59 protein-coding genes (1 of these 59 only partly in view) are annotated in these 53,478 nt (G+C 70.1%); 24 read left to right on the top strand and 35 right to left on the bottom strand.

The genetic code is table 11. From position 1 onward, the window contains the following. On the bottom strand, window positions 1–360 hold the start of the coding sequence (cyoA, locus tag HV783_RS08215; RefSeq protein ID WP_175188953.1) for a ubiquinol oxidase subunit II. It extends 684 nt beyond the left edge of the window; only the first 360 of its 1,044 coding nucleotides appear in the window; its start codon is at window positions 358–360; its stop codon lies off the left edge, out of view. Between the two features lie 224 nt (window positions 361–584). Here cyoA and HV783_RS08210 point away from each other — a divergent pair, with 224 nt between their 5' ends. Continuing rightward, window positions 585–1,919, top strand: a complete 1,335-nt coding sequence (locus tag HV783_RS08210) for an MFS transporter (protein ID WP_064526999.1) — start codon at window positions 585–587, stop codon at window positions 1,917–1,919. 7 nt (window positions 1,920–1,926) lie between these two features. Further along, window positions 1,927–2,313: a hypothetical protein gene (locus HV783_RS08205; RefSeq protein WP_054500856.1), complete on the top strand. Its 387-nt coding sequence runs from the start codon at window positions 1,927–1,929 to the stop codon at window positions 2,311–2,313. A gap of 84 nt (window positions 2,314–2,397) precedes the next feature. Here HV783_RS08205 and HV783_RS08200 read toward each other — a convergent pair whose 3' ends face one another. After that, window positions 2,398–3,414, bottom strand: a complete 1,017-nt coding sequence (locus HV783_RS08200) for an amino acid ABC transporter substrate-binding protein (protein ID WP_175188952.1) — start codon at window positions 3,412–3,414, stop codon at window positions 2,398–2,400. A gap of 43 nt (window positions 3,415–3,457) precedes the next feature. Next, a complete protein-coding gene (locus HV783_RS08195) occupies window positions 3,458–4,786 on the bottom strand; it encodes an aspartate aminotransferase family protein (protein WP_054428709.1) in 1,329 nt (442 codons plus the stop codon). Window positions 4,787–4,929: 143 nt separating this feature from the next. Here HV783_RS08195 and HV783_RS08190 point away from each other — a divergent pair, with 143 nt between their 5' ends. Beyond that, complete coding sequence (locus HV783_RS08190; RefSeq protein ID WP_064527006.1) at window positions 4,930–5,829, top strand: LysR family transcriptional regulator; 900 nt, start codon at window positions 4,930–4,932, stop codon at window positions 5,827–5,829. Here the strand turns inward: HV783_RS08190 and HV783_RS08185 are convergent. The 3 genes from HV783_RS08185 to HV783_RS08175 are packed head-to-tail and all read right to left on the bottom strand — an operon-like array spanning window position 5,817 to window position 8,813. Beyond that, window positions 5,817–6,860 (bottom strand): histone deacetylase family protein, encoded by a 1,044-nt coding sequence (locus HV783_RS08185; RefSeq protein WP_064527008.1) that lies wholly within the window; start codon window positions 6,858–6,860, stop codon window positions 5,817–5,819. The genes HV783_RS08190 and HV783_RS08185 overlap by 13 nt on opposite strands. 31 nt (window positions 6,861–6,891) lie before the next feature. Beyond that, a complete protein-coding gene (locus tag HV783_RS08180; protein WP_175188951.1) occupies window positions 6,892–7,473 on the bottom strand; it encodes a SanA/YdcF family protein in 582 nt (193 codons plus the stop codon). Next, entirely contained in the window at window positions 7,470–8,813 is a 1,344-nt protein-coding gene (locus HV783_RS08175) for a hypothetical protein (protein WP_175188950.1), read from the bottom strand. The genes HV783_RS08180 and HV783_RS08175 overlap by 4 nt, the downstream gene beginning before the upstream one ends. A gap of 147 nt (window positions 8,814–8,960) precedes the next feature. Between HV783_RS08175 and HV783_RS08170 the strand changes: the two genes are divergently transcribed. Continuing rightward, on the top strand, window positions 8,961–9,362 hold the full coding sequence (locus HV783_RS08170) for a hypothetical protein (protein WP_064527014.1): 402 nt from the start codon (window positions 8,961–8,963) through the stop codon (window positions 9,360–9,362). Between the two features lie 46 nt (window positions 9,363–9,408). Here the strand turns inward: HV783_RS08170 and HV783_RS08165 are convergent, their stop codons facing one another. The 3 genes from HV783_RS08165 to HV783_RS08155 form a co-directional block, all read right to left on the bottom strand. Beyond that, the gene (locus tag HV783_RS08165) at window positions 9,409–10,008 is read right to left on the bottom strand and encodes a hypothetical protein (protein ID WP_054500864.1); all 600 of its coding nucleotides are present in this window, start codon (window positions 10,006–10,008) and stop codon (window positions 9,409–9,411) included. A gap of 54 nt (window positions 10,009–10,062) precedes the next feature. Continuing rightward, complete coding sequence (locus HV783_RS08160) at window positions 10,063–10,464, bottom strand: hypothetical protein (RefSeq protein ID WP_054500865.1); 402 nt, start codon at window positions 10,462–10,464, stop codon at window positions 10,063–10,065. A gap of 86 nt (window positions 10,465–10,550) precedes the next feature. Further along, complete coding sequence (locus HV783_RS08155; protein ID WP_054501216.1) at window positions 10,551–11,444, bottom strand: LysR family transcriptional regulator; 894 nt, start codon at window positions 11,442–11,444, stop codon at window positions 10,551–10,553. 107 nt (window positions 11,445–11,551) lie between these two features. Between HV783_RS08155 and HV783_RS08150 the strand changes: the two genes are divergently transcribed. Then, on the top strand, window positions 11,552–12,550 hold the full coding sequence (locus HV783_RS08150) for a TerC family protein (protein WP_006387384.1): 999 nt from the start codon (window positions 11,552–11,554) through the stop codon (window positions 12,548–12,550). A gap of 194 nt (window positions 12,551–12,744) precedes the next feature. On the opposite strand, the gene HV783_RS08145 is transcribed toward HV783_RS08150, so the two are convergent. Then, on the bottom strand, window positions 12,745–13,458 hold the full coding sequence (locus tag HV783_RS08145) for a serine aminopeptidase domain-containing protein (protein WP_175188949.1): 714 nt from the start codon (window positions 13,456–13,458) through the stop codon (window positions 12,745–12,747). Between the two features lie 148 nt (window positions 13,459–13,606). On the opposite strand from HV783_RS08145, the gene tam reads away from it, so the two are divergent. Next, window positions 13,607–14,374: a trans-aconitate 2-methyltransferase gene (gene tam / locus HV783_RS08140; RefSeq protein ID WP_054415298.1), complete on the top strand. Its 768-nt coding sequence runs from the start codon at window positions 13,607–13,609 to the stop codon at window positions 14,372–14,374. Window positions 14,375–14,427: 53 nt separating this feature from the next. On the opposite strand, the gene HV783_RS08135 is transcribed toward tam, so the two are convergent. Continuing rightward, entirely contained in the window at window positions 14,428–15,213 is a 786-nt protein-coding gene (locus tag HV783_RS08135; protein WP_006387387.1) for an AraC family transcriptional regulator, read from the bottom strand. 85 nt (window positions 15,214–15,298) lie between these two features. On the opposite strand from HV783_RS08135, the gene HV783_RS08130 reads away from it, so the two are divergent. Next, window positions 15,299–16,531: an MFS transporter gene (locus HV783_RS08130; protein WP_277355990.1), complete on the top strand. Its 1,233-nt coding sequence runs from the start codon at window positions 15,299–15,301 to the stop codon at window positions 16,529–16,531. Between the two features lie 28 nt (window positions 16,532–16,559). On the opposite strand, the gene HV783_RS08125 is transcribed toward HV783_RS08130, so the two are convergent. Continuing rightward, window positions 16,560–16,895, bottom strand: coding sequence for a protealysin inhibitor emfourin (locus tag HV783_RS08125; protein WP_054500868.1), 336 nt, complete (start codon window positions 16,893–16,895; stop codon window positions 16,560–16,562). After that, window positions 16,892–17,956, bottom strand: a complete 1,065-nt coding sequence (locus HV783_RS08120; RefSeq protein WP_116792928.1) for a M4 family metallopeptidase — start codon at window positions 17,954–17,956, stop codon at window positions 16,892–16,894. Before HV783_RS08120 ends, HV783_RS08125 begins: the two co-directional genes overlap by 4 nt. A 208-nt stretch (window positions 17,957–18,164) precedes the next feature. Here HV783_RS08120 and HV783_RS08115 point away from each other — a divergent pair, with 208 nt between their 5' ends. Further along, window positions 18,165–18,794 carry a DMP19 family protein gene (locus HV783_RS08115; protein ID WP_064527024.1) on the top strand — a complete coding sequence of 210 codons (630 nt, stop codon included), beginning with the start codon at window positions 18,165–18,167 and terminating at the stop codon, window positions 18,792–18,794. A 22-nt stretch (window positions 18,795–18,816) separates the two neighbouring features. On the opposite strand, the gene HV783_RS08110 is transcribed toward HV783_RS08115, so the two are convergent. Next, window positions 18,817–19,290, bottom strand: a complete 474-nt coding sequence (locus HV783_RS08110) for an anti-virulence regulator CigR family protein (RefSeq protein WP_175188948.1) — start codon at window positions 19,288–19,290, stop codon at window positions 18,817–18,819. Window positions 19,291–19,561: 271 nt separating this feature from the next. Between HV783_RS08110 and HV783_RS08105 the strand changes: the two genes are divergently transcribed. Beyond that, complete coding sequence (locus tag HV783_RS08105; RefSeq protein WP_049075835.1) at window positions 19,562–20,455, top strand: prohibitin family protein; 894 nt, start codon at window positions 19,562–19,564, stop codon at window positions 20,453–20,455. On the opposite strand, the gene HV783_RS08100 is transcribed toward HV783_RS08105, so the two are convergent. Then, on the bottom strand, window positions 20,448–22,544 hold the full coding sequence (locus HV783_RS08100) for a PTS sugar transporter subunit IIC/EAL domain-containing protein (protein ID WP_054500872.1): 2,097 nt from the start codon (window positions 22,542–22,544) through the stop codon (window positions 20,448–20,450). The two genes, HV783_RS08105 and HV783_RS08100, sit on opposite strands and share 8 nt — an antisense overlap. A 284-nt stretch (window positions 22,545–22,828) precedes the next feature. On the opposite strand from HV783_RS08100, the gene HV783_RS08095 reads away from it, so the two are divergent. Continuing rightward, window positions 22,829–23,071: a hypothetical protein gene (locus tag HV783_RS08095; RefSeq protein ID WP_049075832.1), complete on the top strand. Its 243-nt coding sequence runs from the start codon at window positions 22,829–22,831 to the stop codon at window positions 23,069–23,071. 150 nt (window positions 23,072–23,221) lie between these two features. Next, complete coding sequence (locus HV783_RS08090) at window positions 23,222–24,043, top strand: FecR family protein (protein ID WP_175188947.1); 822 nt, start codon at window positions 23,222–23,224, stop codon at window positions 24,041–24,043. A gap of 7 nt (window positions 24,044–24,050) precedes the next feature. On the opposite strand, the gene HV783_RS08085 is transcribed toward HV783_RS08090, so the two are convergent. Further along, complete coding sequence (locus tag HV783_RS08085) at window positions 24,051–24,785, bottom strand: SDR family oxidoreductase (protein ID WP_054428684.1); 735 nt, start codon at window positions 24,783–24,785, stop codon at window positions 24,051–24,053. Between the two features lie 114 nt (window positions 24,786–24,899). On the opposite strand from HV783_RS08085, the gene HV783_RS08080 reads away from it, so the two are divergent. The 4 genes from HV783_RS08080 (at window position 24,900) to HV783_RS08065 (ending at window position 29,813) form a co-directional block, all read left to right on the top strand. Beyond that, window positions 24,900–25,700: a LysR family transcriptional regulator gene (locus HV783_RS08080; protein WP_144655408.1), complete on the top strand. Its 801-nt coding sequence runs from the start codon at window positions 24,900–24,902 to the stop codon at window positions 25,698–25,700. 63 nt (window positions 25,701–25,763) lie between these two features. Then, window positions 25,764–26,285 carry a sigma-70 family RNA polymerase sigma factor gene (locus HV783_RS08075; RefSeq protein ID WP_175188946.1) on the top strand — a complete coding sequence of 174 codons (522 nt, stop codon included), beginning with the start codon at window positions 25,764–25,766 and terminating at the stop codon, window positions 26,283–26,285. After that, window positions 26,282–27,235 carry a FecR domain-containing protein gene (locus tag HV783_RS08070; RefSeq protein WP_175188945.1) on the top strand — a complete coding sequence of 318 codons (954 nt, stop codon included), beginning with the start codon at window positions 26,282–26,284 and terminating at the stop codon, window positions 27,233–27,235. The genes HV783_RS08075 and HV783_RS08070 overlap by 4 nt, the downstream gene beginning before the upstream one ends. A gap of 118 nt (window positions 27,236–27,353) precedes the next feature. Beyond that, window positions 27,354–29,813, top strand: coding sequence for a TonB-dependent receptor (locus HV783_RS08065; RefSeq protein WP_175188944.1), 2,460 nt, complete (start codon window positions 27,354–27,356; stop codon window positions 29,811–29,813). Between the two features lie 56 nt (window positions 29,814–29,869). Here the strand turns inward: HV783_RS08065 and HV783_RS08060 are convergent, their stop codons facing one another. From HV783_RS08060 to HV783_RS08045, 4 genes are all read right to left on the bottom strand, one after another. Further along, window positions 29,870–30,766 carry a GntR family transcriptional regulator gene (locus HV783_RS08060; RefSeq protein WP_054500878.1) on the bottom strand — a complete coding sequence of 299 codons (897 nt, stop codon included), beginning with the start codon at window positions 30,764–30,766 and terminating at the stop codon, window positions 29,870–29,872. A gap of 19 nt (window positions 30,767–30,785) precedes the next feature. Beyond that, window positions 30,786–33,425 carry an aconitate hydratase AcnA gene (gene acnA / locus HV783_RS08055; protein WP_175188943.1) on the bottom strand — a complete coding sequence of 880 codons (2,640 nt, stop codon included), beginning with the start codon at window positions 33,423–33,425 and terminating at the stop codon, window positions 30,786–30,788. A 71-nt stretch (window positions 33,426–33,496) separates the two neighbouring features. Beyond that, window positions 33,497–34,210: a 2OG-Fe(II) oxygenase gene (locus tag HV783_RS08050; protein ID WP_254603846.1), complete on the bottom strand. Its 714-nt coding sequence runs from the start codon at window positions 34,208–34,210 to the stop codon at window positions 33,497–33,499. Further along, a complete protein-coding gene (locus HV783_RS08045) occupies window positions 34,174–34,884 on the bottom strand; it encodes a DNA-3-methyladenine glycosylase family protein (protein ID WP_254603845.1) in 711 nt (236 codons plus the stop codon). The genes HV783_RS08050 and HV783_RS08045 overlap by 37 nt, the downstream gene beginning before the upstream one ends. Window positions 34,885–35,061: 177 nt before the next feature. Here HV783_RS08045 and HV783_RS08040 point away from each other — a divergent pair, with 177 nt between their 5' ends. After that, entirely contained in the window at window positions 35,062–35,751 is a 690-nt protein-coding gene (locus HV783_RS08040; RefSeq protein ID WP_054500880.1) for an HAD family hydrolase, read from the top strand. Between the two features lie 10 nt (window positions 35,752–35,761). Here the strand turns inward: HV783_RS08040 and HV783_RS08035 are convergent, their stop codons facing one another. Further along, window positions 35,762–36,538: a short-chain dehydrogenase/reductase gene (locus HV783_RS08035; protein ID WP_054500881.1), complete on the bottom strand. Its 777-nt coding sequence runs from the start codon at window positions 36,536–36,538 to the stop codon at window positions 35,762–35,764. Window positions 36,539–36,665: 127 nt separating this feature from the next. On the opposite strand from HV783_RS08035, the gene HV783_RS08030 reads away from it, so the two are divergent. After that, window positions 36,666–37,184 carry an MgtC/SapB family protein gene (locus tag HV783_RS08030; RefSeq protein ID WP_054500882.1) on the top strand — a complete coding sequence of 173 codons (519 nt, stop codon included), beginning with the start codon at window positions 36,666–36,668 and terminating at the stop codon, window positions 37,182–37,184. A gap of 7 nt (window positions 37,185–37,191) precedes the next feature. On the opposite strand, the gene HV783_RS08025 is transcribed toward HV783_RS08030, so the two are convergent. The 7 genes from HV783_RS08025 to HV783_RS07995 form a co-directional block, all read right to left on the bottom strand. After that, window positions 37,192–37,557 carry a cupin domain-containing protein gene (locus HV783_RS08025; RefSeq protein WP_054500883.1) on the bottom strand — a complete coding sequence of 122 codons (366 nt, stop codon included), beginning with the start codon at window positions 37,555–37,557 and terminating at the stop codon, window positions 37,192–37,194. 81 nt (window positions 37,558–37,638) lie between these two features. Beyond that, entirely contained in the window at window positions 37,639–38,448 is an 810-nt protein-coding gene (locus tag HV783_RS08020; protein ID WP_116793256.1) for an AraC family transcriptional regulator, read from the bottom strand. 6 nt (window positions 38,449–38,454) lie between these two features. Beyond that, a complete protein-coding gene (locus HV783_RS08015) occupies window positions 38,455–38,841 on the bottom strand; it encodes a VOC family protein (RefSeq protein ID WP_054500885.1) in 387 nt (128 codons plus the stop codon). Window positions 38,842–38,891: 50 nt separating this feature from the next. Next, window positions 38,892–39,878, bottom strand: coding sequence for a formylglycine-generating enzyme family protein (locus HV783_RS08010; RefSeq protein ID WP_175188942.1), 987 nt, complete (start codon window positions 39,876–39,878; stop codon window positions 38,892–38,894). Between the two features lie 141 nt (window positions 39,879–40,019). Next, complete coding sequence (gene alkB / locus HV783_RS08005) at window positions 40,020–40,679, bottom strand: DNA oxidative demethylase AlkB (RefSeq protein ID WP_064522622.1); 660 nt, start codon at window positions 40,677–40,679, stop codon at window positions 40,020–40,022. A gap of 1 nt (window position 40,680) precedes the next feature. Beyond that, complete coding sequence (locus HV783_RS08000) at window positions 40,681–41,376, bottom strand: 2OG-Fe(II) oxygenase (protein ID WP_144655402.1); 696 nt, start codon at window positions 41,374–41,376, stop codon at window positions 40,681–40,683. A gap of 80 nt (window positions 41,377–41,456) precedes the next feature. Beyond that, entirely contained in the window at window positions 41,457–42,977 is a 1,521-nt protein-coding gene (locus tag HV783_RS07995) for a phospholipase D family protein (protein WP_416172635.1), read from the bottom strand. Between the two features lie 119 nt (window positions 42,978–43,096). On the opposite strand from HV783_RS07995, the gene HV783_RS07990 reads away from it, so the two are divergent. Together HV783_RS07990 and HV783_RS07985 are read left to right on the top strand one after the other, a co-directional pair. Continuing rightward, window positions 43,097–43,669 carry a helix-turn-helix domain-containing protein gene (locus HV783_RS07990; RefSeq protein ID WP_054500890.1) on the top strand — a complete coding sequence of 191 codons (573 nt, stop codon included), beginning with the start codon at window positions 43,097–43,099 and terminating at the stop codon, window positions 43,667–43,669. A gap of 7 nt (window positions 43,670–43,676) precedes the next feature. Next, window positions 43,677–44,213: a GNAT family N-acetyltransferase gene (locus HV783_RS07985; RefSeq protein WP_054500891.1), complete on the top strand. Its 537-nt coding sequence runs from the start codon at window positions 43,677–43,679 to the stop codon at window positions 44,211–44,213. A gap of 34 nt (window positions 44,214–44,247) precedes the next feature. Here HV783_RS07985 and HV783_RS07980 read toward each other — a convergent pair whose 3' ends face one another. Then, the gene (locus HV783_RS07980) at window positions 44,248–44,580 is read right to left on the bottom strand and encodes a hypothetical protein (RefSeq protein WP_054500892.1); all 333 of its coding nucleotides are present in this window, start codon (window positions 44,578–44,580) and stop codon (window positions 44,248–44,250) included. A gap of 117 nt (window positions 44,581–44,697) precedes the next feature. Continuing rightward, complete coding sequence (locus tag HV783_RS07975) at window positions 44,698–45,600, bottom strand: alpha/beta fold hydrolase (protein WP_175188941.1); 903 nt, start codon at window positions 45,598–45,600, stop codon at window positions 44,698–44,700. Window positions 45,601–45,710: 110 nt separating this feature from the next. Here HV783_RS07975 and HV783_RS07970 point away from each other — a divergent pair, with 110 nt between their 5' ends. From HV783_RS07970 to HV783_RS07960, 3 genes are all read left to right on the top strand, one after another. Continuing rightward, complete coding sequence (locus HV783_RS07970) at window positions 45,711–46,598, top strand: LysR family transcriptional regulator (RefSeq protein ID WP_144655400.1); 888 nt, start codon at window positions 45,711–45,713, stop codon at window positions 46,596–46,598. A 144-nt stretch (window positions 46,599–46,742) separates the two neighbouring features. Further along, window positions 46,743–46,898, top strand: coding sequence for a hypothetical protein (locus tag HV783_RS07965; protein WP_167517638.1), 156 nt, complete (start codon window positions 46,743–46,745; stop codon window positions 46,896–46,898). 170 nt (window positions 46,899–47,068) lie between these two features. Continuing rightward, window positions 47,069–47,890, top strand: a complete 822-nt coding sequence (locus tag HV783_RS07960; RefSeq protein ID WP_054500895.1) for an SDR family NAD(P)-dependent oxidoreductase — start codon at window positions 47,069–47,071, stop codon at window positions 47,888–47,890. 16 nt (window positions 47,891–47,906) lie between these two features. On the opposite strand, the gene HV783_RS07955 is transcribed toward HV783_RS07960, so the two are convergent. Both HV783_RS07955 and HV783_RS07950 read right to left on the bottom strand, forming a co-directional pair. Further along, window positions 47,907–48,677, bottom strand: a complete 771-nt coding sequence (locus tag HV783_RS07955) for a sulfite exporter TauE/SafE family protein (protein WP_175188940.1) — start codon at window positions 48,675–48,677, stop codon at window positions 47,907–47,909. Further along, window positions 48,674–49,084, bottom strand: a complete 411-nt coding sequence (locus tag HV783_RS07950) for an SEL1-like repeat protein (RefSeq protein WP_064522614.1) — start codon at window positions 49,082–49,084, stop codon at window positions 48,674–48,676. Before HV783_RS07950 ends, HV783_RS07955 begins: the two co-directional genes overlap by 4 nt. A 123-nt stretch (window positions 49,085–49,207) precedes the next feature. Between HV783_RS07950 and HV783_RS07945 the strand changes: the two genes are divergently transcribed. After that, the gene (locus HV783_RS07945; RefSeq protein ID WP_054500897.1) at window positions 49,208–50,098 is read left to right on the top strand and encodes a LysR substrate-binding domain-containing protein; all 891 of its coding nucleotides are present in this window, start codon (window positions 49,208–49,210) and stop codon (window positions 50,096–50,098) included. Between the two features lie 48 nt (window positions 50,099–50,146). Here the strand turns inward: HV783_RS07945 and HV783_RS07940 are convergent, their stop codons facing one another. Then, window positions 50,147–51,547 carry an MATE family efflux transporter gene (locus HV783_RS07940; protein ID WP_175188939.1) on the bottom strand — a complete coding sequence of 467 codons (1,401 nt, stop codon included), beginning with the start codon at window positions 51,545–51,547 and terminating at the stop codon, window positions 50,147–50,149. 173 nt (window positions 51,548–51,720) lie between these two features. Between HV783_RS07940 and HV783_RS07935 the strand changes: the two genes are divergently transcribed. After that, complete coding sequence (locus HV783_RS07935) at window positions 51,721–52,191, top strand: MarR family winged helix-turn-helix transcriptional regulator (RefSeq protein ID WP_054500899.1); 471 nt, start codon at window positions 51,721–51,723, stop codon at window positions 52,189–52,191. On the opposite strand, the gene HV783_RS07930 is transcribed toward HV783_RS07935, so the two are convergent. Further along, on the bottom strand, window positions 52,188–53,057 hold the full coding sequence (locus HV783_RS07930) for a DMT family transporter (protein WP_175188938.1): 870 nt from the start codon (window positions 53,055–53,057) through the stop codon (window positions 52,188–52,190). The genes HV783_RS07935 and HV783_RS07930 overlap by 4 nt on opposite strands. Before the next feature lie 82 nt (window positions 53,058–53,139). After that, on the bottom strand, window positions 53,140–53,478 hold a 339-nt coding region (locus HV783_RS07925; RefSeq protein ID WP_175188937.1), incomplete at its 5' end, for a helix-turn-helix domain-containing protein.

Here is a 53,478-nt window from a genome sequence, read left to right as displayed (position 1 = left end):
CAGGCGCGCCAGCGGGCGGTAGGGATCGAGCTGGTGGGTGCTGACCCAGGTGAGCGCGCCCAGCGCGATGATGATCAGCAGCGGCGCCGCCCAGATCAGCAGCTCCAGCATGGTGGAGTGGTTCCAGTCGGGGTCGTAGTGCGCGTCGCGGTTGCTGGCGCGATAGCGCCACGCGAACAGGAAGGTCAGGAAGATCACCGGCACGATGATCAGCAGCATCAGGCCGGTGGAGATGATGATCAGGTTGCGCTGCTGCACCGCGATGTCGCCTGATGGCGAAAGCAACACCGCATTGCATCCGGAGAGCAATGGCAGGGCGGCTAACAGCAACAATCCGCGGAACCTTGGGAAAGACGGCATGGCCATACCCCGAAACGTAACCGTGGGAGGTAAACGCAACACTACGCTGGAAGCCGCGAAAAATCTAGGGTAAAAAGAGCAAAAGTATGCACGGAAAGGCGTGCGGGGCAGGGCCGGGCGAGATCGCGCCGCGGTCCGCGGGGCCTTGGCGCATGTGCGTACGAGTGTGTTGCAAAAAGCGTAGACAAGGCGTTTTTCAAAACCTCCTTTCAGCGAGCACTCACATGGCGACCACCACGCAGTATCCCGGTCATGCCTCTGCCTTGCCCGGTCCGGGCGCGACAGGGGGCGCAGCCAGCCACGCCAAGGTGGCGCCGGGCGAAATCGCCGTGGGGGTCGTCATCGGACGCGCCTCCGAATATTTCGACTTCTTCGTCTTCGGCATCGCCTGCGTGCTGGTGTTTCCACGGGTGTTTTTCCCGTTCGAACCGCAGCTCGAAGGCACGCTGTGGGCCTTCGTCATCTTCTCGTTCGCGTTCATTGCGCGTCCCATCGGCACGGCGGTGTCGATGGCGATCCAGCGGCGCTGGGGGCGCGGCACCAAGCTCACCATCGCGCTGTTCCTGCTGGGCACCGCCACGGTCGGCATGGCCTTCCTGCCGGGCTACAACGTCATCGGCTCGCACGCCATCGTGCTGCTGGCGGTGTTCCGCTGCCTGCAGGGGCTGGCCTTCGGCGGCTCCTGGGACGGGCTGCCGTCCTTGCTGGCCCTGAACGCGCCGCCCCAGCGCCGCGGCTGGTACGCGATGCTGGGCCAGTTGGGCGCGCCTATCGGCTTCATGATCGCCAGCGCGCTGTTCCTGTTCCTGCACCTGACGCTGACCGAGGCGGACTTTCTCGACTGGGGCTGGCGCTATCCGTTCTTCGTCGCCTTCGCCATCAACGTGGTGGCGCTGTTCGCGCGGCTGCGGCTGGTGCTGACCGAGGAATACACGCAATTGCTCGAAGAAGGCGAACTGGAACCCATCAGCACCACGCAGATGGTGCGCGAGCAAGGCTATAACCTGTTCCTGGGCGCGTTCGCGGCGCTGGCCAGCTATGCGCTGTTCCACCTGGTAACGGTGTTCCCGCTGTCGTGGATCGCGGTCAGCGCCACGCAGCAGATCTCCGATGTGCTGATCGTGCAGATCATCGGCGCGGGCGTGGGCATCCTGGGCACCATCGCCTCGGGCTGGATCGCCGACCGCATCGGCCGGCGCACCACGCTGGGCCTGCTGGCCGCGCTGATCGGCGTGTTCGCGCTGTTCACGCCATGGCTGCTGGGCGGCAGCCCCAAGGCGCAGGATGCGTTCATCCTGATCGGCTTCGCGCTGCTGGGGCTGTCGTACGGCCAGGCGTCGGGCACGGTGACGGCCAATTTCACCAAGCGTTTCCGTTACACCGGCGCGGCGCTTACCACCGACATGGCCTGGCTGGTCGGCGCGGCCTTCGCGCCGCTGGTGGCGCTGGGCCTGTCGGCGCGTTTCGGGCTGGTGGCGGTCAGCATCTACCTGCTGTCGGGCACCGCCTGCACGCTGCTGGCGCTGCGCATCAACAAGGCGCTAGAAACGCGTGACTGACGGGAAGATGACGCCAGTACGCGGCAGCGACACGGGGACTTCGTTCAATTGGGCGCGCGCCCTGGTGCTGGGCGCGTTGCTGATCGCCATCGCCATGTATCGGCCGCTGGATCCGCAGGTCATTCCGGCCTGGTATCGCGCCGCGGGCGACGCGTTCTTTGTCATCGTATGCATGCTGGCCGCGGCGCTGGGCCGTGGCGCGGGCTTTCGCGATATCTGGTCGCGCGGCTTCGTCTCCGGTTTCCTGCTCTACAGCCCGGCCTGGCTGCAAGGCGGTACGGCGCCTGCGGCCGCGCCGTGGCTGCCGACCTTGCTGGTCGGACTATTGCTCGCCTGGCCTTTGCTGTGGCTGTGCGAGGCGCTGTGGTGGCGGCGCGGGACGCGCGGCGCCTGATCCCGGAAAAGATCGCCGCGCCCGAGGGCGCGGCAGGCGCGGCGCGGAACCGCCCGTCCGGGCTGTCCGCCCGCGTCGCGCGGGTCAGCGCACCGGCCAGCCGTACATCTGGCCGCCGTCGCGCCATTGCGCGTTCAGGCCGCGCGGCAGCTTCATCGCGCTGGCCGTGCCCAGGTTGCGCTCAAAGCTCTCGCCATAGTTGCCGACCTGCTTGACGATGCTGTAGGCCCACTTGTCGTCCACCCCCAGGTTCTTGCCCATGCCCGGCGTCACGCCCAGGATGCGCTGCACGTTGGGGTTGTTGCTCTTGAGCTGGCTGTCGACGTTGGCCGAGGTCACGCCGAATTCCTCCGCTTCCAGCATGGCGTTCAGGGTCCAGCGCACCACGTTGAACCAGTTGTCGTCGCCCTGGCGAACCATGGGGCCGAGCGGGCTCTTGGCGATGTTCTCGTCCAGGATCAGGTAATTGTCCGGTTGCTCCAGCGTGGTGCGCGAGGCCGCCAACTGCGATTTGTCGGAGGTGAAGGCGTCACAGCGGCCGGCCGCGAAGGCGCGCACGATCTCGTCGTACTTGTCGATCACCACCGGCTTGAATCTCAGGCCGTTGGCGCGGAACCAGTCGGCCAGGTCGAGCTCGGTGACGGTGCCGGGCTGCACGCAGATGGTGGCGCCGTCCAGTTCCTTGAGCTTCTTGACGCCGAGCTTGGCGGACACCATCACGCCCTGGCTGTCGTAATAGTTCACGCCGGTGCTGATCAGGCCCAGCGTGGTATCGCGCGCCATCGTCGGCGTGACGTTGCGCGTCAGCACGTCGACCTCGCCCGATTGCAGGGCGGTGAAGCGCGCCTGCGTCGTCAACGGCGTCAGGCGGTATTTGCTTGCGTCGTTGAAGACGGTGGCGGCGATGGCGCGGCACATGTCCACGTCCAGCCCCTGCCAGTTGCCCTTGCTGTCCGGCGAGGAAAAGCCCTGGATGCCGGTGGACACGCCGCACTGCACGTAGCCGCGCTTCTTGACGGTGTCGAGGGTGGGGCCGGCGTGGGCCAGGCTGGTCACGGTGGCCAGCGCCAGGGCGCCGGCCGCGGTTCGGAATATCGGCATTGCGTTCTCCGGCCGGGTCCGGCCCGGCGCCAGGGGGAATGGCTCAGGCGCTCAGCGCGCGGGGCTTGGCGATCTGGTCCAGGCTTTCGGTCAAGGCCTGGTCCAGGATCGAGACGGCGCGGTCGATCTCGTCATTGCTGACGGTCAGCGGCGGCGCGATGCGCCAGACCGAGCCGCGCTCGGGGCGGCGGCGGATGTTCATCGACAACCCCAGCTCGAAGCAGCGCTGCGTGGTCAGGGCGCCGAGCGCGTGATACGGCTCGCGCGTGGCGCGGTCCTGCACCAGTTCCACGCCCAGCAGCAGGCCCAGGCCGCGCACGTCGCCGATGGCTTCGTGGCGCTGCTGCAGTTCCAGCAGGCCGCGGCGCAGGTAGTCGCCCTGGCGGCGGGCGCGCTCCAGCAGTTGTTCGCGTTGCAGCGTCTCCAGCACCGCCAGCCCGACGGTGGCGGGCAGCGGGTCCGAGACGTGGCTGGTGTAGAAGGTGAAGCCTTTCTCGTGCACGTCCTGTTCGATAGCGGGCGTGGTGATGGTGGCTGCCAGCGGCAGGCCGCCGCCCAGGGTCTTGGAGACGCTGATGATGTCGGGCGTGACGCCGAAGTGTTCCGAGCCGGTGCGGCAGCCGAGGCGGCCGAAGGCGGTCTGCGCCTCGTCGAAGATCAGCAGCATGCCGCGCGCGTCGGCGGCACGGCGCAGCGCCTGCATGTAGGACTTGGGCGGCACCAGCACGCCGCCGGCGCTGATCACCGGTTCGACGATGATGGCCGCGGGCCGGCCGGCCGAGGCCATGTCGAACATCTTCAGGCCGATCTCCAGGCAGGCCAGCGCCGACTGCTCGGCGTCCAGGCCGGCGATGTAGGGGCGATACGAGTTTGGCTCGGGCATGACGAACACGCCGGCCGGCGGCACGCCATAACCCTTGCGGTCGCTGGCGTAAGAGACCGAGCCGGCGCCGCTGGTGACGCCATGCCACGAGCCTCCCACCGCCAGGATCTCGAAGCCGCTCTTGTGCATCTTGGCCATGCGCAGCGCGATTTCGTTGCTCTCGGAACCGGTGTTCACGAAGATCGACTTGGTCATGCCCGCCGGCATCCAGTCGCGCGCCATCGTCGCGGCCAGTTGCGCGACGGCTTCCGGGATCATGCCGCTGAAAAAGTGGAAGGCGGTTTCTCCGGCGCGGCGCACCGCGTCGACGATGGCCGGGTGGTTGTGGCCGATGGTGGCGCACATCTGGCCCGAGGTGAAGTCCAGGATCTCGCGGCCGGTGTCGTCGCGCACCACCGTGCCCTTGGCCGACTTGAACAGGTTGGGAAAGGTGTCGCCGCCGTAGCGGATGAGGTATTCGCGGGCCGCCGCACGCAGGGTTTGATCCATGTTTACACTCCGGCAAAAGGCAGGTTCCAATGCGGAACCGACGGACGCAGTGTCTGGCGGCGCGGCGCCGGCGTCCAATGCGAAGTACGCATGCGGCGCCATGCATGGCGCGCATGACCCATGCGAATCGCGCAAGGAGCGGTATGGATACCCGGTGGCTGCAGGACTTCATCACCCTGTCGGAGCTGCGCAATTTCACGCGCGCTGCCGAGGCCCGCAATCTGTCGCAGGCGGCGTTCAGCCGCCGCATCCAGAGCCTGGAGAACTGGGCCGGCGCGCGGCTGATCGACCGTTCCGCTTTCCCGACCCAGCTCACCGAGGCGGGCGAGCGTTTCCGCGTCGCGGCCATCGAACTGGTCAACCAGTTGGTCGAGGCGCGCGCGGGCATCGCCGCCGTGCCGGCGCGCAACCAGTTGCGACTGGCGACGTCCTATGCCCTGGCGACGACCCACCTGCCGCGCTGGTGGCGCGACTGGAGCGCGGGCCAGCAGCTCAGTTGCAGCCTGCAGACGGGCAATGTGCATGACACGGTGTCGGCCTTCACCTCGGGCGCGGCCGATCTGTTGATCTGTTTCCACCAGTTGGCGCAGCCATTGCCGCTGGACCTGTCGCGCTACGACTGCCTGATGCTGGGGCGCGAGCTGATTCGGCCCTACGCGGCGCGCGCCCTGGTCGAACGCGAGCGGTTGGACCTGCCGGGCACCACGGCGCGGCCGGTGCCGTTGCTGATGTATTCGCCCAGCGTCTATTTCGCGCGCTTGATCGACGCGGCCATCGAGGGCGGGCCGGAGCCCCTGCACGGTGTGCGCCTGTTCGAGGCGGAGATGTCGGACGTGCTGGGCGACATGGCGGCGCAGGGGCTGGGCGTGGCGTGGCTGGCCGACAGCGCACTGCGGCGGCTGGAGACGGCCGACCTCGTGCCCTTGGCCAACCGCGCCTGGGACATCGAGGTGACCATCCTGGCATTCAAGGACCGCAGCGACGCGCGCGCCGCGGTCGAGGCCGTGTGGCGGCGGATGGCCGCGGCCGCTCAGCCGGCGTAGCCTTCCAGCACGTTGGCGACGTTGACGCCGACCTCGGCCACCGCGTAGCCGCCTTCCATGGTGAACACCGCGGGCAGGCCCAGCCGGGCCAGCCGCGCGCCCACCCGCAGGTAGTCGGCGCTGCGCAGCTTGAATTTCGAGATGGGGTCGCCTTCGTACGTGTCCACGCCCAGCGCGATCACCAGCGCGTCCGGCTTGAAGCGGCCGATGGCGGCCAGGCCCTGTTCCAGCGCCTCGGTCCAGCCGGCGAAGTCGGTGCCCGCCGCCAGCGGCAGGTTCAGGTTGGCGCCCAGGCCGGCGCCCTGGCCGGGTTCGTCGGCATAGCCCAGGAAGAAGGGATATTCGGTGGTCGGGTCGCCATGCACCGACACGGTCAGCACGTCGCCGCGCTCGTAGAAGAGGCTCTGCGTGCCGTTGCCGTGGTGGTAGTCGATGTCCAGCACCGCGACGCGCTCGGCGCCGGCCTCGCGCAGCGCCTGCGCCGCCAGCGCGGCGTTGTTCAGGAAGCAGTAGCCGCCGAAGAAGTCGGCGCCGGCGTGATGGCCGGGCGGGCGCGTCAGCGCCATGGCGGTGCGCGGACCGTGACCGCTGGAGACCGCGCGCGCGGCGTCGATGGCGCAGGCCGCGCCGGCGGCCGCCGCCTCCCAGGTGCCCGCCGTCAGCGGGCTGCCGCTGTCGAACGAGAACAGGCCGACGCGCGCCGCGAAGTTGCTGGGCGAGATGTCGTGGCGGAAGCCGCGCACCGGCCACACCGACGGCAGGATGTCGAGCTCGGCATTGGCCGGATCCAGCGCGATCCAGTCGGCCCAGGCGCGTTGCAGGAAGTCGACGTAGCGCGGGCTGTGCACCCGGCGGATCAGGTCCAGGTCGGGCGCGGCCGGCGCCCGCAGCGTGCCGATGCCGCGCTCGCGCAGGGCGTCCAGCACGTATTCGAGCCGGGCCGGGGTCTCGTGACAGGGCACCAGCCTGCCGCGGAACATTTCCTGGCGGCCATCGTGTTTGCCGTGGACGGGATTGTGGAAGATAAGCACGGTAGCGTCTGTGGAAAGAGAGGAAGGGAAACTATAGCGGCCGCAGTCCGTACCAGGCGATGGCCGGCAGCTCGCGCAGGATCGAATACAGGTCGCGCGCCTCGGCATAGCGGGGCGAGGCGCCGCCGACCTGCGGCACGCCATGGCGCCTAAGCGCCAGCATGGTGCGCGGCACATGAAAGTACTGCGTGATGGCCGTGGCGCTGGTGTAGCCATGTTCGCGCATATAGGCGCTGGCGTGGGTGGCGGTGGCCCAGGTGTCGTTGCCGAGGCTGTCGGCCACCACCTGGCCGGCCGGCACGCCGCGCGCGATAAGATAGTCGCGCATCACCGCCGCTTCATCGTGGCCGGCCGGATCGACGCCGCCGCTGACGAACAGCACGCGGCAGCGCGCGGCGGCGTAGCAATCGTAGGCGCGGTCGAGCCGGGCGGCCAGGCGCGGCGAGGGCTTGCCGTCGGGCGCGACCGTGTTGCCCAGCACCACCGCGACGTCGGCCTGCGGGGCGTCGGCCTGCAGGCCCGCCGCGACCAGGGCGGCGGCGGCCAGCGCCACGGCCACGCCCAGGCTGGCGAGGGCAACAAGGGCGCGGCGGGGCCAGCGGGGCGCGCTCATTGCCGTTTGGGGAAGGGCAGGTCGACTTCGATGGCGTTCGAGTAGACCGGGCTGGTTGCGGCGGCCGGGTCCGTCAGCGCCACGACCAGCCGGTAGCGGCCGGGGGCCAGGTCGGGGAAGAAGGGCACGTACTGGCCGTTGCCGGCGCTTACCTGGTACTCGAACCCGCCGTTTCCGTCCGGACGCCACAGCACCGGGTCGTCGGCCCAGTCGGCCACGTGGCGCGGGCCCGTGGGCGCCGCAGGCCGGTCGGCGTTGTCGGCATAGGCGGGGGAAGTCTGCGCGGCGGCGGCCGCAACGGCGGGCGCGGCCAGCGTCACCGGCGGGCGTTGGTAGAGCGGCTGCAGCGTGCGCCGATCCTGCGCGTCGATGAACAGCAGCCAGATGCGTGGCGATTGCAGTCGCGCCGACTCGGGGCCGAGGTTGGTCACGTGCAGCGTGAAGCGGCCGCCGGCCTCGTACAGCGTGGTGCCCAGGTGGCCATAGACGGACAGCATCAGGCCGCTCGTGGGCGTGCGCGGCGCCGGGGCATAGCGGTGTTTGTCGATCTTCAGGTCGGCGTAGCGCACCCATGCCGGCGGTGCATCCGCGCTCGCGCCGGCCTCGCGCACCTGCAGCCACTGCGGACGCAGCGCGATCACGTCGAGGCGCTCCCCGGCCTTGGCTGTCCGCGTCGACAGCGCCTTTACATCGGGGGCGTCGTACAGGTCGAGCCGGTCGAAGGGCACGCTGCTGTCGCCATCCAGCGGCGAGTCGTCGCCGTCGATCTGGATGCGCGCCACCGTGCCGTCTTCATTGAACCCGTACGTCAGCTCGAAGGCGCTGTCCTCCAGGTCGAACAGCGCCTGGGTGGTCCACCGCACCGGGCGCGCGGTGCCATCGGGGCGCAGCGCGTAGTCCTCGGTGCCGTTGCTGTCGGCGCCGTAGCGGCAGCCCACCGAGAAGGCGGCCTTGGCGGCATCGAACACGGGGTTGACGAACTGGTGGCACGGGCTGGCCAGCGGCGCGGGATGCGCGATCTCGCGGAACTTGCCTTCCTTGGGCCGGTACAGGAACAGCCGGGCCTGGACCTGGCCGCCGCCGCCGCTCTGGCCGATGACCAGGTCGCGGTAACCGTCGTGGTCGATGTCGGGCGTCTCGAAGACGTCGACCGCTTCGTCGTCCAGGCGGGCGATTTCCTGCGGCGCGCCCTTGCCGACGCGAACGCTGACGCGCTGCTGCGTGGCCCCGTCGACGGTTACCACCGCCCGCAGGCCCGGCTTGATGTCGTAGGCATGGTCGCGCGCGAATGCGTCGGCGCTGACGCCGGCGCCGGCCAGCATGGCCGCAAGCAGGAACATTTTCAAGGCAGCGCCTCCCGGATTTCTTCTCGGCGCATTATGCCCGAGCCGTCGCGCCGCGCGCCGTGCCTGCGGGGGACGCGTCGAGGGTCGCGGCGGCCGCGAGTTCCTGGGTAGAATCATCGGATAGCTTGCGACGCGCGCGCCATGAACCTCCCGTTCCCCATCCGTCAAGAATGCCCGCCGGGCGCCTGTATGTGCGACCGCGACCGGCTGCTGGCCGATCCGGCGGCGGACGTGCGCATCCTGCGGCTCACCAAGGAAGAGGAAAAGCGCCTGGTGGCGCGGCTGGAGAACATTGCCAGCCTGGAAGACCTGCGCGCCATGCAGGGCCGCATGCAGGCGCAATTGGGCATCGTGGTGCGCATCATCCCCAGCGACAACGAAGTGCGCACCTCGCGCGGCATTGCCATCCAGCTCGACGAGCAGCCCGGCCTGTGCCGCAAGACGCGCACGTCGATTCCGGCCGCCATCCGCCGCGGCTTCGACAACAGGCCCGAGATCGTCTACGCGCTGCTGAACGAGCGCGACCTGCTGAACGGCACGTAGCGCCGTCATGCCATGGACGCCGTGGCGGTCGGCGCCCGCTGCGTCCCTACCTGCCGCGCGGCACGGGGCAGGGCGCCAGCGGCACCACGTCGGCGGGCGTGCGGCCCGCTTCGGGCCGGGTATCCATCTTCTTGCCGCTGCGCGCGGGATAGACCAGCAGCACGGCGCTGCCGGGGGCCAGCGTGGGCGCGTTGGGGCCGCCGTAGGCCACGGTCCAGCCGCGCACCGCCAGCGGCGCCAGCGTGTATTGCAGGGCCGAACCGGGCGACACGTGAGCCACCTTGCCGGCGAACAGTTCCTGTTGCCGGGTCTCGAGGCCGTTGACCGACTGGTAGGTGGCGATGCTGACCAGCGCGGCAGATTCGCCGTGCCGCGCCAGGATCGCGGTTTCGTAGCGGCCGGGGGGAATGGCCGTGAGGCTGACGCTGATGTTGCCCTGCGGCTGGCCGCCGCCGTCCAGCCGCACGCCGGTCACGTCGGCCCGCGCCAACGGGGCTGACCCGGTGTTGCGAACCCGCACGCTGTACTGCCCCGACGTGCCGGTCAGCGTACACACCTCGATGCCGTGGGGCGGTGTGTTCGCGTGCGCGGACGCCGCCAGGACGGCGGCGGGCAGGATGGCGGCGCGGAATAGTCGGGACGGCACGGTACGCTCCTATAAGAGGAGGCAGCGCGCCGGGACGCCGCGTTGCCTGCCTTATTACACCACCTGGCGGCCGGGGCCGTCGCCCTGCGGGCGCTTGCCGGCCAGCCAGTGCAGGATCAGCGCCAGCACCAGCAGGGCTGCCATGATGAAGCCCCAGAACAGCCAGCCCAGCACCGCGATCCAGGTGCCCAGGCTGCCGGCCGCGGGCAGGACCTGGTTCAGCAGGTCCACCAGCCACACCAGCCCCGACTGCAGCGACTGGATCAGGCCGGCGTCGACCCAGGGGGCCGCCCACGCGGGCGCCTGCCATTGCGCCGAGCCGATCGCGGCGGCGCCCGGCACCTGGGTCGAGGCGATGGCCGCCAGCACCCAGTCCGCCAACTGTAGCGTCAGCGCCACCAGGCCGGTCCATAGCGCGGCCAGTACGGCGAAAGCGATCCAGATGATTTTCTTCATTGTTGCGGTACTCCGGTGATTCAGGAAAGAAACGCCACGATAGAGCGGAAACGGATTCTGAAAAACCAGCGTCTTTGTGACAATCATTAAGAAAAAACCGAAGTCTTGGCATGCGCCAGTATCTGCTGCACCAGCGGGTGGTGCTGCCCGCGCCGATTGCGGATGCCGTGGATTTCCTCGTGCACGCTGTCGCAGCGCGCCAGCGGCCGCAGGCCGCGCAGCAGGCCGACGTCGTCGCCGCCCAGGCGGCTGAGCGGGAACACGCCCAGGCCGCGCGCGGCGAACACCGACATCAGCGCGCTGTCCTCGAACTCGCCGACCACGTTGGGCCGCAGGCCCTGTTCATTGAACCACCGGTCCAGCGTCTGGCGCAGCACCGAATGGCCGGTCGGCAGCAACACCGGCAGGCGCTCCAGGCAGCGCGGGAAGTCCTGCGTGTCGGCCTTGCGCACCAGCCGCGCCGGGCCGTACCAATCGACCGGCGAGGACACCAGCCGGTCGCTGGTCAGGCGCAGGTTGGGGTTGGCCGGCGCGCCCTGGCCGGCCAGCACCAGGTCCAGGTGGTGGCGCGCCAGTTCGCCCAGCAGTTCCTCGACCTCGCCCTCGTGGCAGGTCAGGCGCAGGTCGGGGGTGTCCAGCACCGGCCCCAGCAGCGCGTGGGCGGCGAGCTTGGAGATGCCGTCCGACAGGCCCACCGACAGGCGGATCACCGGCTTGGTGGCGGCGGCGCGGACTTCCTGCGGCAGTTCCTGGCCGATCTGGAAGATCTCCTCGGCGCGGGCGAAGGCGGCCTGCCCGGCGTCGGTCAGGGCCACCCCGCGCCCGGCCGGACGCAGCAACTGGTGGCCCAGGTTCTTTTCCAGTTCGCGCACCTGGGCGCTGATGGTCTGGATGGCCATGTCGAGGCGCTCGGCGGCGCGCGAGAAGCCGCCTTCCTTGGCGACCATCCAGAAGTAGTACAGGTGGCGGTAATTGAGCATGGCGATGTTCACTTCGGTTTTTTCGAACCATAACTCACTTTCAGGCTGATTTCTCCATCGGCCCGGGATCCGGATCATGAGGGCCTTCACACACAAGCGGGAACATCATGGAAGCCTTGCTCTCATTTCTACAAGCCGACTTCGCCGGCACGCCGGCCTGGAGCTGGCTGCTGTTCATCGGCATCGTCATCTCCCTGCTGGTCTTCGACCTGGGCGTGCTGCACAAGGAAGACCGCGAGATCGGCGTGCGCGAAAGCCTGCTGCTGTCGGCGGGTTACATTTCGGCCGCGTTGCTGTTCGGCGGCTGGGTCTGGTGGCAGATGGGCCCGGCCAGCGGCATGGCCTACTACACGGGCTTCCTGATCGAGAAATCGCTGTCGCTGGACAATGTGTTCGTGATCGCGCTGATCTTCAGTTTCTTCGCCATCCCGCGCCAGTTCCAGCACCGCGTGCTGTTCTGGGGCATCCTGGGAGTGATCGTGCTGCGCGCCATCATGATCGGCCTGGGCGCCGCGCTGGTCAGCAACTTCGGCTGGTTGATGTACCTGTTCGGCGCGTTCCTGGTGTTCACCGGCATCAAGATGTGGATGATCGCCGACCAGGAGCCGGACATCGCCACCAACCCGATCCTGAAGTTCCTCAAGCGCCGCATGCGCGTGACCGATGGGCTGCGCGGCAATGCCTTCTGGGTGCGCGAGCCGGATGCGGCCACGGGCAAGACGGTGCGCTGGGCGACGCCGCTGTTCCTGGCCCTGGTGCTGATCGAGTTCGTGGACCTGTTGTTCGCGGTGGACTCGGTGCCGGCGATCTTCGCCATCACCACCGACCCGTTCATCGTGTACACCAGCAACATCTTCGCGATCCTGGGCCTGCGCGCGCTGTACTTCGCGCTGGCGGCGATGATCCACCGCTTCCACTACCTGAAGTACGCGCTGTCGCTGGTACTGGTGTTCATCGGCACGAAGATCTTCCTGGTCGGCTTCATCGGCAAGATTCCCGCCGTGGTGTCGCTGTCGGTGACCTTCGGCCTGATCGGCGGCGGCGTGCTGTTCTCGCTGTGGAAGACCCGCTCGGGGGCGTCGCAGCCTGAGCTGAAGACCGAGTAAGCCCGGCAAGAGCAGAGGGCCCGCCCATGGCGGGCCCTTTTTCATCGCCGAGCCGCCTCAAGATGAAAAAGCCCCCTCGGGGGGCAGCAAGCCGAAGGCGCGGCGTGGGGGCCCTTTTTCATCGCCGAGCCGCCTCAAGATGAAAAAGCCCCCTCGGGGGCGGGAAGCCGAAGGCGCGGCGTGGGGGGGCTTTCTCATGCGCCGACGGCGGGCGCGGGGTCGAGCGTGCGCAGGAAGTCGGCGATGGCCGCGGCGGCGGCCTCGGGCGCGGCCTGCAACAGACAGTGCGGCGCGTCGATGTCGACCAGGAGGGTCTGCGGCGCCAATTGCCTGACCAGCGTGGCGGCGGCGGGCGGCACCACGCGGTCGTGGCGCGCCTGCAGGTATAGCAGAGGCAGGCGCACGCCGGCACATGCCGCGCGTTGGTCGGCGGCCATCACGGCCTGGAGGCGGGCTCGCATGACGGCGGGCGCCACCTGCGCGACGGCCCGGTCCAGCGCGGCGCGCAGCGCCGGCGTGCCATGGGCGCCCAGCAACAGGTGATGCAGGACCGCGCGCGGCAGCAGTGTGACCGGCAGCCAGTTGGCCAGCGGCCGCGCCAGGCCCAGCCGGGGATGCGGCGCGCGCACGAACGAGGCGCACAGGATCAGGCCGCGCAGGTTTGGCGGCGGCGCGGCGGCGATGGCGGCGCCCAGCGGTCCCGAGAAGGATTCGGCCAGCAGCACGAAGGGCGCCTGCGCGGGCAGGGCCTGGCGCACGCGCTGTTCGAGCGCGGGGTAACCGAGCGGCTCGCGGGCGGGATAGCGCAGCACCATGGGCGGCGGCGCGGGGGGCAGCGCGGACAGCAGCGGATCAAACAGATCGCCGGTGCCGTCCATGCCGGGCAACAGGACCAGTTGCGGAGGCATTCATCAAGTTCCGAATGGGGAATGGTCGCATTCTGACAGGGTGTCGGCATATCCAGTAAATATGAATGTGTAGCCCTATATATATTTGTCATATGGAATGACGCGGCGTAGAGTGCGGAACGTACCCAGACCCACGCAAGGAGCCGCCATGACCTGGTCCGCCAAACAGTATTCCGCCTTTGAAAACGAACGCACCCGCCCGGTGCGCGACCTGGTTGCCGCCCTGCCGAACGAACAGGTCGGCCACGCGGTGGATCTGGGCTGCGGCCCCGGCAACTCCACCGAGGTGCTGGCCGCCCGCTACCCGCAGGCCGACGTGACCGGCATGGACAGCTCCGACGACATGGTGCAGGCGGCGCGCAAGCGCCTGCCGTCGATCGCGTTCGAACTGGCCGACATCGAAACCTGGAATCCGCCGCGCCAGTACGACGTGATCCTGGCCAACGCCGCGCTGCAGTGGGTGCCGGACCACGCGACCCTCTATCCGCGCCTGGTGGGCAAGCTGGCGCCGGGCGGCAGCCTGGCGGTGCAGACGCCGGACAACCTGGAAGAGCCGGCCCACAAGCTGGCGCGCCAGGTCGCCGCCGACGGCCCCTGGGCCGGCAAGATCGGCGGCGTCAAGCATCCGCCGCGTCACAGCGCCGCCTGGTACTACGAACTGCTCAAGCCGCATTGCGGCCGACTGGACGTCTGGCGCACGACCTACATGCACCCGCTGGCAGGCGCGCAGGCGGTGGTGGAATGGTTCAAGGGCACGGCGCTGCGGCCCTATCTGAACAAGCTGGACGCTGACGAACAGGCGGCCTTCCTGGCGCGCTATCGGGACGAGATTGCGCGCGCCTATCCCGCGTTGGCCGATGGCACCGTGCTGCTGCCGTTCCCGCGGCTGTTCCTGGTGGCGGGTCCCAAGGACTGAAGCGGCGCGCCCGGTCCGCCGCGCCGCCGCGCCCTTGCGCGGGAACCGCGGCCCTAGGCCTTGTCGGCGAAGTAGCGCGCCGGCGTCTGTCCCAGCGCCTTGCGGAACATGGTGATGAAGGCGCTGACCGATTCGTAGCCCAGGTCTTCGGCGGTGCGCTGCACCGACACGCCCGACGACAACCGCTGCAGCGCCATGACGATGTGCATCTGCTGGCGCCAGCGGCCGAAGCTCATGCCGACCTCCTGCCGCACCAGGCGCGCCAGCGTGCGTTCGCTCATGGCCAGGCGCCGGCCCCATTCGGCCGCGGTGCTGCGGTCGGCGGGATTGGCCCGCAGCGACGCGGCAATCTCGCGCAGGCGCGGATGGTCGGACAGCGGCAGGTGCAACTGCTCGGTCGGCATCCGCGTCAATTGCTCGACCAGCACGGCGGCCAGACGGCGGTTGGCGGGCAGGGCGGTGTCGGCCGGCGCCAGGTCGGCCAGGTGCGCCACCATTTCCCGCACCAGCGGCGTGATCGCCAGCGTGCAGCATTGCGTCGGCAGGCCCGGCGTGTCCGCCGGCACGAACAGGAAGCAGACCCGGCCGTTGTCGGTGACGCGGTTGCGGTGCGGCACGCCGCCGGGGATCCACACGCCGCAGCGCGGCGGCACCATCCACAGGCCCTGCGGCACGAAGCTGGTCACCCCGCCCTGCAGCGACAGCACCAACTGGCCCATGCGGTGGCGATGGGTGGGCGATTCGTGTTCGTTGCGGGCCGCCTCCACGCGCATGGCGTAGGTCCATTGCGTGGGCGTGTCGGGATCGAAATAGGGGCTGTGGGCGTGCGGCGGATACATGGCGCGGCGCTGCCTTGGCTGGATTGAGGGATATTTTGTCATTATCTCGAAATTCAGCAGAGACGGCTTTGCCTAAGCTGACGGCATGATTCCTTCCGCTTCCTCCCCCGCTTCCCGACGCCCCGTTCTGCTGATCGTGGGCATCCTCTTCATCGCCATGGCGCTGCGCGCGCCGGTCACGGGCATGCCGCCGCTGGTCGGCCTGATCCGTGAACAGCTCGGCCTGTCGAATACCGCCGCGGGCATGCTGATCACGCTGCCGCTGTTGGCGTTCGCCATCGTTTCGCTGGTGTCGGCCGGCATGGCGCGCCGCCATGGGCTGGAGCGCACGCTGTTCGCCGCGCTGCTGCTCATCGGCGGCGGCATCGTGCTGCGCAGCCAGGGCCAGGCCTGGGCGCTGTATGCCGGCACGGCGGTCATCGGTTCGGGTATCGCCGTCGGCAACGTGCTGCTACCCAGCCTGCTCAAGCGCGACTTCCCGCAGCGCGTGGCGGGCCTGACCTCGGCTTATGTGTTGACCATGAGCATCGCGGCCGGCGCCGCCTCTGCCCTGGCGGTGCCGCTGGCCAGCCTGGCGGGCGGCAGTTGGCGCTTCTCGGCGCTGTGCCTGCTGGCGATTCCGGTGGCCGGGGTGCTGCTGTGGCTGCCGCAACTGGCCAACCATACGCCGCCGGCCGCGTCCACCGCGCACGCGCCGCATGGCGGCCGGTTGTGGCATTCCGCGCTGGCCTGGCAGGTCACGCTTTACCTGGGCATCAATTCCTTCGTGTTCTACGTGGGCGTGAGCTGGCTGCCGGCGATCCTGCGCGACGCGGGCTACTCGGCCGAGCGCGCCGGCTCGCTGCACGGGCTGCTGCAGTTGATGTCGGCCGGGCCCGCACTGTTCCTGGCGCCGGTGGTGCGTCGCATGAAGGACCAGCGCGCGGCCGCGTTCTGCTCGGCGCTGTCCTCGCTGGTGGCGTTCGTCGGGTTGATCGCGGCGCCGGGCTGGGCCACGTTGTGGATCGTGCTGCTCGGCCTGGGCACGGGCGGCGGCATCATCCTGGGCCTGATGTTCGTGGGTCTGCGCGCCAGCCACGCGCAGCAGGCGGCGGCGCTGTCGGGCATGGCGCAGTGCGTGGGCTACCTGTTCGCGGCCAGCGGACCGGCGCTGGTTGGCGCCCTGCACGACCGGCTGGGGGGCTGGTCGGCGGCGCTCGGGCTGTGCGCCGCATTGTGCCTGGCGATGGCGGGCTGCGGACTGCTGGCGGGCCGCGCGATCCAGATTGGCGCGTTCCGCACGCATCCGGCCCAGGCGCCGCAACGCGCGGCGCAGTGACGCCGGCGCACGCCGCAAGCGGCGTTTTCTAGCCGCCGGCCTGGGCGCGCCACAGACGCACCAGGATGTCGGGCGCCTGCGCTTCCGGCACGTCGAAGGTGAGGCTGGCCGTATCGCCGCTGGCCGGATCGCGGAACGCCAGTTCCACATGGAAGTAGCGCTGGTCGCCGCCCTGGGCGGCGCAGTCAGGCGTGGCCAGCGGGGCGGTGCGCCGCAGGGCTTCGCCGACCTCCTGCCGCAGCCCGGGCGGGCAGGAGGTCAGGTCGATGCTGCGGGTGCGCGCCAAGCCGGGCAGGTAGGCCAGCCCGCCTTCGCGCGTCAGGCTGACGCGCAGCGCGAATTCGAGCGGAGGCAGGTCGATCATGGCTGTATGCCCACCGCCGCCCAGGCGCCGGCGACGGCCTTGTGCGCGGCCTCGCCGTGCGCCCCGCGCGCCACGTCCAGCGTCAGGCGCGCGAACGCGGCGAAGTCGGCGTCGTGGCGCAGGCGCTTGTCGCGCAGCGTGTCGTACCAGATGCGGCCGGCCACTTCCCAGGCCGGTCCCTTCAGGGCGGTCGCGGCCAGGTAGAAGGCGCGGTTCGGAATGCCGGAGTTGATGTGCACGCCGCCATTGTCATGCGGCGTATCGACGTAGCCGCTCATGTGCGCCGGCTGCGGATCCTTGCCCAGCACCGGATCGTCGTAGGCGCTGCCGGGCTCGGCCATCGAGCGCAGGGCGCGCGCCTGCACTTTCGGCAGGAACAGGCCCTGGCCCACCAGCCAGTCGGCTTCGCGCGCGTCCTGGCCCAGGGCGTATTGCTTGACCAGCGCGCCGAACACGTCGCACAGCGATTCGTTGAGCGCGCCCGACTGGCCCTGGTAGGCCAGCGCCGCTTCGCTGTCGATGACGCCGTGCGTCAGTTCATGGCCGATGATGTCGACCGCCACGGTGAAGCGGTTGAACACTTCGCCGTCGCCGTCGCCGAACACCATCTGCGAGCCATTCCAGAAGGCGTTGTCGTAGTCTTCGCCGTAATGCACGCTGCCCACCAGCGGCAGGCCCGCGCCATCGATCGAGTCGCGCTGGTAGACGTCGTGGAACAGCCTGTAGGTCGCGCCCAGGTGATCGTAGGCTTCATCCACCGCCGCGTCGCCGCTGGCCTTGGCGCCTTCGGCGCGCACCAGCTTGCCGGGCAGGGCGGTGGTGTTGGCCGCGTCGTGCACCGCGCGTTGCGGCGTGCCGCCGGCATCCGAAGCGCGAGGAGCCGCCACCTGGGCCCGCGACGGCCGCGCGGCCATTTCACGCAATCCGCGTTGCTGCTGGTCGATGATGAGTGTCTTGACGGCCGGCATGCTGACACGCGCGTCGGCGTGCTGTGCCAGGCGGTCCAGGACATAGGGCGGAATCACGCCGATCAGGGGCGTGGACGCGGAGGGGCGCGGCATTGTCGATCTCCCGGTGAAGACATGGCGGACGCGGCGCGCGGGCCGGGCCCGGGGCAGGCTTTACGGTAGCAGATAGGCCATGCGCGGGCGTAACAGTGTGCGGCCTGATGCGAGGAACGATAAACGGGCGCGCCGCGCCTCGACGGCCGAGGCGCGATCCGTTATCTTCTGCGCGTTCCGGATTTCTGCTTACGCTTCGAGACATCGCATGTCCGCCGACTACCGCATCCGCCATCTCGCCCTGACCGAGACCCACATCCTGCTGACGCTGGCCGACGGCCGCACGTTGCGCGAGCCGATCCGGCGGCATATCCGGCTGGAAAAGGCCAGCCCGGCCGAGCGCGAACAGTGGCAACTGGTGGACGACGACCATGGCGTGGTGTGGCCCGCGCTGCTGGAGCCTTCGGCCGCGGGCATGCTGAACGTGCGCGACCTGTTGTGGGACGCGCATTACGAAGGCGCGCTGGCGGCGTTGCGGGCGGTGGAGTGGAAGCTGGAAAGCCTGCCGCAGCGCGAGCAGGAACTGGTTGCGCTGTGGCGCATGGAAGCCGACATCAACAACGGCGGCTTCATGCAGTTCCTGTGCAATTGGGGCGATCCGACCTGCCAGTTGGCGCTGCTGGCGCTGGGCAAGATCGGCGCGGCGCGCACGCGCGCCATCCTGGCGGAGATGCGCGGCCTGGTCGATCGTTTCGAGGCCGCGCCCGAAGTGATCGAACTGAACGATATCTACGGCGCCATGACCGAGGCCGAGCAGGCGCGCCTGCATGCGCTGGACGAAGCCTACTTCGACTATCCGGACGACCTGGCGCGGCTGGGCCTGGCCTACTACGACTAGCCAGGCGGCCAGTCGATACGCTTCAGTCGAACACGCCCGCCAGCACGTCCGCGACGATGCCGGTGGCGATGGCGATCAGGATGAGGTCATTGCCGGCCACGCGCCACTCGTAACCGGGATGCACCGGCAGCCGGGCCAACATCGGGCCGGGCACCATCTTCTTGGCGATGCCCGGGGGCAGCGGTTTGCCGCGCGCCAGGTTCTTGCGGATGCCGGGCGGCAGGGAGCCATAGCCGGTGGCGCCAGCCTGCACCGCGTAGCCGCGCGCGGTCGAGATGCTGATGCCCGCGGTGCTCAGGGTGACGCTGACGTTGGTGTCGGCATCCTTGCCGTTGCCCTTGTTCTTGCCGCCGCTGTTGCCATTGCCCTTGTTGTTCCCATTGCCGTTGTCGGCGTGATCGGGCTTGCCGCGGTTTTCAGGCGGCGCCGACCAGGCGGGGGCGAGGAGGGTGGTACAGGCCAAGGCGGTCACGAAAATGGCGATCGAGCGGCGCATGATGGGCACCCGGAGTTAAGGCCTATGCAGCGTACCGCAATGCTGGAACGCGCGCCATCTCCATTGGCAAGCGGTTTTTCCTATTGCAACAACCGTAACCTTTCACGCCGCTGACTCGGGCTAGAATCGCTCGCTTCTATTCCGGGGGGGAATGCCAGATGCGATATTTCCTGATCTTGGTGGGGGCGGCCGTGGTCGCCTATTTGCTCGCGCGCGGCATTGCCGCCGTGCTCTCGGATCGTAAACGCAACAAATCAGAAAGGGACTGAAAGTGAAGCCGACCGACCTCCAGATCGTCAAGTCCGTCAAACCGCGCAGCCTGAAGGTGGCCATCATCACGGGCGTGCTGTTCGTGCTGATCCTGTGCCTGGCGTTCGGTTCGTGGTTCCAGGTGGACCAGGGCGAACGCGGCGTGGTGCTGCGCAACGGCAAGCTGGTGCGCGTGTCCGAGCCGGGCCTGGATTTCAAGACGCCCTTCATCGACAACGTGATGACGGTGTCGGTGCGCGACCACACTTTCGTGTTCGAGAAGCTCGAAGCCTATAGCTATGACCAGCAACCGGCCACGCTGCGCGTGTCGGTCACCTACCGCGTGCCGCCCGAGCACGTGGCCGAGCTGTATTCCGAGTACGGCACCATCAGCAACCTGCAGATGCGCGTGCTCGAACGCAAGACGCCCGACGCGGTCAAGAACGTGTTCGGCCAGTACACCGCGGTGCGCGCCATCCAGGAACGCCAGAAGCTGGGCCTGGACGTGAACAACGCCGTGCTCAAGACCATGGAAGGCGCGCCGGTGCAGGTGGTGGGCGTGCAGATCGAGGAAGTCGGTTTCTCGCAGGCCTACGAGCACTCGATCGAACAGCGCATGCTGGCGCAGGTGCAGATCGAGACCACCCGCCAGCAGAAGGAAACGGCGATGATCAACGCCGAGATCCAGGTGGTCAAGGCCAAGGCCGAAGCCGACGCGCGCCGCCAGCAGTTCACCGCCGAGGCCGATGGCATCCGCATGCGCGGCGAAGCCGAGGCCGCGTCGATCCGCGCCAAGGCCGAGGCGCTGGCCGCCAACACCAACCTGGTCAGCCTGAACGCGGTCGAGAAATGGGATGGCGTGCTGCCCTCCACGCAGGTGCCGGGCGCGGCGCTGCCGTTCATCGGCATCAAATAGCGGCGGCGCTGCCGCTGTGCGCGGCGGCCGGCATGCGCCGCCGCGCGAATTCCACCAGGTGCTCGCCTGACAGCGCCTTGCTGTAGAACCAGCCTTGCACGATGATCTCGGCGCTGGATTCGAGGGCGGCGAGCTGCTCCTGGGTCTCCACGCCTTCGACGATGATCTGCAGGTCCAGCGCCTCGCAGAAGCGCAGCAGGCCGCTCATGACCTGGGCGCCGCGCGCGCTGCTCTGGGCGAGCACGAAACTGCGGTCGATCTTGACCGCGTCGATCTCGAACTGGTGCAGGTAGCTGAGGGCCGAGTAGCCGGTGCCGAAGTCATCGATATAGACCTTGCAACCGATGCCATGCAGGCGGTCGAACGCCGTGTGCAGCGCCTGCGCGTCTTCCACCAGCGCATCCTCGGTCAGCTCCACCGATACCTGGCCCTGGGCCTGCTCCAGCACCTTGACGAGCTTGTCCAGATACGAAGCCGAGGTCAGTGTGCCGCTGGTGACGTTGACGGTCAGGGGCAGGGTGAAACCGGCCTTGCGCCACGCAAGACATTGCAGCACCGCCTGCTTGGCCACCCACAGATCCACTTCGCGCATCAGGTCGGCCTGCGCCAGCCAGCGCAGGAATTCCAGCGGCGCCTGTTGCGTGCCTTCCGGGCCGGTGGCGCGCAGCAGCGCCTCGCAGCCCGTGCAGCGGCCGCTGCGCAGCGACACCTGCGGCTGGTATTCGAGATAGAAGTCGTATTCGCTGATGGCGCGGATCCGCGAGATCTCGGCGCTGCGGCGGGCGCGGTTGGCGTAGGTCGAGACCACCGGATCGTGCGCGAACAGCAGCGATTCCTCCTGCAATCGCGGGAAGGTGGTGTCGAGCGACTTGAAGTAGACGGTGGCGTCGGCCTTGCGCTGGCGTTCCAGCGCGACCACGAACGGCGCATAGAGGCAGGCGCCCAACGCGATCAGCGTCACTTGCAGCGCCACCCCGCCCAGGTGGCCACCGGCGCTGAGATAGGCATTGAGCAGGACCGGCGAGGTCAGCGGCAACGAGACCGAGGCGGCCGGAATCCAGCCCAGTTGCACCACCGCCAGCGCCACCAGCGCGTTGCACACCGGCGCCAGCACGAACGGGATCAGCAGGCGCGGGTTGAGAATCAGGGGCAGGCCGAACAGCAGGATCTCGTTGACGTTCAGCAGCGACACCGGAATGCTGGCCAGCGCCAGCAGCCGCAGCGATTCGCTGCGCGAGAACAGCAGGATGGCGACCACGAGCGACAGCGTCGCGCCGGCGCCGCCGATGAAGACGAAGGCGCCCAGCAGGCTGCCGTTCAGCGCGTACAGGCCTTCGTGGCCGGCCGCGGCGCTGGCGGCGTTGAGCGCCGTGGCCTGGTCCAGCACGTCTATCACGGGCGCCATCGCGTGATAGCCGTGGATGCCGAAGAACCAGAAGATCGAGTTCAGCGCCGCCGTCATCGGACCGGTGGTGAAGGGGCTGTCGAGCGAGGCCAGGTCGACCGGAATGTCGAACTGCGCCACGCCCGGAATGCGCAGCAGCAGGCTGACCGCGAGCGCCACCGCGCCGGCGGTCAGCAGGCCTGGAATCACCATGTTGAGGGTGCCCCGCACGTTCTCGCCGATGAGCCCGTCGGGCGCCAGCCGCGTCCAGCGGCGCCGGTGCAGCCAGGCCAGCAGGGGCACGCTGCCCAACGGCAGCAGGATGGCGATGCTCAGGATCAGGGTGGCGGCGGCATGCGGGTAGGGCGCCAGCAGACCCTCGGCGATCACGACGTACGACAGGCACAGGAAGGCGGCCGGCAGATTGGGCACGCGGTGGCGGATCGACAGCATGTAGCCAACCGAGGTGCTGACCAGCATGGGCATGACCATGTTGAGCCGGTTGTGCACGGCGGCCAGCTCCTGCACCAGCGCCGCGGACAGACCGAGCTGGCCGGCCACCACCGACAGCACCAGGAACAGCGCCGACACGAGCAGGCACGGCATCGTCCAGAGCAGTCCCTCGCGGATGGCGCGCAGTGCGCTCGCGCTGGCCAGGGCCGCCAACCGATCTTTCGGATAGCGCATGAAGCTCGATGTCGGCATACCGGTCGCCCTATGAAGCCCGCTACCGAGGGCGGGCTGGCCCGGGGCGCGGCCGCCTCGCCGGACCCGGTTTGTAAGAATCCTTTGCCGCATCCTAGCGCCTCAGTTCCCGACTTAGCAATCGCGCCGCCGAAAAATCTTAGGGATTCCCCTCTGTCAAGAATTGAAAAGCGGGCGCATCGTGCACGTATCGGGAGCAGGGCGGCGCGCTACCATCAGGCGCAAACCCTTGGGTTTGGCGGGAGCCGCGGCTTCAATACAGGCTGGATCAAGAGGGAGACAGGATGTCGCAGTTGGAATGGGTGTCCGGCGACACGACGCCGGAACGGCAGGGCTACTACGAAACGCGGTTCGATACGGGCGGCACCGCGATCACGCTGTACAGCGTGCTGGGCTGGATGCCGGCCAAGGCGCCCGGCAACATGGTGAGCTGGCGCGCATTGCCGCCGGCGGTCGAGCGTGAAGAGGCCGAGCGGCACATCCAGGAGTTGCGCGCGGCGCAGAGCCACGTGCCGATGGATTATTGACCGGCGGGTACCTCGCCGGGGCTGCCGCGGTCCAGGCGATATGATGGGAACGCAAGGCCGCGTGGGCGATCGAATGGTTACCGGCGCTTGTGCCCGACGCTGTTTCCGTTCATTCCTGGCCCGCGCTCCCCTTGCGGGCGGCACGCATCCATGACAGATTCCTTTTCGCGAGATTCCGACAGCCGGCGCCGGCCCGCATTCCTGGCCTGGCGTTGGCCTGCGGGCGGCCCGGGACGGCGACTGCTGACGCGCGCGGGGCTGGCCTGCGTTGTCCTGGCGGCCGTGGCGCTGCTGGCGTGGTGGAGCCTGCCCGCCGAGGCGCCGTCGTTTGCGACCACCATTGGCGCCGATCGGGGCGAACGCAAGCAGGTCACGCTGCCCGATGGCTCGGTCCTCGAACTCAATGGCAACGCCCTGGCCGAGGTCAAGTTCTACGGCGCGCGGCGCGAGGTCGAACTGCAGGGCGGGGAAATCCTCTTCACCGTGAACGCCGAGGCGCAGCGGCCATTCATCGTGCGCGCCGGCAGCGCCGACGTGCGCGCGGCCGGCGCCGTCTTCGATGTCCGTCGCGATGAGGACGACGTGACGGTGCTGGTGCGTGCGGGCACGGCGGATGTGACGGGCGGCCATTGGTGGAACCTGGGCCTCGCGGTGCTGCGCGACGGGCACCGCATCCGCGTGCCTGCGAGCGGCGCGATCGGGGTGCCGGCGCCCGCCGACGTCGACGCGCTGCTGGCCTGGCAGACAGGCCGCCTGGTCTTCCGCGACACGCCGATGGCCGAGGTGGTGCGTGAGATGAATCGCTATCTGGCCGCGCCGTTGCGTCTGGCCGACAGCCGGGCGGGGCGCTTGCGCCTGTCGGCTTCGTTCGATCTGGATCCCCCCGAGGCCATGCTGCAGGCGCTGGCCGCCGCGGCGCCGGTGACGCTGGCGCCCGCCGCCGACGGGGCGATCGATCTCAAGGCCCGCTAGCGCGGACTCAGGCCTGCTGGCGGGTCGCCGCCAGCACGATTTCGCGGATGCACACGCCGGGCGGTTGCGAGTAGGCGTAGTACACCGCGTTGGCCACGTCCTCGGCGGCCAGCACCTTGCCGCCCATGTCGGCCTTCCAGTCCTGGTAGCCGCTCTTGATGCCTTCGTCGGTGGTGTGGCTGAGCAGCTCGGTCTCGACCGCGCCGGGGGCGATGGTGACCACGCGCACATTGTGCGGCGACAGTTCCTCGCGCAGGTTTTCCGACAGGCCGTGCACGGCGAACTTGGTGCCGACGTAGGCGACGTGGTTGGGGAAGGTCTTGCGGCCCGCCACCGAGCTGATGTTGATGATGGTGCCGTGGCCGCGCTCAACCATGCCGGCGGCGACGGCGTGCACGCCGTTGAGCAGGCCCTTGACGTTCACGTCCAGCATGCGGTCCCACTGCGCCGGATCCTGGCGCGTGATGTCGCCCAGCAGCATGACGCCGGCATTGTTGACGATGGCGTCTGCCGGGCCATATTGGGCCTCGGCTTCGCGCAGGGCGGCGGCCAGCGCGGCGCGGTCGGTCACGTCGACCTGGCGGGCCAGCGCATTGGGCAGGTTCAGGGCCTGCATCGGCGCCAGGCGGCGCGCCAGCAGCAGCAGCGGGTGGCCGTGCGACGAGAACAGGCGGGCGGTGGCGAGGCCGATGCCGGAACTGGCGCCGGTGACGACGACGAGGGGGCGTTGGGGGGTAGTCATGGTGAAGACTCCAGGTATCGGTTATTTATATGCCGGAGGGGCTGAAAACGATTCTAGGACCGGCTTTCACGCTTGAAAAATGGTTTATTCTTCTCGCATCAATCGGAAAAACTTATGGATAGCCGCCAGCTCAATGCCTTCATCGCGGTCTTCGAGGAACGCAACATCACCGCCGCCGCGCAGCGGCTGCACCTGAGCCAGCCGGCCCTGTCGGGCACCATCAAGAGCCTGGAGAGCCTGTTGGGCGCGCAGTTGTTCGAGCGCCAGGCGCGTGGCGTGGCGGTCACGGACGAGGCCCGCATCCTGTATCCGCAGGCGCGCCGCCTGGTGGCGCAGACCGAGTCGATGGCGCGCCAGTTCCGCCAGGATGCCCGCCTGGCCGAGCTGCGCATCGGCGTCGAGGGCGAGATCGCGGGCGCGCACGTCCGCGCGTTCGTGGCGCGGGCGCGGCAGGCGGTGCCCAATCTGTTGCTGCATTTGCTGGAAGGCTGCGTCGGCGACGCCCGCCTGGCGACCGAGGACGAGCGTTGCGAGGACGAACTGTTCGTGCCGCTGTGGGACGACCCCTACGCCATCGCGCTGCCGGTCGAAGCCGCCGTGACCGCCGCGCCGCAGTGGATCGTCTGTCCCGATCACCCGAGCCATCAACGCCTGCTGCCGTATTACGGCGCGGCCGCCGGCGCGCCCGCCGCGCAGGCCGGGTCCTTGCGCCTGGCGCTGGAACTGGCCGCGGCCGGCGTCGGCGCCTGCATCGCCCCGCGCTCGCTGATCGCGCAGCAGCCGGGCGTCGCGGCCCAGGACCTCGATGGCCTGGCGCTGTCGCGCCGCGTCGGCCTGTGCTATGCGGCGCAGGCGCTGGACAAGCCGGCGCTGGCCTTGCTGGCGGAACAGTTGCGCGGCGCCGCCGGCGGATAGGATGCCGGCGGAATGGGATAAAATAGTAACAATTCCCATTTAGATTTCACCGCGAGCCGCGCCGTGTCCTCGACCGAATCCCTGCCCACCGACGCCGTTACGCGGATCTACCAAGAGCATCACGGCTGGTTGTCCGTCTGGCTGCGCAAGAAGCTCGGCAACTCGTTCGATGCCGCCGACCTGGCGCACGACACCTTCGTGCGCCTGATGGCGGCGCGGGTGCGCGCCGGCGGCGGCGACGAGCCTCGCGCATTGCTCACCCATATCGCGAAGGGCCTGGTGGTGGACCATTGGCGCCGCCGCGCGCTGGAAGACGCCTACCAATGCGCGGCCGCGCAGTTGCCGCCGCGCGAGGTGCCGTCGCCGGAAGTGCGGGCGCTGATCCTGGAAACGCTGTACGCCATCGACGCGACCTTGCGCACGCTGCCCGCCAAAACCCGCGCCATCTTCCTGGCCTCGCAATTCGACGGCGTGACCTATGCCGAGATCGCCCGCGCGCAGCGCGCGTCCCTGGCCACGGTCAAGCGCCACATGCAGAAAGCGCTGACGGCCTGCCTCATCGCCTACCAGGGGGGCGCCGCGTGAGCGCCACCTCCGATACGGCGGTCCTGGAAGAGGCCGCCGGCTGGCTGGTGCGCTTCCAGTCGGAAACCCTGTCGGCCGCGGACCGCGCCGCCTTCGAGCGCTGGCGCGGCCGCAGCGCCGCGCATGCCGCCGCCTGGGCCCGCTTGGAGGACATGCTGCGCAGCTTCGGACAGGTGCCGCCCGAGCTGGGGGCGCGCACGTTGCGGCGCCTGGAGCGGCCCGGACGGCGCCAGGCGCTGCGCACCGTGGCGGGCCTGGCACTATTGGGACCGGCCGCCTGGCTGGCCTGGCGCGAACTGCCGTGGCGCGAATGGAGCGCCGACGCGCGCACCGCCGCCGGCGAGCAGCGCCGCATGCAACTGGCCGATGGCACCCGCCTGCTGCTGAACACCGCCAGCGCCGTGGATATCCAGTACACCGCCGAGCAGCGCGTGATCTGGCTGCGCGCGGGCGAGATCCTGCTGACCACCGGCAAGGACCCGGCGCCGGTCCATCGGCCGTTCATCGTGCGGACCGCGCAGGGCTCGGTGCAGGCGCTGGGCACGCGCTTCATGGTGCGGGACGAGGGCAACGGCATCCGCGTCGCCGTGTTCGACGGCGCGGTGGCGATCCGGCCGGCCGCCAGCGACGCGCGGCGCGTGCTGCAGGCCGGGCAGCAGACCGTGTTCGACGCGCAGCGGATCGAACCCGAGTCGGCCGCCGACGCCGCGCTGGCGTCCTGGGAGGACGGCATGCTGGCCGCGCGCAACTGGCGCCTGGCCGACCTGGTGGCGGAACTGGCGCGCTACCGCCGTGGCTTCCTGCGCTGCGATCCGGCGGTGGCCGAGCTGCGCGTGTCGGGCGCCTTCCCCGTGAACGATACCGACGCCGGCCTGCGCCTGCTGGAGCAGACGCTGCCGGTGCGGATCCAGCGCATCACGCCGTACTGGGTCACCGTGGCGGCGCGCTGAACCTGCGCGGCCGTTACAAAATAATCGCCGAGTCCCTGACACTTTTTTCGCCTTCGTCCGGTGTACCGGGTGAATCGTCGCGGCGCGACCGCGATGCCCCGCCCACGAAGGATCCCTCATGGCCAGCCGTCACACCCGTTCCCTGTCCGTCCGCCGCGCGCGGACGCCCTCGTCGTCCTCGCGCGCGGCGGTGCGCGTCCTAGGCCTGGGCGTGGCGCTGGCATTGGCCTCGGCGGCCGCGCCGACGGCGCGCGCCGCCGATGCCGTCAGCGCGGCGAGCGGCAAGTCCTATGCGATTCCCGCCGGCCCGCTGGGCGACACGCTGGCTCGCTTCGCCGCCGCGTCCGGGGTGCCGCTGTCCTTCGACCCGGCCCTGCTGGCGGGCCAGCACAGTGACGGCCTGAACGGCGTCTACACGGTGCGCGAGGGCTTCGCGCGGCTGCTGTCGGGCTCCGGCTACGCGCTGGCGGAGCAGGGCGGCGGCGCCTATTCGCTGCGCAGGCTGCCGCCGCAGGGTGAGACCACGCTGCTGCCGAACGTCGTGGTGACGGGCGCGGACGCGCATGCCTCGGCGCTGCCGGCCGCGTACACGGGCGGCCAGGTGGCGCGCGGCGGCCGGCTCGGCCTGCTGGGCAACCGCGATGTGATGGACACGCCGTTCAGCGTCGCCAACTACACCTCGGACCTGCTGGCCAACCGCCAGGCGGTGACGCTGGCCGACGCGCTGAACGTCGATTCCTCGGTGCGCTTCACCGGCCAGATCGGCGGCGTGACCGATTCGTTCTACATCCGCGGCTTTCCGATCGGCGAAGGCAACCTGGGCGAAATTGCCTTCGACGGCGTCTATGGCGTGGCGCCGAACTACCACGTGTTCACCGATTACATCGAGCGGGTCGAGGTGCTGAAGGGGCCGGCGGCGCTACTGTACGGCATGTCGCCCAACAGCGGCGTGGGCGGCGTCATCAATATGGTGCCCAAGCGTTCGCTGCCGCAGGACCTGACGCGGGTGTCGGCCGATTACGCGGGGGCGTCGCAGTTCGGCGGCCGCGTCGACCTGAGCCGCCGCTTCGGCGACGACGGCGCCTGGGGCGTGCGGGTCAACGGCCTGCATCGGCAGGGCGACACGCCGCTGGACAACCTGCATTCGCGCACCGACATCGGCGCGCTGTCGCTGGACTACCAGGGCGAGAAGCTGCGCGCCTCGCTCGACCTGCTGATCCAGAACGAGAAGATCGACGCGCCCACGCGTCCGTTCCTGGTGGCGGCGGGCCTGCGCGTGCCGGACGCGCCGGACGGCCGCCGCAATGCGACGCAGCCGTGGAGCTGGTGGAAGTCCGAAGGCGAATCCGCGCTGCTGCGCGTCGAGTACGACATCAGCGACCGCCTGACGGTGTTCGCCGACGCGGGGGGCTCGAGCACCACCATCAACCGCCTGTCCGACCAGACGCCAACCCTCGTCAACGCCGCCGGCGATACGCGGGTGACCCCCAACCATTTCAAGTTCCAGGTCGATCGCAGCACCTACAACGCCGGCCTGCGCGCCAAGCTGGAGACCGGTCCGGTGCGCCATGCCATCACCTTCATGGGCACGTTGTACAGCGACCGCAACGCGCAGGCCAGCGTGAACGGCACGCCGCTGTCGTCCAACATCTATCACCCGGTGACGCGGCCCCGGCAGGACATCGCCGCGCCCGCCAGCGTGCCCAAGGTGTCGTCTTCGGACCTGAGCGGCTTCGCGCTGGCCGACACGCTGAGCGTGCTGGACGAGCGGGTCCAGTTGACGCTGGGCGCGCGCCAGCAGCGGGTCGAGTCGCGCAACTTCAATGCCGTCACGGGCGCGCGCACCCTCAGCTACGACGAAAGCGCGATCACGCCGCTGGCTGGCCTGGTGCTCAAGCCGTGGCGGAACGTCTCGTTCTACGCCAACTACATCGAGGGCCTGAGCAAGGGCGACGTGGCGCCGGCCACCGCCGCCAACGCCGGCCAGGTGTTCAAGCCGTTCAAGTCCAAGCAGAAGGAAGTGGGCGTGAAGGTCGATTTCGACAGCGCCATGCTGACCCTGAGCGCTTTCGAGATCACCAAGCCCAGCGGCCAGTTGACGGGCGGCGTGTATGCGGCGGACAGCGAGCAACGCAACCGCGGCCTGGAACTGAACCTGTCGGGCGAGCCGCTGCGCGGCCTGCGCCTGCTGGGCGGCGTGACCTTCCTGGACGCCGAGCTGACGCGCACCGGCAACCCCGCCATGCGCGGCAACCAGCCGGTGGGCGTGCCGCGCTTCACCGCCAACCTGGGCGCGGAATGGGATACGCCCTGGGTCGCCGGGCTGACCCTGACCGGCGGCGTGATCCACACCGGCAAGGAATACGTCAATCAGGCCAACACGCAGTCGGTGCCCGCGTGGACCACGTTCGACCTGGGCGCGCGCTATGTCACGCGCATCGACGGCAGGGAAGTGACCCTGCGCGCCAATGTCGTCAACGTGTTCAACCGCGCCTATTGGTCGGGCGTGGCGTCCTACGGCACCATCTCGCAGGGCGTGCCGCGCACGTTGATGCTGTCGGCGTCGATGGATTTCTGAGGGCGCGCGGCGGGCCGCCAGGCGGCCCGTGCGAAGCGGCTTGATCCCCCGGCCGCCTAGGCCGCCAGGATGCCGCGGATGCGCGCCAGGTTGTCGAGCGTGCTGCGCAGGTGGCGGGCCAGCGCCTGCGAGGCCTCTTCGTTGCGCTCGCGCTCGAGCAGGTCGAGGATTTCCAGGTGCTGCTCGCAATGCTGGCGGTAGCGGCTGCGGTCCTGCATCGAGCGGTACGACAGCAGCCGCCGCACGCGGTTGACGCGCTTGATGGTGTCGATGAAGAACGGGTTGCCCGAGGCCTCCACCAGCGACTCGTGGAAGCGCACGCCGCGCTCGTGCAACTGGTCGGCGCTGTCGCTGTCGATGCCGCCGTCGAGCAGGTGGCGCTCGGCGGCGCGGCAGCGCGCCAATACGGACTTGTCGATGCGGTAGGAGGGCTCGAGCAGCGCGGCCGGCTCCAGCGCCAGGCGCAGGCGGTACGACTGCAGCAGGCTGTCGGGCGTGGTCATCATCGACGAGAACTCCCAGCCATAGCCGGGGCGCCGCTGCGCCCAGCCTTCCTGCGCCACGCGGGCCAGCAGCGCCTGGGTCTGCGCCTGTGTCAGGGCGTAGCGGGCGCGCAGCAGCGCCTCGCTGCACTGCATCGGCAGCACGCCGCGCAGCAGTTCATCGGCCAGCCGGAAATAGCTTTGCGTGACGATGTCCTCGGCGGCGGGCGGCGCCAGGTCCGCGCAGGTGCGCGCCAATGCCTCCTGGTCCAATTGCAGGAAGTAGCCGCGGTTGGGCTTGCGCGCCACGATGCCGTGCGCTTCCAGCAGGCCGAGCGCGTCGTTGACCGGCGAGCGCGACAGGCGCAGGCGGTCGGCCAGCTTTTGCGCGCTCAGGTGCGCGCCCTCGGTCAGGCGGTCCTGCCGGATCAGCTCCAGGATCTTGCTGGCGGTGTGGGTCTGCGCGCTCATGGGGGATGGAAAGTGGGAATCAGCCCCGCGGGGCCGTGTAGGGCGGCGCCGATTTCGCGGCGCCAAGCGTATCCGCGAGGATAGCCGGAATCACGCCGCCCATCCGCAGCAGATGCAGCTCCAGTTGCGTTTCGACAGCGGCGGTGGCCTGCAAGGCCTGTTCGCGGCCGTCGGCGCGCAGCAGCCGCACGGCGACCGGCTGGCGCGGCGCCAGGCGCTGCGGCGGGCAATCGATCTCGAAGCGGTCGCCCGGCTGGATCGCCAGGCGGTGCGGCGTGACGCCCGCCGGCAGGCGCAGCGGCAGGATGCCCATGCCGATCAGGTTCGAACGGTGGATGCGCTCGAAGCTGACCGCCAGCACCGCGCGGATGCCCAGCAGCCGCTGGCCCTTGGCGGCCCAGTCGCGCGAGGAGCCGGTGCCGAAGCGTTCGCCGGCCAGCAGCACCACCGCGTCGCCGTCGCGGCGGTAGTGCTCGGCGGCTTCCCAGATCGGCTCGATGGCGCCGCTGGGCGCGTGCAGCGTATGGCCGACCGGCGCGCCGGGGCTGAGCAGGTTTGCCAGGCTCTTGCTGTAGAAGGCGGCGCGCATCATCACCTGCCAGTTGCCGCGGCGCGAGGCGAACACGTTCAGATCATCGCGGTCGTCGCCCTGTGCCACCAGGAAGTCGGCGATCAGGCTGTCGGGCGGAATGGCGCTGGCCGGCGACAGGTGGTCGGTGGTGACGTCGTCGCCCAGCACCAGCAGTGGATAGGCGGCGTAACGGCCCAGTTGGCTGGCGGCGCCGGCGCTGGCGAACGGCGGACGCCGCAGCGCGGTCGAGGCCGGGTCCCACGGAAAGCGCGGCGTGTCCGGCGATTCGAGCGCCTGCCAGCCGGGATTGGCGGCGGCGATGCGGAAGGCGCGCTGGAAATCGTCGGCGCGCAGGCCCTGCGCCAGCGCCGCGTCGATCTCGTCCTCGCGCGGCCACAGCTCATGCAGATACACCGCGCGGCCGTCCGGCGCCACCTGCACGGGCTCGCGGCTGAAATCGCGCTCGGCGTCGCCGGCCAGGGCGAAGGCGATGACCAGCGGCGGCGACATCAGGAAGCCGAGGTCGAGGTCGGGGTGGATACGGCCGGTGAAGTTGCGGTTGCCTGACAGCACCGCGACGGGGTGGACGGCGCCGGCGGCCATGCCGGCGCGCACCGCCTCCGGCAGCGGTCCCGAATTGCCGATACAGGTGGTGCAGCCATAGCCCACGATGCCGAACCCCACCGCTTCCAGGTCCTCGAGCAGGCCGGCGCGTTGCAGATAGTCGGCGGCGGCGGGCGAGCCGGGACCGAGCGAGGTCTTGACCCAGGCCGGCGCCGTCAGCCCGGCCTGGCGCGCCTTGCGCGCCAGCAGTCCGGCGGCGATCAGCAGGCGCGGGTCCGAGGTGTTGGTGCAACTGGTAATGGCGGCGATGGCGACGGCGTGGCGCGGCAGCGGCGAGGCCGCCCTGGGCGCGAAGGCCAGGCTGGCGAGGATCGCGCGGGTCTCGCCGTAAGGGCGCAGGTCCTGCGGCCGGGTGGGGCCGGCCACGTGCATTCGCACCTGGTCCAGCGCGATCTCGATGACCCGGGTGTAGCGCGGCGTGGCCGCCGGATCCAGCGCCAGGCCGGCGCTGGCCGCGTAGGCGCCGACGCGCGCGACGTGGGCCGCGTCGCGGCCGGTCTGGCGCAGGTAGTCGAGGGTGGCCTCGTCGATGGGGAAGTAGCCGGTGGTGGCGCCGTATTCGGGCGCCATGTTGGCGACCACGCAACGGCTGCTCGCCGACAGCGTGGCGACGCCGGGGCCGAAGAACTCCACGAACTCGCCCGACGCCTGGATCGCGCGCAGCCGCTGGGTCACGGTCAGCGCCAGGTCGGTGGCGGTGACGCCAGCCGAAAGCGCGCCGCTCAGGCGCACCCCTATCACGTCCGGGATGCGCAGCATGGTCGGCATGCCGAACATCACCGTCTGCGCTTCCAGGCCGCCCACGCCCCAGCCAAGCACGCCAATGCCGTTGATCATCGGTGTGTGGCTGTCGGTGCCGATCATCATGTCCGGGTGCAGCGCGCCATGGTCGTTGCACACCACGGTCGCCAGTTGTTCCAGGTTGATGGTGTGCATGATGCCGGTGCCGGGCGGATGGATGCGCACGTTCGACAGCGCTTTGGCGGCCCAGCGCAGGAAGCGGTAGCGCTCGGCGTTGCGGCGCAGTTCCAGGGCCAGGTTGCGCGCCGCCGCGTCGGGCTGCGCATAGGCCTGCACCGCCAGCGAGTGATCCACCGAGACGTCCACCGGCAGCACCGGATTGAGCGCGCGCGGATCCACCCCCGCCTCGTCCAGCGCGTCGCGCATGGCGGCGATGTCGACCAGCGCCGGGGTGCTGGTGGTGTCGTGCATCAGCACCCGGCCGGGCTGGAAGGCGATCTCGGCCTCGCTGGTGCCGTCGCCGAGCCAGGCGAACAGGGCGGCCACGGCGGCGTCGCGCTCGGCGCCGCGCATGTTGCGCAGCGCGTTCTCAAGCAGCAACCGCAGCACCACCGGCAGGCGGTAGTAGTCGGGGCCGTACATGCCGGCCATGTCGATGTGGGTATAAGCGGCGCCGTCGAGCGTGAAGCCGGCGTGGCGCAGGGCGGGGGCGGGATTTTCCATGGCTGCTAGTTTTGCATATTGAATATGCAAAATGCAATCTGGATGCGCAGTTCGATGCGCCGGCGGGCGGGCTATCCGGGGGCGAACGCTTGGCCGTCCAGGGGCGATTCCAGGCCACGGCGTTCGCCGCCGCGCACCCGGCTGACAGCGTGGCGCAGGGTGGCGCGGTAGTCGCCGCGCGCGCCCCGAATGGGGCGATGGGCCGCGGCGATCAGGGCGGCGTCGCCCAGGCCCAGCGGCAGCACCAGGGGCCGCGACTGCTGGCGCGGACGCTGCTCGGTCATGACGAATTCGCCGCCGCTGAAGTCGCGGGCGGGATCGGACAGCAGCGCCACCAGCCGGATGGGGAACGCCCTGTCGTCATGCGCGTGTTGCAGCGCTTCGTAGCCGTCCAGGCGCAGGCAGGTGAGGACGGCAGGGCCGTCGGGCGCGGTTCGCTCGGCGTCCAGGTCCGGCCGATAGCGGACGTCGTGGCCCAGCCGCTGCGCCCAGGACTGCGCCAGCGGTGCCAACCGCGCATACAGGGCGCACGGCAGGTCGCGCAGCGGCGGCGGCGCGGGCAGGCGCAGGGCGCGCCGCTCGTCGCGTTCGCCGGTGATGCGGACGGCCGCCGGGTCGTCGAAAGCCCGCGCCAGCGCGCGCGCCTGCGGCGGACTGAACAGCGCGGGCAGCGGCGCCCAGCCCTCGGCGTCCAGTTGGCCCACGATGCCGGTCCAGTCGTAGCGGTCCAGCGGATGGCCGGCGGCGTTCATGACATTGCCGCCGGCGCGGTGGGCATGCGCCACAGGTACCACGCCGCGATCGTGCGATACGGGCTGAAGGCTTCGCCGATGGTTCGCATCCGGGCGGGCGATGGCGCCTTGTCCAGGCGTTTCAGCCGGCGATAGCCTTCGCGCACGCCATAGTCGTCCGCTGGCAGGATGTCCATGCGCTCGAGCGTGTAGATCAACAGCATCTCCACGGTCCAGCGGCCCACGCCGCGCAGCGCCACCAGGCGCTCGATCAGGGCTTCGTCGCTCATCGCCAGCGCCTCGTCGCGCTCCGGGATCACGCCGTCGAGCGCCGCCTGCGCGATGCCGCGGATGGTGGCCAGTTTGGACGCCGAAAAGCCGCAGGCGCGCTGGGCCTCTGGGTCGGTGTCCAGCAGCGCCTGTGGCTGGGGGAAGGCCTGCCCCGGATACAGCGCCAGCAGCCGGCCGAGGATGGCGTCGCCGGCGCGCGCATGCAACTGCTGGTAGGCAATGGCGCGCACCAGCGCCTCGTAGGGCTCGCGCGCCGGCCGCGGCGCGTGCAGGCAGGGGCCGATGGCCTGCACGTGGCGCGCCCAGTCGGCGTCGAGGGCGGCCAGGTGGCGGGCGGCGCGCTCGAACAGGACCGGCGTCGGCAGGGCTTCCTGTGCGGCGACGGTCTTGTGGGGCCGGCGTCCGGCGGCGGGCGGGGCGGTATCGGGTGGCGTCATGAGAGGCGGGAATCGGGGGGCAGGGCGGCGCGGGGCGGGGACGCCGGCGAAGGACAGCATAACGGCTCGGGCCGCCGCCGGCACTCCGTTGCTTGCGGCCGCGGCGCGCGCCCCTGGCCGGCAATGGGCCGTGCAGTATGCTTGTGGGCTTTCCTGCCCCCTTTCCCGCTGCCCGCAATGACTGATTTTCCCTTTGACGCCGTGCTGTTCGACTGTGATGGCGTCCTGGTCGATTCCGAGCCGATCACCGCCCGCGTCCTGACCGAGATGCTCAACGAACTGGGCTGGGCGATCACCTTCGAAGAGGCCACCCGCATCTTCACCGGCAAGGCGGTGCGCGACGAACTGCCCCTCATCCAGGCGCGCACCGGCGTGGCGCTGTCGCCCGACTGGTTCGCGCAATTCCGCGAGCGCCGCAACGCCGCGCTCGACCTTGAACTGCTGGAAATCCCCGGTGCGCCGGACGCGGTGCGCGCCTTGCACCGGACGCTGGACGGCCGCATCGCAGTGGCCTCCGGCGCCGACCGCCGCAAGGTCGAGCTGCAACTGGCCAAGGTCGGCATCGCCGACTGCTTCAGCGAACGCGTCTTCAGCGGCCACGAAATGCCGCGCAGCAAGCCCTATCCCGATGTCTACCTGGCCGCCGCCAGCGCGCTGGGCGTGGACCCGCGCCGCTGCGCCGTGGTCGAAGACACCGTCACCGGCGCCACCGCCGGCGTGGCGGCGGGCGCCACGGTGTTCGGCTACAGCCCCGGCGACAACGGCCACAGCGGTCCCGAGGCGCTGCGCGACGTCGGCGTCGCCCACGTCTTCACCGACATGGCGCAACTGCCGGCCCTGCTGGCCGGCTGGACCGCGGCGCGCTGACGCCGACGGGTCAGCGGCCGGCGTACTGCTCGCCGCCGTCCAGGTCGATCACCGTGCCGCTCAGGTAGCCGGCGCGCGGCGAGGCGCCGAACACCACCATGTCGGCCACCTCGCCGGGTTCCATCAGGCGGCCGAAGGGCAGGTCGTGCAGGGTTTCCTGCCAGCGCGATTCATCGCCCCAGCGGGCCTGCGCGCGCTGCCTGGCCAGCGTCAACACGCGGTCGGTGCGCGTGCGCGACGGATTCACGCCGAACACGCGCACGCCGTGGCGCGGCCCGTCGCCGCCCAGGGCGCGCGTGAATGCGATCAAAGAGGCGTTGGCGGCCGCGCCGCAGATGTAGTCGGCGCGCGGGGCCGCGCCGGCCATGCCGATGATGTTGGCGATGACGCCGTTGCCGGCGGTGCGCATCAACGGGTAATAGTGACGCGCCAGGTCGATGTAGCCATGCACCTTCAGGTCCCAGCCGGCGCGCCAGCGCCCGTCATCGACCTGATCCAGCGCGCCGCCGGGCACCGCGCCGGCGTTGTTGACGAGGATGTCGACGACGCCGGTGTGTTCCACCACGCGCGCAGCCGCGCCCGGCTGCGCCAGATCGACCGCCAGCGTGCGGGCCTGCCGGCCGGTCTGCGCGGCGATCGCGGCGGCCGCGGCCCGCAGCGCCGCGTCGTCGCGCGCCGCCAGGATCGGCTCGGCGCCTTCCCGCGCGAACGCCAGGGCGCAAGCCAGGCCTATCCCCTTGGACGCGCCCGTCACCAGTACGCGTTTGCCCTCCAGTTGCAGATCCATCCCAAGCTCCTCGCGATCGCGTCCGTCATAGCGCGGACCAGGATGACGTTGTAAACCGGATGGCCGGCGCGACGCCAGCGCCAGCCTGCTATGCTGAACGCCGCATACCTGGACGCGGGAGACGGCGATGGCGGAAATCTGGCTGGAAGTCTGGAGCACCTTGCGCAGCGAATTCGCCGACATCCCCGATGCCGGCGAAGCCACCCGCATCGTGCTGCGGCTGGGCATGGCGGTGATTCTGGGCGGCCTGCTCGGGTACGAGCGCGAACGCAGCGGCAAGGCCGCCGGCCTGCGCACTCACATGCTGGTGGCGCTGGGCGCGGCCATCTTCGTGCTGGTGCCGCTGCAGAACGGCATGGCGGTCGGCGACCTCAGCCGCGTGCTGCAGGGCGTCATCGCCGGCATCGGCTTTCTCGGCGCCGGCGCCATCATCAAGCTCAGCGACGAACGCGAGATCCGCGGCCTGACGACCTCCGCCAGCATCTGGATGACCGCCGCCATCGGCGTGGCCGCCGGCATGGGCCGCGAGGCCACGGCCGTGGCCAGCACGGCGATGGCGCTGTTCGTGCTGGCGGTGCTGCGGCGGGTCGAGGCGCGCATCGCCGGCAAGAACGAGAAGCGGGTGATCGAGCGCGACCGCCCCTGAGGCGGCCTCAGATCCAGACGTCGTTGGGCGCGCTGCGCTCGCCGCCGTGGTCGCCGGTATTGCGCACGCCGCGCGGCTCGATCAGCATGGCGTGCACCTCGTCTTCGGCACAGGGCTTGTGCTCGACCCCCTTGGGGATCACGGCCATCTCGCCGGGCCCCAGGTCGATGTGGCCGTCGCGCAGTTCGATGCGCAGCCGCCCTTCGAGCACGATGAAGGTCTCGTCGGTATCGGCATGGGCGTGCCAGACGAATTCGCCGTGCAGCTTGACCAGCTTGAACTGGTAGTCGTTCATCTCGGCGATGACCTTGGGCGTCCAGTGTTCCTGGATCAGCGAGAGTTTGCGGGCCAGGTTGATGGCGATGGCGGACATTCGGGGTTCCTCGGCGGAAAATGGAAGGCCCCAGCGTAGCGACGCGCGCGCTCGCCGTCTTGTACGTTTGTGCGGCGAACGTCAGCGCCGCAGGGTGCCGCGCCATTGCGCCGGCGTCATGCCGAACGCCTGGGCATGGCGCCGCGTCATGTGGCTCTGGTCGCTGAAGCCAGCCTCGGCCGCGGCGTCGGCCAGCGGCCGCCCCGCGGCGATCAGGCGCCGTGCCAGGTCGAGCCGGCGCAGCAGCGCATAGCGGTACGGGCTGGCGCCATACAGTGCGCGGAAATCGCGCGAGAGGCGCCAGCGGTCGATGCCGGCGGCGCGTTCCAGGTCGTCCAGCGAGATCGCCATGCCGTGGGTGTCGTGGATGTACTGACGAGCGCGTTCGCCGGCGGCGTAATCGGGAAGGCGGGCGGCGGGCGCTTGCCCGGCCGCGGCGCACAGCGCCAGCGTCAGGTCGTAGAGCGCATCGTCTTCCCGCAACGGATCGGCGTCGCCCTCGTCGTTGCGCAGCAGCGCGGCGCAGGCCGCGCCAAGCCGCGGGTCGCTGGAAATGCCGTCGCGAATGAACGGCAGCGGCCGGCCGCCCAGGATGCGCTGGATCAGCGCGGGCTGCACGTAGGCCATGCGGTAGTGGAAGCCGGCGTCGGTGCCGGCCTGGCCGTCGTGCGCCTCGTCGGGATGCAGCACCAGCACGCCGCCCGGCAGGCTGTGCCGCAGGCCGCGGCGATAGTGGAAGCTCTGCACGCCCGCCAGCGTGCAGCCGATGGCGTAGGTGTCGTGGCGATGCAGGCCGTAGCCGCGGCCGCCGAAATACGCCTCGATGCGCTCGAACCGGTCGTCCGGCGCGCGGCGCACGATCCAGTCGCGGGAGGCGGGGCGGGCGGACACGGCTGTCTATGGCCGGATCTGTACCAGCACGAACTCGTTGCCGTACAGGTCGATGAAGTGCGCGTATACCGCGTTGCCGTCGTCCACCGGCTCCCGGGTGAAGCGCACGCCGCGCCCGGCGAAACGGGCATGGTCGCGGGCGACGTCGTCGGTGTAGAACACGCCCACCGGCTGGCCGCCGGTCTGGTCGCCGACGCGGTCGCGCTGGGCCTGGGTCTGCGCTTGCAGCAGCCAGACGCCCACCGACGGTTGCTCGGGCAGGCGCAGGTGCACGTAGCGCTGCTGCCCCACGGCCATGTCCACGAACACCTCCATGCCCAGCTTGTCCTGGTAGAAGGCGATGGCGGTGTCGTAATCGTTGACGAGCAGGACGAGACGGCCCAGCGAATGCATGTCGGGACTCTTTTGAAAGTTGTGCTTGCGGCTATGCTAACCGGTCTACATTAATCCGCTTCGCGCAGCAGCCGGAATCCGACGAGCGGATAGCGCGTTTCCACGGTGTTCCAGTTGCGGTAGGCCGAACGCGCGTACAGCGCCCAGGTGTGCCAGGAGCCGCCGCGCCGCACTTTGACGTTGCCGCTGGCGGGGCCCTGCGGGTCATCCTGGGGCGAATGCGCATAGTAGTCCTCGCCATACCAGTCGGACACCCATTCCCAGGCATTGCCATGCATGTCATGGAGTCCGAACGCGTTCGGCGCGTAGCTGGCGACCGGCGCGGTGAAGGCATGGCCGTCGCGCCGCGCGGCGGCGAACGCCCGCCATTTCGGCCACAGCGGCGCCGCGTCGGCGTCGAAAGTGTTGGCCACGTCCGGCAGCGCGGCCGGATCGTCGCCATTCTGGTAGCGGCCGCGGCTGCCGGCGCGGGCCGCGTATTCCCATTCGGCCTCGGTGGGCAGGCGGTAGACGCGGCCTTCCTCGCGGCTGAGCCAGCGCGCCATGGCGGTCGCGTCGTTCCAGCTTACATTGACGACGGGATGCGCGTCGGTCTGGGCGAAGCCGGGGTTGCGCCACGAATAGCGGCGGTCACGTCCCTCGAAGGCGTCGCCGCGTTCGCTGGCATCGGGGTCGTAGGCGGCGTTGTAGCCATAGCCGCCGGTGCCGTCCGCTTCCGATTCCGGCACATAGCCCGAGGCCTCGATGAAGCGCCGGAACTGACCCACGGTGACTTCCGTGCGCGCCATCAGGAAGGGCCGGGTGATACGCACCGTGTGCACCGGCGCTTCGTCGAACAGTTGGGCGAAGCGCTCTTTCGGGTATTGCGGATAGTCGCGCGCCAGCGCCTCGGGCGTTTCGTCGCTGCCCATCTGGAAGGTGCCGGCCAGCAATGGCACGAACACCATGCCAAGCGAATTCTCGATCGGTGTCGGCGGCTCGGCGGCCATGGCGGACAGGCTGGCCAGCGAACACAGCAGGGCTAAGGCGAGGCGCATGGAATACCTGGAGAAAGGGCGCAAGGGTGCCCGATAATAGGGCCGTCGCGCGGTCGCCGCCAGTTCTGGGGAACCCGCATGGCGGCCGGCCGGCAGCCTCGATCGGCCGGCTGCTTCCGCGGGTGCGCGGCGCAAGCCGTCTCAGCCTGCCTTGCGGATGGTGAAGTTGATCCGCACACTGCCCAGCGTGGGGTGCGGGCGGTCCTTCAGTGGCAGCACGCCGTGATAGCGCAACCGGTCGACGCCGCCCCACACCACCACGTCTCCATGGAACAGCGGCACGTGCACGGCCTTGTCGCCGCGCTCGTGGCCGCCGAACAGGAACACCGCCGGCATGCCCAGCGACACCGAGACGATGGGGGCGTCGTAGTCGCGCTCGTCCTTGTCCTGGTGCAGCGACAGGCGCGAACCGGGCTGGTAGCGGTTGACCAGGCAGGCATCGGGCGCGAAGCCGGGAAAGCCCGCCGCCAGCGCGGCCTCGCGCGCCAGCGTGTCGAAGGCTTCCGGCATCGCCGGCCATGGCAGCCCCGTGCGCGGATCCTCGCGGGTGTAGCGGTAGCCGCGCGCGTCGCTGGTCCAGCCGAAGTCGCCGCAGTTGGTCAGCGCCACCGACATGGGCAGGCCGCCGGGCGTGACCATGTGGCGAAAGGGCGCTTCCCGGCGCACCGCGTCGACGCCGGCCAGCAGCGCCCGCGCCGCCGGCAGCGCATAGCCGCGCAGCACGACTGACTGCGCGCCGATGCGTTCGCGGCCGGTCTGCGCGGTTTCCTCGTCGTTGAACAGGTTCAGGCTGGTTCCCATGTCAGGTCGCGTCGTGGAAGATCACGCCGAGCGTGTGGCGGCGGCCGTCGCGCAGCGCGCTGACGCCGTGGCGCATGGCCACGCGGCGCCAGCCGCGCGCGCCGGCCACCGGGCGCTGGTTGACGGTGAATACCAGCGCGTCGCCCTGGCGCAGCGGCAGCACTTCGGCGCGTTGCCCGCCGCTGTCGGTCTCGGTCATGACGAACTCGCCGCCGGTGAAGTCCAGGCCTGGCCGCGACAGCAGCACGGCGACCTGCAATGGGAAGACGTGTTCGCCATACAGGTCCTGGTGCAGGCAGTTGTAGTCGCCCGGCCCGTAGCGCAGGATCAGCGGCGTCGGCCGGCGCTGGCCGGCATGGTGGCAGCGGGCCAGGAAATCGGCGTGAGCGGCGGGATAATCCACCGCGATGCCCATCTGCCGGTTCCAGCGGTTGGCGATGGGGGCCAGGCGTGGGTACAGCGCGGTGCGCAGGTTGTGCAGCAGGCGCGGCAGCGGATAGGCGAAATACTTGTATTCGCCGCGACCGAACCCGTGGCGGCTCATGACGATGCGGCTGCGGTAGCGGTGTTCGTCGTCGTAGCCGGCGGCCAGCGCCGCGCATTGCGCCGGCGTGAGCAGGCCGGCGGCCACGGCGTGGCCGCGCGCGTCCAGGTCGGCGGCGATGCGGGTCCAGTCCAGGGTGTCCAGCTTGCTCATTCGGTGCGATGCATAGGAAAAGCGATAGTGTCCAGTCTAGCGCCATCGGGCCGGCGCCGAACTCCGTATGTTGCCGCCGCCTACAGCAGCGACTCGACCGGCAGCAGCGATACGAACCACACCGAAAAGCGCTGCCAGGCGGTCGTGCCCGGCTCGGTGTCGTGTCGGAGTGTGCGGCCGTCGCGCTGTTCCAGCCAGTAGAGCCTGCCCTTGTCGTCCAGGCAGACGCGATAGGCGCTGCGCGGGATGTCGCGCTCGAAGGCGTCGGCGATGTGGCGCGCCAGGGTCGGGCTGTCGATCACGAAGCCCAGCTCGGTGTTCAGGCGAGCCGAGCGCGGATCGAAATTGAATGAGCCGACGAACACGCTGCGTCCGTCCACCGCGAAGGTCTTGGCGTGCAGGCTCGAGCCGGAGCTGCCGAACGGCCCCATGCTCTTGTTGCGCTCGACTTCGCCCGCCTGACGCTTCATTTCGAACAGTTCCACGCCGGCGGCCAGCAGGTCCCGGCGTCGCGAGGCGTAGCCCGAATGCACCACGGCCACGTCGGTGGCCTCGAGCGCGTTGGTCAGCACCCGCACCTTGACCCCGCCCTGCGCCATGCGCGCAAAGGCCTCGGTGCCGCTGGCGGTGGGCACGAAATAGGGGGAGACCAGCTCCAGGTCGGTCGTCGGCGTGCCGACGATGTCGTGCAACTGGTGCGGCAGCATGGCCTCGGGCGGCGCGGTGCCCAGCGTCTTGCGCGGGTCGTCGCTGACCATGCGCGTGTCGGCCCACTCCAGCGCCAGTTCGCCGCGCAGCAGTTGCTGGATGAACGGCAGCTCGCGCATCGCCTCGGCATAGGCCGCGGCCTCGGGCGACCGCTCGACGGCGCTGGCCTTGCGTTCCAGCGCGGCCAGCGCATCGGGGCCGGCGGGCTTGAGCAGCCCCGCCACCGGATAGGCCGACTGGCTGGCCCAATAGCGGTCGAAGTCGTTTGAGACGTCAGGCACCACGGCGCCCACGGCCAGCACGTCCAGGTCGGTGAACAGCACGCCGTTGGTGGCGCCGAAGTATTCGTCGCCGATGTTGCGGCCGCCGACGATGGTGGCCTGGTTGTCGGCGGTGAGCGACTTGTTGTGCATGCGCCGGTTCAGGCGGCGGAAGTCGGTCAGGTAGCCGATGGACTTGGGCCAACGCACCGCGAACGGGTTGTACAGGCGCACCTCGATGTTCGGATGCGCGTCCAGCGCCGCCAGCACCGTGTCCAGCCCGGAGGTGCCATTGTCGTCCAGCAGCAGCCGCACGCGCACGCCTCGGTCGGCCGCCGCGTGCAGCGCCTCCAGCAGCATGGTGCCGGTCATGTCGTCGTGCCAGATGTAGTACTGCACGTCCAGGCTGCGCTGCGCGGCGCGCACCAGCATCATGCGCGCGGCGAAGGCGTCGTGGGCGTCCGCCAGGGGATGGATGCCGGACTTGCCCGGATGCCGCGCCGCCAGGGGCGCGATGGCGCGGCCCAGCGCTGTGTCGCGGGCCACGTCGGGCGCCAGCGCCTGCGAGGCGCTGCGTGAGTCCAGGGGCGGCAGGCTGCAGCCCGTCAGGATGCCCAGGCAGAGGACGGTCATGGAAACGAATCGGGCTGTGTGCATACGCCGTATTGTGCCGAATTGCCGGCGGCCGCGTCGGGTTGCAGGCGCGCACACGGTGATTGATTGAATTCCATATTTGAGATAAATTCTCTTATATGGAAAATTCACCCGCTCCCGATTTCGACCTGGACCAACGCCTGGCCGGCCGCCTGAAGGCCCTGCGCGCCGAGCGCGGCTGGTCGTTGGACGAGCTCGCCGCGCGCGCCGGCATCAGCCGCGCCACGCTGTCGCGCCTGGAAAACGCCGAGGTCAGCCCCACCGCCAGCGTGCTCGGCAAGCTGTGCGGCGCCTATGGCATGACGATGTCGCGCCTGCTGCGCATGGTCGAGGACGACTTCGCGCCGCTGGTGCCGGGCGCGGCGCAGGCCGTGTGGGTCGATGGCGCCACGGGCTTTCGGCGCCGCTCGGTGTCGCCGCCGTCGCAGAAGCTGGCCGGCGAAGTGCTGGCCTGCGAATTGCCGGCCGGCGCCCATATCGAATACGAACAGTCGCCGCGCGCCGGGCTGGAACACCACCTGGTGATGCTGGAAGGCGAGCTCTCCATCCGCGTCGACGGCCAGGCCCATGCGCTCGGGCCGGGCGACTGCCTGCGCTATCAGCTCTACGGCGCCAGCGCGTTCGATACCCCGCCGCACAGCGGCGCCCGCTACCTGTTGTTCATCGTCTGAGTCCGCCATGTCCATCGATACCCTTGCATTGACCTCTGTTACCGCCGATGAGGCCCACGCCCTGCTGCCCGGCCTGGGCGAGTTGCTGCACGCCTGCGTGCAGGAGGGCGCCAGCGTCAGCTTCGTGCTGCCCTTTGGCCCCGAGGCGGCGCGCGCGTTCTGGCTCGACAAGGTGCTGCCGCCGCTGGAAAGCGGCGGCCTGGTGCTGCTGGTGGCCATGCGGGAAGGACGGGTGGCCGGCTCGGTGCAACTGGACTGCGATACGCCGCCCAACCAGCCGCATCGCGCCGAGATCCGCAAGCTGCTGGTGCACCCCGATTTCCGCCGCCGCGGCATCGCCCGTGAACTGATGCAGGCCGCGGAGGCCGCGGCCGTGGCGGCCGGTCGCAGCCTGATCACGCTGGATACGCGCACCGGCGACAACGCCGAGCCGTTGTATACCTCGCTGGGTTACCGCACGGTGGGGGTAATTCCGGGATTTGCCCGCGATGCGCGCGATCCGAACCGGCTGGATGGCACGACCATCATGTACAAACCGTTGTAGCGCGGCCCGGCGGGCGCCGGGCGCGGCAGGCCGCTCAGGCGAGCGGCTTCAGGCCCACGCTGTAGGGCGGGGCGTTGCCGCGCGCGGCGGCCTTGATCTTCAGCATCGAGCCGCCCGGCGTGAATTCGAATTCCTGGAACGGCACTTCGAACCACTGGTGGAAGCTGGTGCGCGAGAACTCGGGCACCCAGACCTTGGGACGCTTGTTGTCGCAGTGGAATTCCACCAGGGTACGGTCGATGCCCAGCGGACGGGTGTTGCCAATGCGGTAGCTGGCGCGCAGTTCGGCGCTCTCGGTGCGGCCGGGCTGCCAGGTCAGCCCGATGGATACCATGAAGTGTTCGATCGCCTCAATGCCGCGATACATAGCTGACTCCGAATGCTGCCGGGCGCGAACGCCCGCAAGAAGCCGCCGCGAGGGCGGCGGGAAATACCGCGATTATCCGCCATTCCCCGTTTTCCTGCCGGTCGTCGCGCCCGGGCTTCAGTCGGCGACGGGCCAGTCCGCGTGGAATTTCAGCAGCGCGGCGGCCACCGCCTGCGGCGCTTCGCGTTGCGGAAAATGGCCGACCCCATCCAGCACTCGCCGTTCATAGCCTCCGGTGAAATAGCGCTCGCGGCCTTCGGACGTCGCCGGCAGGTTGCAGGTGTCCGCGCCGCCGTGCAGCACCAGCGTGGGCAGCGCCAGTGTCGGCGCGGGCGTGAGCCGCGCGCTGTCCTCGGCGTAGGCCGGGTCGCCGGCCTCGAAGCCCCAGCGCTGGCGGTACGAGTGCAGCACCACCGCGGGCCAGTCGGGATTGTCGAAGGCGCGCGCTGCCTCGTCGAATTCGTCCGGCTGGTACCAGCCGGGCGGCGACCAGGCGTCCCACAGATAGCGGGTGAAGGCGCGAGCCTCCTCGCGCACGGCCGCCGCGCCGCGCGGCGTGGCCATGAACCAGTGGTACCAGTAGTTGCGCGCCTGCGGCAACGGCAGGGCCTGCGCGGGATCGTTGGTGCCGTAGCCGACCGACAGCAGCGCCAGGTGCGAGGCCACGCCGGGTTGCAGGCCGCAGGCGTTGGCGGCGGCGCGCGCGCCCCAGTCGTGGCCGACCAGCAGCGGCCGGCGCAGGCCGAGCGCGGCGATGAAGTCCAGCACGTCGCGGCCCAGCGCGGCCAGCTCGCCGCTGCGCGGCGTCGCCGCGTCCAGAAAGCGGGTCGGGCCGAAGCCGCGCAGCGCCGGGCACAGCACGCGGTAGCCCTCGGCCGCCAGGCGCTGCGCCACCGGGCGCCAGCATTCGGGGCTGTCGGGCCAGCCGTGCAGCAGTACGGCGGCGCGCGCGCCGCCGGGATTCCATTCCAGATAGGCGATTTCCAGCCGGGGGGTGCGGAGGGTGGCGTAGGCGGTCATGGTCGTGCGTCCTTGCGGTATCGGGAAAGGCTACGATAGCGGCGCCGGAAATCACGATTAGTGAATAATGTGAGGTTATTATCAATGAATCACGTATTTAGGAGTCGCCCATGGACACCCCTGCGGCGCCGGTCGGCGCGGTGCTGGACCTGACCCTGCTGCGCACGTTCCTGGAGGTCGTCGACCATGGCGGGTTCGCGCTGGCGGCCGATGCCCTGGCGTTGACGCCGTCGGCGGTCAGCGGCCACATCAAGCGCCTGGAGTCGACGGCCGGCGCCGTGCTGCTGGAACGCACCACCCGCAGCTTCGAGCTGACCGCGGCGGGCGAGACCCTCTACGCCTACGCGCGCAACATCGTCGATCTCGAGCGCGAGGCCCGCGCCCGCCTGCGCGGCGCCGGCCTGAAGGGACGGTTGCGCATCGGTTCGTCCGAGGATTTCGCCGGCGCCTGGCTGCCCGAAGTGCTGCAGGCGTTCCACCGCGCGCACCCCGGCGCGTCGATCGAGTTGAAGGTGGGCGTCACGACCGACCTGCTGCGTCAGCAGGAACGCGGCAAGCTCGACGTGGTGTTCGGCAAGCGCTGCGCCCGCGTGCACGATGACGGCGAACTGTTATGGGAAGAAGAACTGGTGTGGGCCTGGAGCGAGGACAAGCCGTGGAAGCCGGGCGAGCGCGTGCCGCTGGCGGTGTTTCCGGATCCCTGCGTCTACCGCGAGGCCGCGATCGCGGCGTTGGGCAAGGCGCGGCGCGCCTGGCTGCCGGCGTTCGAAAGCGCCAGCATGGCGGGTTGCCTGGCCGCGGCGCAGGCCGGCTTCGCGGTGGCGCCGGTGGCGCGCAGCCAGTTGCGCCAGGGCCTGCGCGCCCTGGCGCGCGAGGACGGCATGCCGCCGCTCCCGAACGCGCGCTTCTATGCCTTTGCACGCTCGGCCGAGCCGGCGGTGCGGGCCCTGGTCGCGGCCGTGCGCGAGACCGGGCAGCGGCGCCGGTTCGCGCGTTGAGCCGCGGGCTTGCGTTGTTTCAATGGCCTTGATTGAGTAAACCAAATGGACGCGTGGCGCCGCGTCCCGCACGATGGTGCCCATGTCTTCTATAAGACCGGCGCAGCCGCCGCCGGTCCGGGCATCTGAATCAAAGGAATCATCATGGCAAATTTCCTGCTTGCACTGGTCACCGCTGAACTCTCCCTCTTCGGCGTCGACGCCGCTGCCGCGCCCGCGGCCGCCGCCCCGGCCGAGGCGCCGCCCGCCGACACCTCGCCGCGCTTCGACAGCGAGCACTACCGCAGCGCGCTGGGCTGAGACGCAAGGCTGTAGAAATAGGCAGGTTTCACGCAAGAACGAGCCTGTACGCTCCACCACGCGATTCTTAATATCCCTCTCACGCCCGGGGTCCATGGTTTCCGTGTGAATCCATGGACGACGGCGGGTCACCGGCCTGTTGCCGGTGGCTGCAAGCAGAGGGAGATCGCATGAGCACCGAAAAAATCTGGTTTGTCACAGGCGCCGCGGGCGGCCTGGGTCTGGCGCTGGTCAGGATGCTGCTCGATCAGGGGGGCTACGTCGCGGCGACGGCGGACGACGTGGATGTATTGATGGAGGCGGTGGGCGCCAAGCTCGAGGGCCGTTTCCTGCCGCTCGAAGTGAATCTGGCCGATGAAGGCAACGTGCGCCGGGCGGTCGACACCGCCATCGCCGCGTTCGGCCGCATCGACGTGGTGGTCAATCACGCCGGCCAGGGGCTGTCCGGGCCGCTCGAAGCGCTGTCCGACGAGGCGTTGCGCGGCAGTTTCGACATCAACGTCTTCGGCGTGTTGAATGTGGTGCGCGCGGTGATGCCGCGCCTGCGCGCCCAGCGCGCGGGGCACGTCTTCAATATCTCGTCGATCCTCGGTTTCGATGGCGGCCGCGCCGGCTGGGGCGCCTACAGCGCCGCCAAGTTCGCCGTCAGCGGCCTGACCGAGGCGCTGGCATTGGAAGCCGCGCCGCACGGCGTGCGGGTGTCGCTGGTGTACCCCGGCGCGATGCGGGCGGGGGCGGAGGAGATCGGCGGCCATCCCGAAGCGGGACAGGCCGCTGCGGCGGGGCATCCCGCCGCCGGCGATCCGGCCAAGGCGGCGCGCGCGCTGATCCAGGCGGCCGACGCGCAGTATGCGCCGCTGCACCTGTTCCTGGGGCGCGACGCCTTCGACCAGGCGCGCGGCAAGATCCAGTCTGTGCAGCAGGAGCTGGCGCGCTGGCGCGAGATGTCCGTGTCGATCGGCTTCGTCGACGAGCGGCGCATGGCGGCCTGAGCGCGAGCGGGGCCGCCTACCCGGTCAGGCCCTGCGCCGCCTGGTAGGCGCCCAGCAGCGCCAGGCTCACCATGAAACATTGCCTGAAGACGCGCGGCGACAGCCGGTCGCGCAACCATTGTCCCAATGCCATGCCGGCCAGCGCCGGCAACAGCATCAACACCGAGGCGCCGGCCGCGCCAGGGCTGTAGCTGCCGGTCAACCACAGGCCCGCCGCCAGCGCGACGGTCGAGACCGTGAAAGAAATGCCCATGGCCTGGATCAGTCCGTCCTTGCCCAGGTTCAGCGCCTGTAGATACGGCACGGCGGGAATCACGAAGACGCCGGTGGCCGCGGTGATGACGCCGGTGACCACGCCCACCGCCGCCCCAAGCGTGCCTTCGTGGCGGGCCGGCACCGCGGGCGGCCTGCCGAACAATCCCCAGGCCGCGTAGACCACCAGGGCGACGCCTAGGCAGACGCTGGCCCAGTGGCCGGCCGGCGCGCCCAGCCACAGCGCGCCGCCGATCGTGCCCACGCACACGCCGAGCTGCATCGCGCCGATGCGGCGCAGCACCCGCGTCAGCGTCGGCCATGGCCGCGCCTGCCAGAGATTGGTGATGAGCGACGGCACGATCAGCAGCGCGGCGGCCTGGGCCGGCGCCATCACCAGCGCCAGCATGGCCATGGAGATGGTCGGCAGGCCCAGTCCCACCACGCCCTTGACCACGCCGGCCAGGACGAACACGGCGGCGGTCGCCATCAGCAGCGCCGGCGTGGCGATGCCGGACAGTTCGTGCAGGTTCATGCGGCCTCGCAATGCGCGGTGAGCGGGTCGCGCGGCCGGCCGAACAGGGCATAGGCGACGTCGTCGGCCCCGCCCTGGCTGGCGGCGCGCAGCAGCCACTGGCGGCCTTCGCACAGATCGGCGGGCTGGCCGGCGCCATACAGCGCGGGGCCACCGACCAGGGCGATGCCGAGCATGCGCTGCGCCGGCGCATGGCCTTCGCGCGCCGCGGCCCGCAGCCACGTCAGCATGGCGGGATAGTCGCCCAGGGTCTGCGCTTCCAGAGCCAGGGCGTATTTCTGCGCTGGCGTGGCATAGGCCGACAGACCGTTATTGGCTTCGGCCCGGCCTGAGGAATGCAGCGCCAGGGCAAGCAGCAGCGCGGCAGGCCCGACCGCGGCAACGCGCCGCGCGAAGGAGGGAGTCATGGATATTCCCCTTGATGGATGATCGACAGCCAGATTCTGCGCGCGGCAGGGGGTGAATCCATATCGGGATCTCGCTGAGCCTGCCTATGGAGCAGCCTGAGTCTGGCGTGCTACGCTTTTCGCATGCGCTTCGACCTGACCGATCTGCGGCTCTTCCTCAATGTGCAGGAAGCCGGCTCCATCACGGCGGGCGCCCGTCGTTCGCACATGACGCTGGCGTCCGCCAGCGAACGCATCCGCGGCATGGAGGAGACGCTGGGCGTGCCGCTGCTGCTGCGCGAGCATCGCGGCGTGCAGGCCACGCCCGCCGGTCGCACGCTGGCGCATCACGCGCGGCTGGTGCTGGCACAGATGGACCGCATGCGCGGCGAGCTGGACCACTACGGCCAGGGGCTCAAGGGCCACGTGCGGGTGCTGTGCAACACCACCGCGCTCAGCGAGTACCTGCCGCAGGTGCTGGGCGCATTCCTCAAGGACCACCCGCGCGTCTCGGTCGACCTGGAAGAGCGCCTCAGCTACGAAATCGCCGACGCCCTGCGCGCCGGCACCTGCGACATCGGCGTGCTGGCCGATTCCACGGATCTGCAAGGCCTGCGGGTGCTGCGCTTTCGCCATGATCCGCTGGCGCTGGTGCTGCCGCCAGGCCATCGGCTGGCGGGCCACGCGACGGCGCTGCTGGCCGACGTGGCGGACGAGGAGTTCGTGGGGCTGGTGGAGGGCAGCGCGTTGCAGGAGCACATCGCGCACCATGCGCGCCGCGGCGGCAAGGCGCTGTCGTACCGCGTGCGGCTGCGCAGCTTCGACGCCGTCTGTCGCATGGTGGGGCAGGGCGTGGGCATCGCCATCATGCCGAAGGTGGCCGCGGTGCGCTACGGCCGCGCGGCCGGCGTGCGGCGGGTGGCGCTGGTCGACGACTGGGCCGTGCGCGACCTGGTGCTGTGTGTGCGCGGCGAGCTGCCGGCCTATGCGCAGCAGTTGGTGGCGTACGCGCTGCGCGACGCGCCTAAGGCCTGACAGGGCCGGCGCGAGATTCGTTTTGGCATGAGGCGGTCCCGCGCGCGCTCAGCGTTGCGCGAGCCCGGGCTTGCGCAGATGTCCCCGCTCGAACCATGAACCGGACGCCACGGCGGTCAGGATGACCAGGCCATACAGGCACATGGCGGCCGCGGCGATCAGGAAGAACAGCGTCAGCGATCCGGTCAGGTGCAGCGCCGCGCCGCCGACGCCCGCGCCCACCGCCAGCCGCAGGAAGCCGGCCCACAGCGGCCATTTCAGGCGGCCCGCGCCCTGCGAGGCGAAGTACATCGAGAATCCCAGCGCGAAGAAGCCGTACACCGGACCGACGATGCGCAGATAGGCGCTGCCGGCCTCGAGCATGTGGTCCTCGGCGCCGAACAGGCGCAGCCACACTTCGGGAAACAGCGCCGCCGCCAGGCCGAGCGCCTCGGCCAGCGCAAACGCCATCGCGCCGCCCGTGAGCGCCACGCGCAGGGCGCGTTCCGGCTGGCCGGCGCCGATGTTGGAGCCGACCATCGCGACCATCGGCGCGCCCAGGCCGAACGCCAGCGGCATCATCAGGTATTCCAGCCGCACCGCGATGCCGTAGCCGGCCACTGCGGCGGTGCCGGCATAGGTGCCCACCAGCGCCGCCGTCAGCGCCACCAGGCCATTGGTGAGCAGCGGGTTGAGCGTGGCCAGCGCGCCGACGCTGAGGATGTTGCGCATCAGGCTCAGGTGCAGGCGGCAGCGGGTCAGGCGCGCGGCGTTGCGGCCGCTCAGGCAATAGCCGCCCAGCACCAGCGTGCCGACGGCGTAGTAGGTGACCAGCGCCCAGCCGCCGCCGGCCACGCCCAGCGCGGGGAACGGCCCCCAGCCGAAGATCAGGCACGGCGACAGCGGCACCAGCAGCAGCGCGCCGCCGCAGATCACCGCGCCCGGCATCAGCATGTTGCCGGTGCCGCGGATGACGCTGGCGAACGCGTTCATCAGCCACATCAGCACGATGCCGCCGAAGATGATGTTGGAATAGGCCAGCGCCGCCTCCAGCGCCGCGCCCTCGGCGCCCAGGGCGCGGTACAACCGCGGTCCGAAGGCCAGCAGCAACACGCAGAACAGCAGGCCCAGCGCCGCATTCAGCACCACCGCGTGCAGCACCAACTGATCGGCTTCCTGCTGCCGCCCGGCGCCCAGGGTACGGGCGACCGCGGCCGAGATGCCGCCGCCCATGGCGCCCTGCGACATGTTCTGCATCAGCATCAGCACCGGCACCACCAGCGCCACGCCGGCCAGCACCGGGGTGCCCAGCCGCGCCAGGAACCAGGTCTCGATCAGGCCGGTGGCGGACTGCGCCAGCATCATCAGGATGTTGGGCCACGCCAGCCGGGCCAGCGTCGGGGCGATCGGCGCGTGCAGCATGGCCTGCAGGCGGGCATTGGCGGGGCGGGGCGCGGGAGAGGCGGGCATGGCGGGGGGCGGAGGGGAAAGTCCGCAAAATTTACGTGCATATGCCAATATATATCAAGATTGCGCTAGACTGGAATCCGGCGGGGCAGTAGCGTTATGGGCGGCCTGCGGCGGCTGCCCAGCCGGACCGCCCCGCCGTTGCGTACCCTTTTCACCTGCCGTCCGAAGCCATCATGTCCGACGTCGATTCCCCCTCCATCCCCCCGGACCCGCTGGTCTGCAACGGCGCCGCGCTGCGCAAGGCGACCCGGCGCGTCTCGCAGTTGTACGACACGGTGCTCGCGCCCTGCGGCCTGAAAGTGTCGCAGCACTCGATCCTGGTGCACATCGCGCGCGCCGGCGCGCCGTCCATGACCGACCTGGCGCGCGCGATGGTGCTGGATCGCTCCGCGCTGGCGCACAATCTCAAGCCGCTCGAGCGCGATGGCTACGTCCACATGGCGCGCGACGAGCGCGACGGCCGCAGCCGTCGCGTGGCGCTGACCGAGGCTGGCCGCGACAAACTGGCCGAATCCAAGCGCCTCTGGAAAGACGCGCAGCGCCGTTTCGAGGCCGCCTACGGCGCGGAGCGGGCCGCCGCCTTGCGGGTATCGCTGGCTGACATCTTCTCCGACGAATTCGCGCTGGCGTTCAGCCGCGGCTAGCGCGCGCGGGCCAGCGCCAGCGCTGCGCCCAGCACGCAGGCCATGCCGGTCAACTGGCCGGCGGACAGCGCTTCGCCCAGCAGCAACGCGGCCAGCAGGACGGCTGACACTGGCGCGATTGCCGTGAATAGCGCGGCTTCCGAGCCGCTGACGCGCTCGGCGCCGGCGTACCAGAGCACGAAGCCGCCCACGGTCGGGACCAACGCGTAATAAGCCACGGCCAGCAGCGCATCCGCGGGCAGCGGCCGCATCCACGGCGCTTCGGCGACGGCCGCCGGCAGGCACACCGCCAGGCCGATGGCGGTCATCAGCGTGGACAGCGCCAGCGGCGGCACCGGCGCCCGCAGCCGCTTATGCAGGAGGATGAACAAGCCCTCGCAAAGCACCGCGCCCAGCACCAGCGCGTTGCCCGCCAGGGTGCCGCCATCCTGGGCCCAGCCGCTGCGCGTCATCAGCCAGACGCCCGCCGCCGCCACCGCGATGGCCAGCAGCGTGGCCTTGCCGGGCCGCTCGCCCAGCAGGGCGATGGCAATGCCGGCCGACACCAGCGGCAGCGTGCCGAGGATCACGCCGCCATCCACCGCCGACGTGCGTTGCAGGCCGGCGATCAGCAACGTGGTGTAGCCGACGCTGCCGGCGATGGCCTGCGCCGCCAGCAGCAGCCAGTCGCGCCAGGCCAGGCGCGGCAGGCGCGCGCCGGCCAGCTTCCACAGCAGGGCGAAACAGGGCAGCGCCATGGCGAAGCGCAGCGCGGTGGCGCTGAACGGCGCCAGGCCGGCGGCGATGATCTTGCTGGCGACGACGGTGCTGCCGACCAGCGCCATCGCGGCGGCCAGGCAGCAATAGCCTTGCAGGGTACGGTTCATGAGGCTGCGGCAATGACGGAGAAGGCCGCAGCGTAGGCGTTGACGGCCGCCGCGGTCTTGAACGAAATTGCGCGGCGCGGATTCAGCCGGCGACGGCCAGCGCGTAGCGGCCGGGCGATACGCCGTAGGCGCGCGTGAACAGCCGCGTCATGTGGCTCTGGTCGGCAAAGCCCGCGCTGGCCGCCGCATCGGCCAGCGCCATGCCGAGGCGCAAAAGGCGGCGCGCCAGCAGCAGACGGCGCTGCACCTGGTAGGCGTGCGGCGTCATGCCGGTGGCGCGGCTGAAGCCGCGCAGCACCTGGAAGCGGCTCAGGCCGCAGGCGCGGGCCAGGTCGGCCAGCGACAGGGCGGCGGCGGGCGCGTCGTCGATCAGGGCGAGCGCATGGCGGATGGCGGCGGACGCGCCGCCAGCGGCCGGCTC

The sequence above is a fragment of the Achromobacter dolens genome, assembly GCF_902859745.1.
Classification (GTDB): domain Bacteria; phylum Pseudomonadota; class Gammaproteobacteria; order Burkholderiales; family Burkholderiaceae_B; genus Achromobacter; species Achromobacter dolens.
The sequence above is the reverse complement of the archived record's forward strand: the minus strand, read 5'-3'. Positions and strand labels throughout refer to the sequence as shown.

What these genes read in the sequence shown, in the direction of transcription:
- HV783_RS08095 (WP_049075832.1), top strand. Translation starts at nt 22,829, where the DNA reads ATGTCGCAGTTGGAATGGGTGTCCGGCGACACGACGCCGGAACGGCAG.
- HV783_RS08110 (WP_175188948.1), bottom strand. Translation starts at nt 19,290, where the DNA reads ATGCGCCGCTCGATCGCCATTTTCGTGACCGCCTTGGCCTGTACCACC.
- HV783_RS08205 (WP_054500856.1), top strand. Translation starts at nt 1,927, where the DNA reads ATGACGCCAGTACGCGGCAGCGACACGGGGACTTCGTTCAATTGGGCG.
- HV783_RS07980 (WP_054500892.1), bottom strand. Translation starts at nt 44,580, where the DNA reads ATGTATCGCGGCATTGAGGCGATCGAACACTTCATGGTATCCATCGGG.
- HV783_RS08045 (WP_254603845.1), bottom strand. Translation starts at nt 34,884, where the DNA reads ATGACGCCACCCGATACCGCCCCGCCCGCCGCCGGACGCCGGCCCCAC.
- HV783_RS08025 (WP_054500883.1), bottom strand. Translation starts at nt 37,557, where the DNA reads ATGTCCGCCATCGCCATCAACCTGGCCCGCAAACTCTCGCTGATCCAG.
- HV783_RS08195 (WP_054428709.1), bottom strand. Translation starts at nt 4,786, where the DNA reads ATGGATCAAACCCTGCGTGCGGCGGCCCGCGAATACCTCATCCGCTAC.
- HV783_RS08120 (WP_116792928.1), bottom strand. Translation starts at nt 17,956, where the DNA reads ATGCCGCGCCCCTCCGCGTCCACGCCCCTGATCGGCGTGATTCCGCCC.
- HV783_RS08160 (WP_054500865.1), bottom strand. Translation starts at nt 10,464, where the DNA reads ATGAAGAAAATCATCTGGATCGCTTTCGCCGTACTGGCCGCGCTATGG.
- HV783_RS07965 (WP_167517638.1), top strand. Translation starts at nt 46,743, where the DNA reads ATGGCAAATTTCCTGCTTGCACTGGTCACCGCTGAACTCTCCCTCTTC.
- HV783_RS07955 (WP_175188940.1), bottom strand. Translation starts at nt 48,677, where the DNA reads ATGAACCTGCACGAACTGTCCGGCATCGCCACGCCGGCGCTGCTGATG.
- HV783_RS08030 (WP_054500882.1), top strand. Translation starts at nt 36,666, where the DNA reads ATGGCGGAAATCTGGCTGGAAGTCTGGAGCACCTTGCGCAGCGAATTC.
- HV783_RS08180 (WP_175188951.1), bottom strand. Translation starts at nt 7,473, where the DNA reads ATGAGCGCGCCCCGCTGGCCCCGCCGCGCCCTTGTTGCCCTCGCCAGC.
- HV783_RS08155 (WP_054501216.1), bottom strand. Translation starts at nt 11,444, where the DNA reads ATGCTCAATTACCGCCACCTGTACTACTTCTGGATGGTCGCCAAGGAA.
- HV783_RS08135 (WP_006387387.1), bottom strand. Translation starts at nt 15,213, where the DNA reads ATGTATCCGCCGCACGCCCACAGCCCCTATTTCGATCCCGACACGCCC.
- HV783_RS08175 (WP_175188950.1), bottom strand. Translation starts at nt 8,813, where the DNA reads ATGTTCCTGCTTGCGGCCATGCTGGCCGGCGCCGGCGTCAGCGCCGAC.
- tam (WP_054415298.1), top strand. Translation starts at nt 13,607, where the DNA reads ATGACCTGGTCCGCCAAACAGTATTCCGCCTTTGAAAACGAACGCACC.
- HV783_RS07970 (WP_144655400.1), top strand. Translation starts at nt 45,711, where the DNA reads ATGGACACCCCTGCGGCGCCGGTCGGCGCGGTGCTGGACCTGACCCTG.
- HV783_RS08090 (WP_175188947.1), top strand. Translation starts at nt 23,222, where the DNA reads ATGACAGATTCCTTTTCGCGAGATTCCGACAGCCGGCGCCGGCCCGCA.
- HV783_RS08010 (WP_175188942.1), bottom strand. Translation starts at nt 39,878, where the DNA reads ATGCGCCTCGCCTTAGCCCTGCTGTGTTCGCTGGCCAGCCTGTCCGCC.
- alkB (WP_064522622.1), bottom strand. Translation starts at nt 40,679, where the DNA reads ATGGGAACCAGCCTGAACCTGTTCAACGACGAGGAAACCGCGCAGACC.
- HV783_RS08130 (WP_277355990.1), top strand. Translation starts at nt 15,299, where the DNA reads ATGATTCCTTCCGCTTCCTCCCCCGCTTCCCGACGCCCCGTTCTGCTG.
- HV783_RS07945 (WP_054500897.1), top strand. Translation starts at nt 49,208, where the DNA reads ATGCGCTTCGACCTGACCGATCTGCGGCTCTTCCTCAATGTGCAGGAA.
- HV783_RS08000 (WP_144655402.1), bottom strand. Translation starts at nt 41,376, where the DNA reads ATGAGCAAGCTGGACACCCTGGACTGGACCCGCATCGCCGCCGACCTG.
- HV783_RS08015 (WP_054500885.1), bottom strand. Translation starts at nt 38,841, where the DNA reads ATGCATTCGCTGGGCCGTCTCGTCCTGCTCGTCAACGATTACGACACC.
- HV783_RS07940 (WP_175188939.1), bottom strand. Translation starts at nt 51,547, where the DNA reads ATGCCCGCCTCTCCCGCGCCCCGCCCCGCCAATGCCCGCCTGCAGGCC.
- HV783_RS08145 (WP_175188949.1), bottom strand. Translation starts at nt 13,458, where the DNA reads ATGCCTCCGCAACTGGTCCTGTTGCCCGGCATGGACGGCACCGGCGAT.
- HV783_RS08210 (WP_064526999.1), top strand. Translation starts at nt 585, where the DNA reads ATGGCGACCACCACGCAGTATCCCGGTCATGCCTCTGCCTTGCCCGGT.
- HV783_RS07985 (WP_054500891.1), top strand. Translation starts at nt 43,677, where the DNA reads ATGTCCATCGATACCCTTGCATTGACCTCTGTTACCGCCGATGAGGCC.
- HV783_RS08040 (WP_054500880.1), top strand. Translation starts at nt 35,062, where the DNA reads ATGACTGATTTTCCCTTTGACGCCGTGCTGTTCGACTGTGATGGCGTC.
- HV783_RS07930 (WP_175188938.1), bottom strand. Translation starts at nt 53,057, where the DNA reads ATGAACCGTACCCTGCAAGGCTATTGCTGCCTGGCCGCCGCGATGGCG.
- HV783_RS07990 (WP_054500890.1), top strand. Translation starts at nt 43,097, where the DNA reads ATGGAAAATTCACCCGCTCCCGATTTCGACCTGGACCAACGCCTGGCC.
- HV783_RS08100 (WP_054500872.1), bottom strand. Translation starts at nt 22,544, where the DNA reads ATGCCGACATCGAGCTTCATGCGCTATCCGAAAGATCGGTTGGCGGCC.
- HV783_RS07950 (WP_064522614.1), bottom strand. Translation starts at nt 49,084, where the DNA reads ATGACTCCCTCCTTCGCGCGGCGCGTTGCCGCGGTCGGGCCTGCCGCG.
- HV783_RS08035 (WP_054500881.1), bottom strand. Translation starts at nt 36,538, where the DNA reads ATGGATCTGCAACTGGAGGGCAAACGCGTACTGGTGACGGGCGCGTCC.
- HV783_RS08115 (WP_064527024.1), top strand. Translation starts at nt 18,165, where the DNA reads ATGTCCGCCGACTACCGCATCCGCCATCTCGCCCTGACCGAGACCCAC.
- HV783_RS07960 (WP_054500895.1), top strand. Translation starts at nt 47,069, where the DNA reads ATGAGCACCGAAAAAATCTGGTTTGTCACAGGCGCCGCGGGCGGCCTG.
- HV783_RS08065 (WP_175188944.1), top strand. Translation starts at nt 27,354, where the DNA reads ATGGCCAGCCGTCACACCCGTTCCCTGTCCGTCCGCCGCGCGCGGACG.
- acnA (WP_175188943.1), bottom strand. Translation starts at nt 33,425, where the DNA reads ATGGAAAATCCCGCCCCCGCCCTGCGCCACGCCGGCTTCACGCTCGAC.
- HV783_RS08060 (WP_054500878.1), bottom strand. Translation starts at nt 30,766, where the DNA reads ATGAGCGCGCAGACCCACACCGCCAGCAAGATCCTGGAGCTGATCCGG.
- HV783_RS08190 (WP_064527006.1), top strand. Translation starts at nt 4,930, where the DNA reads ATGGATACCCGGTGGCTGCAGGACTTCATCACCCTGTCGGAGCTGCGC.
- HV783_RS07995 (WP_416172635.1), bottom strand. Translation starts at nt 42,977, where the DNA reads ATGACCGTCCTCTGCCTGGGCATCCTGACGGGCTGCAGCCTGCCGCCC.
- HV783_RS07975 (WP_175188941.1), bottom strand. Translation starts at nt 45,600, where the DNA reads ATGACCGCCTACGCCACCCTCCGCACCCCCCGGCTGGAAATCGCCTAT.
- HV783_RS08200 (WP_175188952.1), bottom strand. Translation starts at nt 3,414, where the DNA reads ATGCCGATATTCCGAACCGCGGCCGGCGCCCTGGCGCTGGCCACCGTG.
- HV783_RS08125 (WP_054500868.1), bottom strand. Translation starts at nt 16,895, where the DNA reads ATGATCGACCTGCCTCCGCTCGAATTCGCGCTGCGCGTCAGCCTGACG.
- HV783_RS08080 (WP_144655408.1), top strand. Translation starts at nt 24,900, where the DNA reads ATGGATAGCCGCCAGCTCAATGCCTTCATCGCGGTCTTCGAGGAACGC.
- HV783_RS07935 (WP_054500899.1), top strand. Translation starts at nt 51,721, where the DNA reads ATGTCCGACGTCGATTCCCCCTCCATCCCCCCGGACCCGCTGGTCTGC.
- HV783_RS08170 (WP_064527014.1), top strand. Translation starts at nt 8,961, where the DNA reads ATGAACCTCCCGTTCCCCATCCGTCAAGAATGCCCGCCGGGCGCCTGT.
- HV783_RS08150 (WP_006387384.1), top strand. Translation starts at nt 11,552, where the DNA reads ATGGAAGCCTTGCTCTCATTTCTACAAGCCGACTTCGCCGGCACGCCG.
- HV783_RS08085 (WP_054428684.1), bottom strand. Translation starts at nt 24,785, where the DNA reads ATGACTACCCCCCAACGCCCCCTCGTCGTCGTCACCGGCGCCAGTTCC.